This is a genomic window from Kribbella sindirgiensis, assembly GCF_004331435.1.
Lineage (GTDB): Bacteria > Actinomycetota > Actinomycetes > Propionibacteriales > Kribbellaceae > Kribbella > Kribbella sindirgiensis.
The window spans coordinates 1-57671 of sequence record NZ_SJKA01000018.1 but is presented as its reverse complement, the minus strand read 5'-3'; the positions used below and the strand labels follow the sequence as shown (position 1 = coordinate 57671).

The following is a 57671-nucleotide window of genomic DNA, read 5'->3' as shown; positions in this document are numbered from 1 at the left end:
GACGGCGGACTGCGCGTTCACCTCCGCCTCGCGGGTCGACGTACCGAGACCGATGCCGACCTCGAGCCGGATCCCCAGCTCTTCGGAGATCCGGTCCAGGAACGGCGCCATCGACAGGTTGTCGGTGGCCAGCCGCAACGAGCCCATCGTCGTGACGATCAGGAAACTGTGTTCGTCCCGCGGCACCACCGCAGCGTCCATCGGCCGGGCGTCGCGCAGCAGCTCGCGGTGCAGTGACAGCCGCAGCTCCTGGTACCAGTACGCGCTGGCGCTCGCATGCGCCGGCAACGACGCGGCGGGCACCCGGACGATCATCGTGACGATCCGGGACTCCTCGAGCTTCGCGCCGCTGCCCATCAGGATCGCCGTGGTCAGCGCCTGCCGGATCGTCATCGACGACGGTGTCATCCGCAGCACCGGTACGCCGGCCTTCTGCAACGCGACGTCGACGGTCGGCACCGTGGTCACCGCCCCGGTGGTCCGCCCGCGCTCGTGCAGCGAGCGATGGAAGTCGAGGAACGTCTCGGCCGACTCCGGACCGGTGTACTCCTTCAGCCGTACGCCGGACGCGCTCAGGCCGATCTCTTCGTAGACGTGGGTGAGATCGCGCCGCGACATCGTGTCGACGCTGATCCGGGCGGGATCGAAGACCTTCTCGAGCACGCCGCGGAGCAGGGTCGAGAACAACGCCGGCCCGCCGCTCGGCACGTACGTCGCCGGCACCGGAAGCCCGCCCGCGACGGCCACGTCGTACGGCAGCGGTCCCGCGAACAGGAAGGAGTCGACGCGGGACGCGATTCGCGCCGCCTGCTCGTGTGCGTCGTGCTCGTCGGCGTACTGGGCGGTGACCAGTCGCAGGCCGGGGTTGTCCAGCTCGCGGGCCAGATTGATGATCCGGTGCACGATCTGCTCGGCGCCGACAACGCCGACCGTCACCTGTTCGTGGGTCGCCACTCGGTCAGGTTAACCGGCTCACCCGCGCGGCATCGTCTTTGTGCACGGCTCGACCACGAAGCCGGCCGGAAGATGGTTGGTGGGTGCACAAAGATGCCATGGGCCTTGGTGGTGCCGGCGCGTAGGGTTCGGCTATGGCGAGGATTGTGTTGCGGATCCGGTTGATCAGCGGTGACCACCTGGATCTCACCTACGAGGAGCCCGGGGCGGCGGAGGACGTGACTGTCCAGCATGCCGTCACAGCACTCGCTGGTGACAACGGCATGCTGCGGTGCAGACACGGTGACCGGGACATCGTGCTGTACGCCCGCGGCGTCGCCGCCGTCGAGATCGCGCCACGAGGTGCCGTGCTGTAGCCGGATGCCCCGGCCGGTGTGCCGGGGCATCCAAGCAACTAACGCTTCGGGTAGGCCGCGTCGACTTCTACTTCGACGAGCCAGCCGCCGACCGGGAGGTTCTCGATCTCCAGGGCGAAACGCGACGGGCGGGCCTTGTTGACCACGAACGGTTTCGCCGGTGCCGCCGTACCGAGGGGGACGGGGACGTAGGCGCCGGTGGTGAGGTCGGTGTTGGCGAAGTACTGGCGGTACGCCCGGTTCCATCCGGCGAAGTCGGCGACCGTCGCGCCGGCCGGGTTCTGCAGGAAGACGCGCATCGTGTAGACGTCGGCGTACGACAGGCCGGCGGCCGCGAGGTTCTCGCCGATCCGCCGCAGTGCGTTGATCCCTTGGGCTTCGGTGATGGTCACGCCCGCGGGCAACGCGCCGCCCGGGAAGACGGCCGTGTCGATGTACGCCGCCTCGGACCCGGCCGGTGCGCCCGTGTTGAGCGCCGACGGCCCGATGCCGCTGGTCTTGTAGACCGGAGTGTTGGCGCCGATTCCCACACCGCTCGCGATCATCGGGTTGGCCTGTCCGGCGGGCAGGGCGGGTACGACGGTGCCGGGTGCCGGCGGTTTCGGCTTGTTCCACCAACCTGCGGCTGTGGTGGCGCCACCACCGAAGGACAGCGCCACGACGGCGACACCGGCGATCAGAGAGCGTCGCTTCATCGGTTCACCACCCGGGTGTGCAGGGCGGTCACGGCCGCGCGAGCGGACACCATCGCACCGTGCTGCCAGGCGATGGCGTGTGACAGGTGGTCGCCGGCGAAGTAGATGTTGCCGGTGGCATCGAGCAGCCGGGCATAGACCCCGTCGGTCTGGGACGGCCAGCTGACCCAGGCGGCCTCGGAGTACTTGGTGCCCAGCCAGTTGACCGAGAACGACGCCTTCACGTCCTTCGTGTAGACGTCGCCGTGCATCTTGGCGCCCTGCATCAGCGCGCGCTCCAGCCGGGCGGCCGGCGTCAGAGCGCCGTACGTGTTGGCGTTGGCGCCGGTGTTGTAGTAGCCGATCATCGTGCCGCGGTCGCCGTGGAAGCCGTACGACGGATACCAGGTGTTCACCGTGTCGAGGCTGCTGTTGGTGATGCCGCCGTAGATCCGGTGGTCCTCCTCCCACCAGCGCCGGCCGTACTCGATGCCGATCTTGCCCGCGTTCGTCGGCCGGGCGTACTTGAGGGCCTCGACGATCGGTGTGGGCAGGTTCGACGGGACCTTCGCGGCCAGGTGCGGCGGCAGCGTGCAGATGGCGTAGTCCGCGGTGACCATCCTGGTCCGCGAGCCGGTCTTGTACGTGACCTGCACACCGTTGCCGGTGTTGCTCAGCCCGGTGACCTCGGCGCCGTACCGGATCTTGTCCTTGCCGATCGCGCGCTCGAACGCGTACGGGATCCGGTCCATCCCGCCGACCGGCTGGAACATCATCACCGCCTGGTCCCAGCCGAACTCGAACGAGAAGTAGTTGCCGACACCGCTGGCGAAGACGTCGCTCAGTGCGTACGGCGCCGCCGTCGTACCGCCCTCCATCCCGGCGCCCGGTTCAACCGTGTAGCCGCGCCGCCCGTCGGTCCCGGTGTAGGCGAACCCGGACGCCTTGTTCCCGATCGAGCCGAAGCTGGTGAGGAATGCGGTCAGCGCCTGCTTGTCGGCCGCGGTCAGCATGCTGTCGAGCGCGCCTTGGTCGGCGGCCGTGGCGAGCAGTTCGGCGACGTACCCGTACACGTCGGCCTTGGCGGTGCGGTGCCGGATCGGCTTGTTCGACAGGCTGGTGGTGCCTTCGCGATAGAGGTACGCGTCGGCGTTCTGGTTGACGAACGGCTCGATCGCGACGCCGAGCTCGCGGCAGTAGTCGAGCGTCACGTGATGCTGCGGCAGCCGCGCCGGCCCGGCGTTCATGTACTGACCGGGCGAGAACGTGGCGCGCTGGGTGTTACCGGCCAGGTCCGTCTCGACGGTGCCGCCGCGCACGGTCCAGTTGCGGCCGCCGGGGCGCTGCCGGGCCTCGAGCAACGTGACCTTGTAACCGGCCTTCAGGAGTTCGTACGCCGACGTGAGTCCGGCGATCCCGGCGCCCAGGATGACGACGTGCTTGGCGCCACGGCCGTTGAGATCGGCCCGCGACGGGGCGGCGTACGCGGGAGTTTCGGCGACGCCCGTGAGGCCGAGCGCCGACATGGTGGAGTAGAGAACCCCTGCTCCACCGGTGATTCCGACCTGTTGCAGGAACTGACGTCTGGTCTGCGCCATGTTTCTCCTCACTGGGCAACTGGGTAGCTGACCAGAAAGGTAAGGACATGGTGTTTTGGTGGCGTGTCAGGACCGTGACGTATTAACGCTCGTACTGCCAGGTATGTTTCGCCTTAACGAACCTGTTGTGCAGTACGAACCTGTTGAAGCAGCGCCTTCGCCGCGCCTGCGATCTCCGTGTAAACGCCGGGTTTGCCGGGTTGGGCGCAGCCCTGGCCCCAGGAGACGACACCGAGCAGCCGGCCGTTCAGGACGAGCGGGCCGCCGGAGTCGCCCTGGCACGCGTCGGTGCCGCCCGCGAGATAGCCGGCGCAGACGTTGGTCGCGGCGGCGTACCCGTTGGAGACGTAGCTCTTGACCGCCAGGCAGGCCTTGTCTCCGAGGTCGGGTACGGCGGCCTTCTGCAGGGTCTCGTCCGGACCGGTGCCCTGCGTGTCACCCCATCCGTAGACGGTCGGTACTGCGCCTCGCCGGTCCGATCGCGCACGGGTCTCCAGCGGCAGGACCGGTACGCCGACGAACGGCGTCGCCAGTGTCAGCACCGCGACGTCGTACCGGTGGTCCTTCGTGTTGTAGCCCGGGTGAACCCACGCTTTGCTGATCGCCGACACCTGGCCGACCGAGTCGTCCTCGAGGTTCGCCCGCCCCTGCACGGCGTAGTACGTCGACACCGCCTCGTCCATGCAGTGCGCGGCCGTGACGATCTTGTCCGGGGCGACCAGGGCGGCTCCGCAGTACCGGCCGCTCGATGACACGGACTGCGTGTTGTTCAACGCGATCGCCCACGGCGCCTCGGTTGTGCTCGCCACCGTCCCTCCGACGACCACCGGCTTCGCACCGGCCGTGACCACCAGCAGAATCCCGACAAGAAGTACAGCCCGCTTCAGCATTCCATCACCCTACGTGCGACAACGATCGCAGTAGGTTAGCGAATCTCCGGATGTACGGGTGCTTGGAGGCTGCCGTAGCGCTCCATGCGTTGCCAGCGGAGCCTGGTGCCGGCCAGGGCGGTGAAGACCGACTGGATGACCACCAGGTACATCAGCTGTCGGTAGACGAACTGCTGCAACGGCAGCGTCCACAGCGGTCCGGCCCGCTCCCCGTCCAGCCGGAACGCGTAGAAGCCCATGGCCACCTGCAGTACGACGAAACCGGCCCAGACCGACAGCACGCGGACCGGGTCGAGGAACACCAGGCCGTAGATCGCGAACACGTCGACAACGGGTGCCAGCAGTGGCAGCAGCACCTGGAAGAGCATGAGGTACGTCAGACCGCGACGGCCGAACTTCCCTGCCCGGCCGCCCTGCACCATCGCCCCGCGGTGCTTCCACATCGCCTGGAGCGTCCCGTAGCACCAGCGGTACCGCTGCCGCCACAGTGCGCCCAGTGACGCCGGCGCCTCGGTCCACGCCACCGCACTCTCCTCGTAGACCACCCGCCAGCCGTCCCGGCACAGTGCCATGGTCAGGTCGGTGTCCTCGGCCAGCGTCACGTCACTCAGTCCGCCGATCCGCTCCAGCGCCGTACGGCGAAACGCGCCGACTGCGCCGGGCACGGTCGGCATGCACTCGGCGAGATCGAACAACCGGCGATCCAGGTTGAACCCGATCACGTACTCGATGTGCTGCCAGCGTCCGAGCAGACCGCGCCGGTTGCCCACCTTGGCGTTGCCCGACACGGCCCCGACGGACGGGTGCCCGAACGGCTGGATGAGCTTGCGGACAGCGTCCGGCTCGAACACGGTGTCGCCGTCGACCATCACGATCAGTTCGAACCGTGCCGCGCGCAGCCCGGTGTTCAGCGCGATCGGCTTGCCGGAGTTGGCCTGCCGGATCACGCGGACCCCAGGGATGTGCAGTGCTTCGACGAGGTCCGCCGTACCGTCCGTCGACCCGTCGTCGACGACGATCACCTCGAGCGGGTGGTCCGAGGCCACCAGTGAACGGATCGCGGCCTCGATCCCCGCGCTCTCGTTGTACGCCGGAACGATGACACTGACCGGTTCCGTCACCGGGGGCCCGTACGACCAGCCGCGCATCTTCACGTGCCGCCGGGCCGCGATGACCGTGGTGATCGCGCGCAGCACGCTCAGCGCGCCGGCGGCGTACAGCAGCCAGCCGATCAGGGCCATCACGGCGTCACTGATCCGCATCACCCAGATCACCGCGAGACCGCGGCCGCGGTCCAGCACACTCGCCTTCCGGGTGGGGTCCGGTAGGCCGACCGAGTCGCTGACCGTGGCGAACCGGAAGCCACGGGCCTTCAGCCGGGGGAGCAGTTTGCTCAGCGCCTCGACCGTCTGGCTGCGGTCGCCGCCCGCGTCGTGCATCAGCAGCACCTGTCCGGCTGTGCTCCGTGGCATCGAGTTGGCAATGACCTTTTCGGTCCCGGGCTTCCGCCAGTCCTCACTGTCCTGGCTGGTCAGCACTGCCAGGTACCCGGCTTTACGGATCTCCTGGAGTGCTTTCCAGTCGCGGTCGGTCAAGGCGTTCGGCTCGGAGGAGTACGGCGGCCGCAGCAGCGTCGTACTGACGCCCGTGGCACCGGCGAGGATCAGTTGGCTCTGCTTGAGCTCCAGCGAGCGTCGCCAGGAGGAGGCGGTCGCCAGGTTCGCGTGAGTGAAGCTGTGCACCGCGATCTGGTGACCTTCGGCCACGATCCGGCGGGCCAGGTCAGGATGGGCGGCGACCGCGGTGCCGACGACGAAGAACGTCGCGTGGACGTGTTGTTCCCGCAGCAGGTCCAGGATCTTCGGGGTCCAGACCGGATCGGGGCCGTCGTCGAAGGTGAGCGCGATGGTGCGGGCCTTCGGCGACACGGACCGCGGAGTGCCGTCGCCGGCGTCGATGACCGCTCCGCCGGTGACGATCTGCCGCGGTACCGATCCGGATCCTCCGGTCGGCTGGACCGCGCCGTCGGGCTCCGTACCGAACATGTGGTGCGTGTAGCCGTTCAGCAACAGCATGCTGGCCAGGCAGACCAGCAGCATGGTCAGCACGATCCAATGTGTGCGGAGCGGGACCTGCTTGGCGCGTCGTGCGACCGGTCTGCTCACGGTGCGGTCGGCGTCCTGGTCTTACCGGGCGGAGCGGTCGGCTTGTTGCCGTGCGTGGTGGTCGTCGCTGTCGGTGTGGGCGTGGGCGTGGTCGTCGGCGAGTTCGTCCGGCCCGGCGGTGTGGTCGTGGCCGTCGTCGGAGCAGTCGTCGGTACGACGGTCGGCGGCGGCACCGGGGTGATCGGCGGGACGCTGGTCGGGACGATCGTCGGGCTCGAGGTCGGTCCGCCGCTGGTGGAGGACTGTGGGGTGGAGCTCGGCTCGTCGTCCGGCGTACCGGAAGTGTCCGTCGGGCGAGGTGTCTCGAGCGCGATCTCGGCCGGCGGCGCGGTCGGCCGGTGCTTGGGTTTGGCCGCATCCGGGAGCGGAATGAGCGGGGTGTCCATCCGCGGTCCGCCGAGCAGACTACTGGCCATGAGCACGAGGTAACCGACGGTAGGTACAGCGAGGAAGGCGCCAGTGCGGCGGATGGTGCGACGGCGACGACCGGTCGAGTCGAGGAAGACCGGCCGCCGGTGAGAATGCGACTTCACAAGCGCGAGAGCTTAGTCGAACCGAGTCGGAATTGGGACGTTCCAAGTCTTGCAACTTGCTGCAAGCCCTTCCCCGGTGAATTCTGGCCACCGAAACACCCGGGGGTGCGGTGGCCGGGGGTCGGGGTGGCTACTGTCATCAGGTGCAGAAATGGCCTGGTCGTCCTTACCCTCTCGGAGCCACGTTCGACGGCGCCGGGACGAACTTCGCGGTGTTCTCGGAGGTTGCCGATCGAGTGGACCTGTCGCTGGTCGGCGACGACGGAACCGAGCAGCTGGTGCAGCTGACCGAGGTGGACGGCTTCGTCTGGCACGCGTACCTCCCCGGAGTGCAGCCGGGACAGCGCTACGGGTTCCGGGTGCACGGCCCGTTCAACCCGGCCGAGGGTGACCGGTGCAACCCGTCCAAGCTGCTGCTGGACCCGTACGCGAAGGCCGTAGACGGCCAGATCGACGGTGACGAGTCACTGTTCAGCTACCGGTTCGCGAAGCCCGACGAGCTGAACACCATGGACAACCGCGAGCACACCATGCTCTCGGTGGTGACCAACCCGTTCTTCGACTGGGGCAACGACCGCCCGCCGGGGCACGCGTACCACGAGACCGTGATCTACGAGGCGCACGTCAAGGGCCTCACCAAGACGCATCCGGGGCTGCCGGAGAACATCCGCGGTACGTACGCCGGGATCGGCCACCCGGCCGTCATCGAGCACCTCAAGGAGCTCGGGGTGTCCGCGATCGAGCTGATGCCGGTGCACCAGTTCGCCCAGGACGGCCACCTGCAGGAGCTCGGCCTGTCGAACTACTGGGGTTACAACACGATCGGCTTCTTCGCGCCGCACAACGCCTACTCGTCGACCGGCACCCGCGGTCAGCAGGTGACCGAGTTCAAGGCGATGGTGAAGGCGCTGCACGAGGCGGATATCGAGGTGATCCTCGACGTCGTCTACAACCACACCGCCGAGGGGAACGAGTTCGGTCCGACGCTGTCGTTCAAGGGCATCGACAACGCGGCGTACTACCGGCTGGTCGACCAGGACAAGACGCACTACTACGACACCACCGGCACCGGCAACAGCCTGCTGATGCGGCACCCGCACGTGCTGCAGCTGATCATGGACTCGCTGCGCTACTGGGTCACCGAGATGCACGTCGACGGCTTCCGCTTCGACCTCGCGGCCACGCTGGCCCGCCAGTTCCACGAGGTCGACCGGCTGTCGGCGTTCTTCGACCTGGTCCAGCAGGACCCGGTGGTGAGTCAGGTGAAGCTGATCGCCGAGCCGTGGGACGTGGGCGACGGCGGGTACCAGGTGGGTAACTTCCCGCCGCTGTGGACGGAGTGGAACGGGAAGTACCGCGACACCGTGCGGGACTTCTGGCGCGGCGAGCAGTACACACTGGCCGAGTTCGCCTCCCGGCTGACCGGCTCCTCGGACCTGTACCAGGACGACAGCCGCCGGCCGCTGGCCAGCATCAACTTCGTCACAGCGCACGACGGCTTCACGCTGCGCGACCTCGTGTCGTACAACGAGAAGCACAACGAGGCGAACGGCGAGGGCGGCAAGGACGGCGAGAGCCACAACCGCTCCTGGAACTGCGGTGTGGAGGGCTCGACGGACGACCCCGAGGTACTGCGACTGCGCGCCAAGCAGCAGCGCAACATCCTCACCACGCTGCTGATCTCGCAAGGCGTGCCGATGATCGCGCACGGCGACGAACTGGGCCGGACGCAGAGCGGCAACAACAACGTCTACTGCCAGGACAACGAGATCGCCTGGGTGGACTGGGCGCTCGGTGAGCCGCAGAAGCACCTGCTCGAGTTCACCCGGTCCGTGGTCCGCCTGCGCAACAATCACCCGGTGCTGCGCCGTCGCCGCTTCTTCCACGGCGACACGGGGATCGACGGACTCGGCGACCTGGTCTGGTTCGCGCCGAAGGGCGCCGAGATGCAGAACGGCGACTGGCAGCAGAACGACGCCCGGGCGATCGCGGTGTTCCTGAACGGCGATGCGATCTCCGAGCCGGACACCCGCGGCGAGCCCGTGGTCGACGACTCGTTCCTGATCCTGCTGAACAGCAACTACGAACCGGTCGACTTCCTCCTCCCACCCGAGGAGTACGGCGAGAACTGGACGGTCGTCGTCGACACGACGAGTGCCACCGGCGCGGGCACCGACGAGCCCCACGCCGCTGGGACGACAGTTCAGCTGGAGGCCCGCAGCACGCTGGTCCTGACCCGTCCGAGGCAGGCAGCCGGATGACGGTGCCGGTCTCTTCCCCGCCCCACCGCCCCGGTCATTCCCCGCAGGCTACTTACAGGTTCCAGCTTCGCGGTGAGTTCGGCTTCGACGACGCCGCCGCGGTGGTCCCGTACCTGGCCGGCCTCGGGATCTCCCACGCCTACCTCTCCCCGATCCTCCAAGCCGCACCTGGTTCCACCCACGGGTACGACGTGGTGGACCACAGCCGGCTGTCCGAGCCGATGGGCGGCCGTCCCGCGTTCGACCGGTTGTCCGCGCAACTCACCGAGCACCGCATGGGCGCCGTCGCGGACGTCGTACCGAACCATGTCGCCGTACCGACGCCGGAGAGTCTGAACAAGGCGCTGTGGTCGGTGCTGCGGCTCGGGCCGGGTTCGCAGTACGCGGACTGGTTCGACGTCGACTGGGGTGCGGGTAACCAGCCGTTGCTGATGGCGGTGCTGGGACAGCGGATCGGCAAGGTGCTGGCGGACGGCGAGCTGTCCGTCGACGGCGACGTACTGCGGTACTACGAGCACGAGTACCCGCTACGGCCGGGGACCGAGGAGCTGCCGCTCCAGGAGCTCGTCACCGAGCAGTGGTACCGCCTGGCGCACTGGCGGGTTGCTGACGAGGAGCTGAACTACAGGCGGTTCTTCGACGTCGACACGCTGGCCGCAGTACGCCAGGAGACGCAGGAGGTCTTCGACGCGACGCACCAGCTCCTGCTCGCGCTGCTGCACGAGGGCAAGCTCAACGGGTACCGGATCGACCACCCCGACGGTCTGGCTGACCCACGCGGCTACCTGCGCCGGCTGGCCGAGCGCACCGGTGGCGCGTGGGTCGTGGTGGAGAAGATCCTGGAAGGCGACGAGCAGCTCCCACGCGACTGGCCCTGCGCCGGCACCACCGGGTACGACGCCCTGCTGCGCGTCGGCGGCCTGTTCGTGGACCCTGCTGGTGCTGCGCCGCTTGCAGCACTCCATTCCGAGCTCACCGGCGCACCGGCCGACTTCGGACCCGTTGTGGAGCAGGCGAAGCGCGAGATCGTCCAGCACGGGCAGTACGCCGAGGTGCATCGGCTGGTCGAGTTGCTGGCCCGCATCTGCCAGGACGACGTACGGCTGCGTGACCACACCAGGCGGGCGTTCCACGAGGTCGTGGCCGAGTTGCTGGTCCAGTTCGACGTCTACCGTGCGTACGTCGTACCAGGAGAAGAGGCGCCGGCTAGTGCGGTTGCTGCGATGGAACGCGCGGCCGAGAAGGCGCGGGCCAACCTCGACGACGACCGGCAGGCGACGCTGGACGTCGTACTGCACCTCCTTCTGGGACGGGAGACGAACGCGATCGATGAGCAGGCGCGCGCCGAGCTGATCGTGCGCTTCCAGCAGACCTGTGGACCGGTGATGGCCAAGGGCGTCGAGGACACCGCGTTCTACCGGTGGCTGCGGCTCACGTCGCTCAACGAGGTCGGTGGAGACCCGGAGCACTTCGGTGTCACGCCGGAGGAGTTCCACGCGTACGCCTCCCAGCTGAACCAGCACTGGCCCAAGACGATGACCACACTGTCCACCCACGACACCAAGCGGTCCGAGGACGTGCGCGCGCGTCTCGGCGTACTGTCCGAGCAGCCCGCCGCCTGGTCGGAGGCGGTCCGTGAGTGGCGCAGGCTCTCGGAAGACCACCGGAGCCCGTTGCTGGACGGCAGCACGGAGTACCTGTTCTGGCAGACGCTCTTCGGTACCTGGCACGACGGGCCGCTCGCCGAGGACCGCCTGCAGGCGTACCTGTTGAAGGCGATCCGGGAGGCGAAGCGGCACACGTCGTGGACCTCACCCGATGACGAGTACGAACAGACCATCGCCGCCTTCGTTACAGCAGTCCTGCAAGACGAGACGCTGCTCGACGCGGTACGCCGCTTTGCTGACGAGCAGACCGACTACGTGCGCGCAGCGACGCTCGGACAGAAGCTGGTGCAGCTGACGATGCCCGGCGTACCGGACGTGTATCAGGGCACCGAACTGGTCGATCTGTCCCTCGTGGACCCCGACAACCGACGTCCCGTGGACTACGAGCAGCGCATCGAGCGGCTGCAGCGTCTGGACGACGGCGGCAAGCCGGAGGACCTGTCCGACGAGAAGCTGCTCGTCACGTCGCGGGCGCTCCGCCTCCGCCGGCAGTACCCGGAAGCCTTTGCCGGCAGCTATACGCCGCTCCCGACGTCCAACGGGCATGCGGTCGCATTCGCCCGTGGAGACGCGGTCATCACCGTGGCGACCAGGCTGCCCGCCGCCCTGCAACGTCTGGGCGGCTGGGGCGAGAGCACTGTGGTGCTGCCGAGTGGTCAGTGGAAGAACGTACTGACCGGCCGCGACGTCGGTAGCGGCGCGGCGCGGATCGTCGACCTGCTGACCGACCTGCCGGTTGCCCTGCTGGTCAGGAGCTGACAGCCATGCACACGTTCCGCGTCTGGGTACCTGAGGCGACGAACGTCGACCTGGTACTGCGGGACGGCGTGCTGCCGATGCGCTCGGTCGACGACGGCTGGTGGGAACGCCGGGTGGTCGAGGCGCACCACGGCACCGACTACGCGTACTCCGTCGACGGCAGCGATCCCCTCCCCGATCCACGCAGTCCCTGGCAGCCCGACGGCGTCCACGGGTTCAGCCGGGTCTTCGACGCGGACCGCTTCGAGTGGAACGACGACAGCTGGACAGGTCGCAACGTACGCGGTGCTGTCTTCTACGAACTCCACCTGGGCACCTTCACGTTGGAAGGCACGTTGGACGCCGCCGCCGAGCACCTGGACTACCTGGCTGTGCTTGGCGTAGAGGTGGTCTCTCTGCTGCCGGTAGCCGCGTTCCCGGGCGTCCACGGCTGGGGGTACGACGGTGTCGACCTGTACGCCGTCCACGCGCCGTACGGCGGTCCCGAAGCACTGCAGCGGTTCGTCGACCGGTGTCACGTCGCTGGACTCGCCGTGTGTCTCGACGTCGTCTACAACCACCTCGGCCCGAGCGGGAACTACCTGGCCAGCTTCGGTCCGTACTTCACCACGCGCCACTCCACCCCGTGGGGCCCCGCGGTCAACCTCGACGACACCGGCAGTCCCGAGGTACGACGGTGGATCTGTGACAACGCACTGCGCTGGTTCCGGGACTTCCACATCGACGTACTGCGGCTGGACGCCGTACACGCGCTGGTCGACGACAGTCCGACGCACCTCCTCCAGCAGCTGTCGACCGAGACCGCAGCGTTGTCCAAGGAAGTAGGGCGGCCGCTGGGGCTGGTGGCCGAGTCCGACCTCAACGACCCGCGGACGGTCGAGCCGGTGTCACAAGGCGGGATGGGCATGACCGCGCAGTGGAGCGACGACTTCCACCACGCGCTGCACGCGCTGCTGACCGGCGAGCGGTTCGGGTACTACGTGGACTTCGGGGACCCGGCCGTGTTCGCGAAAACGCTGACGCGGGTGTTCCTGCACGACGGGGAGTACTCGACGTTCCGCGGCAAGGACTGGGGACGGCCGGTGGATCGACGGACCCACCGCGGCGGCGAGTTCCTCGTCTACACGTCGAACCACGATCAGGTCGGCAACCGGGCGCTCGGCGATCGGCCCGCGTTGACGCCGGGGCAGCTCGCGATCGGTGCCGCGCTGGTGCTGACGTCGCCGTACACGCCGATGCTGTTCATGGGGGAGGAGTGGGGTGCGTCGACGCCCTGGCGGTTCTTCACCGATTTCACCGAGCCCGCGCTGGCTGATGCGGTGCGGACCGGGCGGCGGCGGGAGTTCGCGGAGTTCGATTGGGACGCGGACGAGATCCCGGACCCGCAGGATCCGCAGACGTGGCGGAGTTCGGTGCTCGACTGGTCCGAGCCGGACGAGGCGCCGCATCGCGACATACTCGCCTGGTACCGGCACCTGCTGACGTTCCGGGCCCGGATGCCCGAACTGCGCGACGACCGGCTCGAGTCCGTCGGGATCGCCTTCGACCCGGCCGGCGCCTGGCTCGTGGTGACCCGCGGCAGCCTGCGCGTGGCCGCGAACCTGACCGCGTCGGACGCGGTGGTTCCGGTCGACGCGATCCCGGAGTACCTGGTGATGTCGTTCGCCGGGGCTGAGCTCACCGACGACGGCGTGCGGTTGCCCGCTCACGGCGTCGCGATCCTCGCCGTCTGAGATTTTCCGAACAAAGTGCACGTTTGTGGGTCATTCCAACACAAGACGGCGTTCGAGCGTGTTGATCCGTGGTGATTTCCGGAATCGCTTGCTGCCGGGGCTCTCGTGACGGACTGTAGATGAGCCAGCAGGGGTCGGGGGGTTTGACGGGAGGACCGGATGACAGTCGGAGGCGTCGACACTTACTACGACTACGAAGAAAAACAGTGGAAGAGCCGGAAACTGGGCGGCGGCCCGATCCGCCGCGGCCCGGTCTGCCCGGCCCCACGCACCTCGGAGCACGCGACCCACGAAACCCGCCGCGAGCCTCGCCGCGACCACGACGTACCCAAACACACCCTCAACTGAACCCACCCCGGTGACAGGGCCCGCCAGACCAGGTCACCCCAACCCAGCGACCGTCGCTTGAACCATGACGGTCGCTGGACCACGCCCGCAAGTGGAAGTGTGTGGAAAAAAGGTGCACGGAGTGCCCATTTCTTCCCCACCACGACAGTTCACCGCACACTTGCACCCCGCCGGCGCCTGCAGCGAGCTGGGTTCAGGGACGGGCTTGGAGGTTGGGGAATCCCGCTGGTCGTTGCAGGTGGGTAGCAGTCCCCAGCCCGAAACCCAGACCCGACAGGCCGCCGGGGGGCCCAAACCAGTTCGGGGAGCCCTGCACCCCCAGAACAGCAGGTAATCCTCCTCAAACCGGTTTGGGGAGCCCTGCACCCCCACAACGGCACGTCATCGTCCCCAAACCGGTTTGGGGAGCTCGCGGGGGGCCGCCGAAACCCACGACTCGATGCACCCGGCCGATAGCGGCAACCGAGGACACGCACCGAGAACACGCACTGGGGACTAGGAACAGGCAATGGTGACGGGGACAGGCAATACCAGGTGCTTACCCACCATTGACTGTTCCTGATCCCAGACCGGTTGAGCACCCGGATCGCCGCACGTGCCAATCAGACTCCGGTTAAGCCGAAGCCCTCCGCTTGGTCAGCCGGCGGCGGTGATGACGTCGGTGGCCAGGAGGGAGCGGAGTTCGTCGGTGGAGGGGCGGCGGCCTAGGGTGCGGAGGCGTTGGGATTGGGCCTTGCGCATGGCTTCTACCAGGCGGCGGGCTTCGCGGGCGTTGCCGAAGTTGGGGCCGTCGGCGATGCGGTCGAAGTACGACGTGAGGGGTGCGCCGGCCGCCGGGTCGAGCAGGTAGTCGCCGCCGGCAACCATCCGGTCGGTGATCAGCAGGAGTTCCGCGGCGCTGTAGTTCTCGAACTCGATGGTCTTCGAGAACCGGGATGCGAGGCCAGGGTTGGCGGCCAGGAAGTCGTTCATCTCGGCGGTGTACCCGGCGACGATGATCGCGATCTCGTCGCGGTGGTCCTCCATCAGCTTGACCAGCGCGTCGATCGCCTCCTGCCCGAAGTCGCCGTTCCCGGCCGCGCGGGACAGCGTGTACGCCTCGTCGATGAACAGCACACCGCCGAGCGCTTTCTCGAAGACCTGCGCGGTCTTCTCCGCGGTGTGCCCGATGTACTGACCGACGAGATCCCGCCGCGACACCTCGATGAACCCGCCGTCGGGCAGTACGCCGAGCGCCTTCAGCAGCTTCCCGTACAGCCGGGCCACCGTGGTTTTCCCGGTCCCCGGCGCACCGGCGAAGATCAGGTGGTGGCTGACCGCGCCGATCGACAACCCGGCTGAGCTGCGCCACTCGTTGACCTGGATCTCGTCGACCAGCGCCCGGACCTCAGCCTTCACACCGGGCAGCCCGACCATCGTGTCCAGCTCGCCGAGCAGATCGTCCACCGGCCCGTTCTCGGCAGCCGCCGTACTCTGCTCGATCACCTCGACCGTGCTGCCGGTCGCGATCGACAGCGCGGGCTCCGCGGTGTTGGTCGCCCGCAACCCCTCGACCGCCCCGCCGCAGCCGGGAGCGAACGTGATCGCCGACCCGCGGGTGTCATGCACGGTCGGCCGCCGAATCGTCGGCGTACTGCCATGCGCGACGCCGATCCCCTCCGTACCGGTCTGCCCGATCTCGACGTCGGCGAGCTCCGGACGGCTGTACTGGTAGATGTACACGCCGCGCCCGCCGCACCCGGTGATCGTGCAGCCGCGGATGAGCGGATCGGCGCCCAGCGCGACGACGATGCCGTCGCCGGAGATCTCCCGGACGGTCGTGTCCAGGATCTGTCCGCCGGCGCCCTCGACCACGATCCCGGTCTCGGCGCCGCTCACCGTGCAGTCCTCGACGGTGAACGACGGACTCGCGTGCACGCTGACCGCTGGTCGCGTCTTCCCGGTCACGGTGCACTGCGAGAGCGTCAGCGCCGTACGGTCGACCGAGACCGCGATCCCGTCCGTGGCGCGGATCTCCAGCCCACGCAGGGTCAGCGTGCCGTCGACGGCCCGGATCGTCGGCCAGTCGGCGCCTGATCCGTCCAGTACGACGTCGGCGCCGCTCTCGGCCTGCAGTGTCACCGAGCGCCCGGTGAGCTCGAGCGTCTCGGCGTACGTCCCGGCCGCGATCGCGACCGTGGCTCCGTCCGGCGCCTCGAGGAGCGCCGAGCCGACGGTTTGATAGGCGCCGGGACGATCGGCGGCGACGGACAGGATCCTCATGACGCGCGCTCGAGGAGCCAGCCGCGATCGGCGGCCTTGACGCCGGCCTGGAACCGGCTGCGGGCGCCGAGGCGGTTCATGATCTGGGCGACCATCCGGCGTACCGTCCGGACCGAGATGTCGAGGTGCGCCGCGGCGACCTCGTCGGTCGCGCCGAGGGCGAGCAGCCGCAGCATCTCCTGCTCACGCAACGACAGGTCGGCCTCGTGCGGCAGGTCGCGGTCGGCCAGCGGTACGGCGTCCGGCCAGATCCGCTCGAACAACTCCAGGGCGGTCACCACCACGCTGGTCAGCCGCAGTACGGCGATGCTGCCGTTGCTGGTGTCGGCGGGGAGTACGGCGACCGTACCGTCGATCACGATCGCGTTCATCGGCACGTGCGGGATCGTCCGGACGGCGACACCGGCGAGCGACAGCGCACCGAGGTGCCGGCCGACGCTCGGCGTGGTGCGCGCGTGGTCGGGGAAGATCGCCCGGTAGCGCACACCGTGCTTGACCTCGCGCGGCCCGAACGTCGGACCGGCGAGCGTGCTCATGGTGATCACCTCGTCCTCGGCGGACGCGAGCAGTTCGGCCAGCCCGCTGTGGGCAGGGATCTGCTGAAAACCGGAGGGGCGGGGAAGCATCGTGACAGTCATGAGAGAGGGACCCCCAGAGGTAGCGTGGCGGCGACGCCGGCGGCGTGCCGCCCGTCGAGGCGTTCGGGCTCGACCCCGAAGGAGCGAGCCAGGGTGGTGAGGACGGAGAACGCCGTGTCGAGCGTGGCCGGATGGGATGCGGCCAGGCGGAGTACGACGTCGTGGCGGGCGGAAGTCGAGTGGGCGGAGCTGGAGGTGGCGGTGACGGCGATCGTCTGCGCGGCACCGGTGCCGGTACCGAGCAGGGCGCCGATCAACGCCTGAGTAGTTGCTGCAGGCAAGGAAGCGGATCCGGCCAGTCGCACGGACAGCTGCCGGACCGGACCGCAGGACCAGGAGGTCCAGCGCTCGTGGAGTTGTCCGCGGCCGGCGTTCGCGTGGGCCAGTGCGCCGAGGGACGCGAGTACGTCGGACTCGTCGAGCGGCATGTTCTCGACCTGCTCGCGGTCCAGCCGCCGAACGAGTCGCCTGACCGTGTTGGCGAGCACCTGCCGCAACTGCTCGTCGGTGGCGATGTCCGGCGTCCGCTCGGCCGCGACCGCGATCCATGCCCGCGGCGGCTGGTTCTGCTTGACCCCGGTGTGCAGGATCAGCTGTACGCCGATACCGACCGGCTGCTCCTCCGACGCCTCCGCGAGCTGCCCCAACTGCGGCAGCAACCGGTGCTGTGTCTCCGGACCGAGCCGCAGCGCGACACTCGCCCCAGCAGGTCGACTGAGAACGCCGTACGGCTGCTCGCGGACGACCACCTGGTCGGTCGAGGTCCGGCCGTGGAACGTACTGACCAGCCGGACCGCGATGTCCGTGCCGAGGTCGTGCTTGCGCCGCCGTACCAGGAACACGAGCAGGACGCCCACCCAGCGGTACAGCCACAGGCCGCGGATGCGGACGGCTGTGAGCAGCACCAGCGACACCGCGGCGACCGACGTCAGGATCAGTACGGTCCGGGACGCGGTGGTTGCCGCGCCGACCGCCACCACGGCCAGCTGCCAGCAGATGATCTGCCCGACTTGGACGGCCCGGTCCGGTAGCTCGACCTTGTCGGCGACCGGTGCCGGTGCGGGCGGCTCGGCGGCCAGGTGCAGCTTCTGTTCTGACGGCTTGACCGAACCCACCGACGCGATCAGGGTGCGTGTCGGCGGCTGCTGCACTCGTGGCTGGGCCAGCGGCATCCCGACCGCGGTCGCCTGGGGGAGAGTCGTGGTGGTCGCGGCGTACTTCGCCTCACCCTCGTGCTGAGGCGCCGCTCCATAAGCTGCGGACTTCACGCGACCAGCTCCGCTTTAGGCCCGGCGATCACCAGCAACTGGCCGGCGTGGTCGCGGACGATCGGGTGGAGCTCGAACCGTCCCGGCGCCGGCTCGGTGACCAGGTTGAGGTCCATCAGCTGGTCGACCATCAGTTCGGCGTCGGAAGTGCTGGTGCCGGTGAGCCGGGCCGCCTGGCGCAGGTCGAAGCGCGGCGTCATCCCGATCTGCCGGTACAGCCGCTGCACCGGACCGGGGAGCGCCTCGTACGCGGCGTCGAAGCGGGCCAGAACCTCGCCCAGCGCCTGGCAGCGCGCTGACTGGTCCTCGAGGCGGGCGGCCATCCGCGCGACGGTCCACGGCTGCCGGTTGCGCAGGCGCTCGACCAGTTGCCGGATCGCGCCCGGGTGACCGCCGCAGCAGCTCAGGATCTGTTCGAGGTCGGTGAGTTTCGCGGCCTCGTCCGGTGCGAGTACGGCGAGCGTCATGGCCGCCGTACGGTCGAGATCGGAGAGCCGCCGGCGGCTGATCACCAGCACCAGCGCGGCTGGGTCGTTCGGTAGCAGGTGCCGGATCTGGTCGGCGTGCTCGACGTTGTCCAGGATCACCAAGCCGGTTGCCGAGGGCAAGGAAACTCCGCGCTGAACGTCGACGTACTGCTGGGTCTCGAAACCGGAGGCGGCGGCGACCTCGAGCGCGAATGCGGTCTTCCCGATGCCGGGCATGCCGTCGATCGTGACCACGCCGGTCGCGCCGCGCAGTGCACGGAGCTCAGGACCGCGCCCGACGAAGGTGCGGACCCGCGGCGGCAGGTTCGAGCTCACCGGCGGCACCGGCGTCGGCAGGACAGCGGGGGATTCCTCGCTGAGGATCTGCTGGTGCAGCGCGGTCAGCTCGGCGCCCGGCTCGATCCCCAGGTCGCGGACCAGCGCGGTCCGGGCCCGCTGGTACGCCGCCAGCGCGTCGTGCCGCCGCCCGACCTGACGGTACGCCGCCATCAGCCGAGCCCACGCCAGCTCCCGAAGCGGTTCCTCCTCGGTCAGCGCCCGCAGTACGGCGATCGCCTCTGCGGGCCGGTCCAGCAGCAGCTGAGCGTCGGCCAGGTCCTCGCGGAGCGCCCGATGCAGCTCGGTCAGCCGGTCCACCGCCGAGGTCGCGTCGGCGGTCAGCCCGTCGTACGGCGCCCCGCGCCAGAGAACCAATGCGCGCTGGACCACGTTGACCGCCTCGGCGGCGTCGCGGCGGCTGAGCAACTCGCGGGCCTCGTCGCACAGGGCGGCCGCGACGTCGGCGTCGAGCTCGCCGGGCAGGACGTGCACCCGGTACGCGCCGGGGCGACTCTCGATCCGCTCCTCGGGAAGTGAGCGGCGGAGCTGCCAGACGTACGTCTTCAGGTTGTTCTGCGCCGAGGCCGGTACGTCCCGGCCGGCCCAGACCGCGTCCACGAGCTGCTCGGTGCTGACCCAGGCGTTGCGGTGCAGCAGGAGCAGCGTCAGCACGGTCGCCGGCTTGCCGCCGCAGAGGTCCAGCGGGCGTTCGTCCGGGCCGTCGACCTCGAGCGGGCCCAGGACCCGGAAGCTCAACCGGTCTGGTGTGTGCGCTGCGTGACCGTTCATGACACATACGATCCGGGGAGACGATGACATTTCGATGACACACGAGGTTGACCGTGCGCGTACTGGTGGTAGAGGACGACAAGGAGCTGCAGGTGGCCGTCCCGGCGGCCCTCCGCTCCGCCAAGCTCGCGGTCGATCTGGCCGTCGACCTCGATGACGCTGATCAGCAGCTGTACGTGAACTCGTACGACTGCGTGGTCTTCGACCGGATGTTCGAGATCGACGGCCGGAAGGTCGACTCGCTCGACTACGTCAGCCGCCGCCGGCGGGAAGGCTGGACCCTGCCGGTACTGTTCCTGACCGGACGGGACACGCTGGCCGACCGGGTGGACGGGTTCGAGCACGGCGGCGACGACTACCTGGTCAAGCCGTTCGCGGTCGAGGAGCTCATCGTCCGGGTGCTCAGCCTGATCCGCAGAGGCCCGGCCACTCGCCCCCCGATCATCAGGCACGCCGACGTGGAGCTCGACACCGCGCGGCGGACCGTGCAGCGGGCCGGTGTGCTGCTGACCTTGCGAGGGAAGGAATTCTGCGTGCTGGAGTACCTGATGTCGCGGCCCGAGCAACTCGTGACCAGCAAGGAGCTGGTCGACCACTGCTGGGACGGCGACGGCCGGGACTCGAACGTTCTCGCCGTCACGATCACCCGGCTCCGTGCCCGGCTGCGTGGTGGTCCGGATCTGATCCAGGCGGTCCGGGGGCAGGGGTACCGGCTGATCAACCCCGGTGGTGCCGGATGAGCCGGCGCGGGATGCGCGGTCCGTCGGCCGACCGGCTGCGCCGGTTGCGCTGGTGGCTGACCGTACTGTTCACCGCCACGAACACGGTCGCCCTGATCGTTCTCGCTCCGGTCATCATCATCCTGGACGCAGACCGTGCGGACGACGAGATCGACCACAACCTGAACGTGGTGACGCAGTCGGTTCTGCGGCTGGTCGACGAGAGCCGCGGGGCACTGGTCACGGCCCGGCTGACCGGGGACCCGCTGACGTCCGGCTGCCCGGACTTCGCCGTCATGCCGGGAAACTCGAGCGACTTCACTCCGCAGTTCAGCACGCGGGGCTGCACCAGGATCGACCAGCAGCTGCTCGTGGGCATCACCGCCGAGGCAGTGCGGAACGGTAGTCCGGTCTCCCAGGACCGGAGGGCTGTGAACGGGCACGCGATTCGCCTCGCGGCGGAGCCGTTCAAGGATTCCAGTGAGCGCTACATCGGCGCCGTCGTCGCCTGGGAGGACACCGAGGCGGAGGCTCATCGTCATCGGCAGCTCACGATCGCGGTACTGGCTGTCTGCGCGGTCCTGATCGGCGCGGCCGCGCTTGTCGGCTACTGGCTCTCCGGTCGCGCGATCCGGCCCGCGATGGCCGCTCTCGAACAACAGGAGACGCTGCTCGCCGAGACCGCCCACGATCTGCGTACGCCGGTTGCCGCACTGCGCGCTCTCGCCGAGACCGCGGCACGGGACCCGGAACAGCGCGCGGAGCTACTGCCCCGGACCGTCCGGCTGGCCGGCCGGATGGGCGACATCATCGACGGACTGCTCGTCCGCGCACGGCTCGCGGCGGGTGTGGAGCACCTCGCGATGCAGCCGGTCTGGCTCGACCAGCTGGTTGCCGGTGTGGTCGAGGACATGCCGACCGAGGGTGCGCGGTTCTCGCTGGTGACCGCGCCGACGATGGTGCGTGCCGACCCGACGCTGCTGCAGCGGGCGATCGGCAACGTGCTGGGCAACGCGATGCGACACGGCCGGGCGCCGGATGCGGACCAGGCGATCATCACGGTGACGGTCGCCGACGGCCGGGTCACGGTCGCCGACCAAGGCCCGGGGATCGATCCCGAGGTCGGCGCGGATCTGTTCGAGCCGTACACGACCGGCGGCGCGTCGACCGGCCTCGGGCTGTCGATCGTGCGCTGGGTGGTGCTCGCCCACGGCGGCGACCTGAAGGTCTACAACGCCGACGAAGGCGGCGCGATCTTCGAGATCCAGCTGCCTACCGTCCAGTAGTAGACCGGTTCTGTACGGCGGATGGACCACGGCTGAGTATGGTCACTCAGTGCAGTCCGGCGTACACCTGGGGAGAGACTGACATGAGTGCGACGATTCCGCCCGGTGAGGCCTATCGGTTGGTGGCCGACAACCTGGCGAAGGTGATCCACGGGAAGCCCGAGGTGATCCGGCTGGCGTTGACCGCGCTGTTCGCCGAGGGGCACCTACTGATCGAGGACGTGCCGGGGCTCGGCAAGACGACGCTGGCCCGGTGCATCGCCCGCAGTATCGACGCGAGCTGGAACCGGATCCAGTTCACCCCGGACCTGCTGCCCGGCGACATCACCGGCGTGATGGTCTACCACCAGGGCACCGAGTCGTTCGAGTTCCACCCGGGCGGCATCTTCGCGAACGTGGTGGTCGCCGACGAGATCAACCGCGGGACGCCGAAGACGCAGTCCGCGCTGCTCGAGGTGATGGCCGAGCGCCGCGTCACGGTCGACTCGAACACCCGCGCCGTACCGGACCCGTTCCTGGTCATCGGCACCCAGAACCCGATCGAGATGGAGGGCACCTACCGGTTGCCCGAGGCCCAGCTCGACCGGTTCCTGATGCGGATCGAGATCGGGTACCCCGACCACGACGCCGAGGTCCGGATCGTGCTCGGCGACACCGGCCGGGTCGGACCCGACTCGCTCACCCCGGTCATCGACGTACCGGCGCTGCGGAACGCGATCGCCGCCGTCCGCTCGGTCCACGTGGACCCCGCGATCAGTTCGTACGCCGTGAAACTGGCCGGAGCGACCCGCGAGCACACCGCGGTCCGGTACGGCGCCAGCCCGCGCGGCAGCATCGCCCTGGTCCGTGCGGCCCGCGCGTTCGCCGCCACCGACGGCCGGGCGTTCACGACGCCCGACGACGTGAAGCAGGTCGCGCATCCGGTGCTCGCGCACCGGTTGGTACTGACGCCGGACGCGGAGCTGAGCCAGCGGCCGCCGTCGTCGGTGGTCGACGAGGTGCTGTCCGCCGTACCGGCGCCGACGGCCGGCGCGACCGCGAGCTGACATGCGGCACCAGATCAGGGGCAACGTCAAGGAGTTCCTGCGGCAGGAGGCGTGGCGCTCCCGGGCGGCGCTGGCCGCCGTCGTCACGGTCTGCGTGGTGGCCACGACGCTCGCCGTGACCGGCGCGGGCGCGGACACCAATGGGATGAAGTTCCTGCAGACCGGCCACCTGATCTACAACAGCACGCTGAACCGCGTCTTCCACATCGACGGCGGGACGAAGGCCGTCGACGGGGAGCTGCCGGTTCCGGATCTCGGCCCGGGCGTCCAGACCGTGCAGACCGACAAGCAGGGCTTCGTGCTGGCGCGCGGCAGCATCACCGAGTTCGGCAAGTCCGATCTGAAGGTCGAGGACCCGGTCAAGGCGCCGTCCGAGGAACAGCCGACCGCGCTCGAAGCGGCGGGCACGGCGTACGCCGTCTACCGCGACAGCGGTGCGATCACCCGGCTCGGCGAGGACCTGATGACGTTGCCCGGCAGCGGTTCGCTGGGTCCGCCGGTGGCCACCGCCGACGGGACGCTGTGGGTGCACCGGCTGACCAGCCGCGAACTCTGCCGGCTGCCGGTCAAGGCGGATCGGCTGACCTGCCCGGCCGAGGTGCCGAGCGGTCATACCGGCGCGCTCACCGTGGTGGCGGACCAGGTCGTGTTCGTCGACACCACAGCCCGCGAACTGCGCGCGGTGGACTCCGGCGGCTTCGGCCGGAAGGTGCCGGTCCCCGAGGTCGCGATGACACCGGCGTCGATCGTCGCGCCGTACGACGTGAACGGCCGGATCGCGATCGTCGAGCCGACCGGCAACGAGGTGCACCTGGTCGACGCCGCCCCGGTGGCCGGGGACCAGCAGGCGGCGGCGCCGGTGGCGTGGAAGGTGCGATCGGGCAAGTACTCGCAGATCGCCTCCACCGGGAACGGTCTGGCGCTGATCGACTCGACCAGCGGCTCGCTGGTGACCTTGGGGCCGGACGGCAAGGAGAAGTCCTTCCAGCAGATCCCGCGGCCGTCGCCCAAGGCGAAGGCCGACAAGAAGGACGAGCCGAGGCTGTTCCGCGGTGCGGACAAGCGGGTGTACGTCGACAGCGTGGCCGGCGAGCACTCGATGGTCGTCGACGACGACGGCGAGGTCACCGAGGTCGAGGTGGTCGGACCGGCGAAGAAGCCGGAGAAGTCCCAGCCGCCGCGGCCGAAAGAGACCGTCCCGCCACCCTCGACGCCGCCTTCGACGCCGCCGCGGACCGAGGAGACGCAGAAGCCGCCGCAGCCGGAGAACACCGACGGCGGGGACAAGCGCACGACCAGGCCGCCGCAGCGGACTCAACCGCCGCGCACCGAGCAGCCGGAGCGCAAGACCACACCGCCGCCGTCGAAGCCGACGACGACCAAGCCGACGACCACGAAACCGACGACGACCAAGCCCACTCAGAAGCCGACCCAGAAGCCGAAACCGCCGCCGGTGAAGGCGACCCGGGCGGCGGCTCCGCCCGGTTTGAAGGCGACCCCAGGCGACAACGAGGTCACCCTCACCTGGCGGCGCCCGAACCTGAACGGCGGAACGTTCGTCAGCTACAGCGTCAGTCAGGACAGCGATCCGGAGACGACGACGTCGCTCAGCTACACGTGGAGCGGGCTGGACAACGGTACGGCGTACACGTTCGAGGTGCGCGCGGTGACGACCGGGTCGGACGGCGAGATGCTGATCGGGGTGGCCGCGACGGTCACCGCGACGCCGGGTTCGGGGACGTTCTCGATCAGCTACGGGCCGCAGGCCGACGACGGCCCGGACTCGAACTGCCCGGCGGGTACCGAGCAGGACTGTCATTACCTGGTCTTGCATGCCAGAAACTTCGAACCGGACACCGACTACACGTTCCGCGCGTACTCGAACGGCAAGCAGATCCACGACGCGTACACGTTGAGCACGGACAGCAACGGCTACCTGGAGCAGAAGAAGTTCCACAACTCCCGGGTCGGGGAGACGGTCTACGTCACGGCGACCGGACCCGGTGGACCGTACCGATCCAACTCGTTCAAGTGGCCGGCCGGATGAGGCTCACGGGACGCGGGGTGGCGGTGCTGCTCGGGTCGATCGCCGCCTACGTGCTGGGTGAATTGGCCGGGTACTCCGTCTTTCGCGCACTGGCCGGGATCGGGCTCGGGGCGTTGATCGCCGCGACCGTACTGACGGTGCGGCAGCCGCAGGTGACCGTGCAGCGCGTGCTGTCACCGGACCGGGTCGAGCGCGGCCGTCCGGCGCTGGCGACGTTACGCGTGCGGAACGAGGGCCCTCGTTGGCAGGCGGCCTTCGCCGCCCACGACTCGGCGGGTGACGAGCGGCAGGAGGTCAAGATCCGGCGGCTCGGTCCCGGCAGCGAGGCGACGTACCGGTACGAGCTGCCGACCTTGCGGCGCGGGAAGATCGCGGTCGGGCCGCTGACGCTCGAACGCCGCGACCCGCTCGGCCTGGCCAGCAACCGCAAGGCGACCGGCGAGGTCGCGACGTTGTGGGTGCATCCGAGACGGCACCCGACCAAGACCGTGGTCGCCGGCCGGCCGCGGCACCACCATGTCGGACGGACCGCGGACGACTCGCTGCGCGGCTCGGCCGACCTGCGCGACGTCCGCCCGTACGTCGTCGGCGACGAGGTCCGCCACCTGCACTGGAAGGCGACCGCGCGGACCGGGCAGTTGATGGTCCGCGACTACGCCGATCCGGATCAGCCGCGACTCACCGTGCTGCTCGACACCCGGCGCGAACCATTGCCCGAGGCAACGTTCGAGGAGGCGACCGAGGTGGCGGCCTCGATCCTGTTCGCCGCGTCCACGGCGGGTCACCGCTGCCGGTTGGTGACGACGGCCGGTGCCGACCTCGCCGCTCCCGGCGGTGCCGTCGCGTCCCGGATGTTCCTCGACGAGCTGTGCGTGGTGGAGCAGCGGGACGACAAGTCGGGTCTGGTGCCTCCCGTGCTGACCACCGGAACGTCCGCGGGCGGTGCGATCGTCGTGGTCACCGGTGCGCGCGGATCCGCCGCGGACTTCGCGCCGCTGCTCAGCCGGTACTCGTCGGTGACGGTGATCGGCCTCGGCGAGGCGCAAGGTGTCGCGCCGATCCTCAGCGCGCAGGTCGTCCTCGGCGGCTCCGCCCAGGAAGCGTTGCAGCAGTGGACAGGAGTCCTGCGATGAGCCGCCGGCAGACGATCGCGGTGCTCGCCGCTGTCCTCGTCGGAGGACTGTGCTTCGGGCCGGTGTTCGGGCTGCGCAACCTGTGGCTGCCGGTGGGAGCGGTGTGTCTGATCACCTTCGTCGTCACGGAGATCTGCCGGCACTGGCTCGCGGCGTGGCGGCCGATCCTGATCGTGCTCGGTGGTCTGCTGGCCGTGACCGAAACGGTGCTACGGGCAACTACTGTCGCCGGATTGCCGACGGCGGCGTCGATCCGCGCGCTCGGCGACGGGCTGACCGGCTGGCGGTTGACGTTGGAGTCGACCTGGCCGGCGCGGCCGGATCCCGAACTCGTGGTCTTCGTGCCGCTGCTGACGCTGATCGCCTGCCTGCTCGCGATCGAGCTGCTCGACCGTACGCCGCCGCTGGTCGCCTTGGTTCCCGGGCTCGGGGTCATCGGTGCGAGCCAGTTGTACATCGCGGCCGACGGGTGGAGCGCCGTACTGATCGCGGCCGCGCTCGGGCTGATCGTGGTGGCGCTGCTGATTCCGGACAACCTCGAGTACCGGCGGATCGCGCCCTGGGTCGCGACCGGGGTCGTGACCGTCGCCGCGATCGTGTGCGGGCTCGTCGTGAGCACGATCGATCCCGCCGGGCGTACGCCGTACTCGCTGCAGAAGGTGCAGTCTGCGACGGCGCCCGGCGTACGGCAGACGAGTCCGCTGGACGAGCTCGCCAGCCGGTTGAGTGCGCGGGAACGCGACGAGGTGGTCTTCAAGTACACGGCGTCGACGCCGGTCGATCGCTGGCGGCAGGTCGCGCTCGACGACTTCGACGGGGCGAACTGGACGACCGATCACCCGTTCCTGCGGATGGGGTCCGAGGTGGGTTCGGACGTCACCGTGCCGACGTCGCTGGAGTCGGCGAGCGTGCAACTCGAGGACCTCGACGGGCCGTGGCTGCCCAGCCAGTTGCTGCCGGCAACGGTCAGCGGCGTGACGGATCCGCAGGTGGAGCCGATCGGCGGGACGCTGATGGCGTCGGGCCGGCCGGACGACTACCAGCTGACGTGGCGGAAACCGGACATCGATGCGCAGTACCTGCTGGACGCGGGGATCGACGGCGACGTGATGAACCGCTTGAGCGACCTGCCTCCGGTGCCGCCGGAGATCGCGTCGATCGATCCGCTGCGGGGGAAGCGGGCGACGTTCGCGACGGCGATCGCGCTGGAGAAGTACCTGCGGCAGCACTACACGCTGGCGGTCGGCGAGAACCTGCCGACCGGGTACGGGTGGCCGCAGCTGAAGAGTTTCCTCCTCGACGAGAAGCCGGGCGGGGCGCAGGCCGAGACCAAGCAGCCGGGAACGAGCGCGCAGTTCGCCGCGGCGTACGTCGTACTCGCTCGGCTGAACGGGATTCCGGCGCGGTTGGTGGTCGGGTTCCGCGCGCCCGCGAAACCTGAGGCGGACGGGTACTACACCGTGCGGAACTCCGACGCGTTTGCCTGGCCTGAGGTAGCAGTCGACGGCCTTGGTTGGTGGCCGTTGGATCCGGCCGAGGACGCCGCCACCGGGAAGACCACAGTCGCTGGTTCGATCGACGACATCACCAGCCAAGCGCGGGCCGCCGTACCGCCGGTGGAGAAGATCAAGGACCCGGAGGTCCCGCCGCAGACCGACCGGGACGGCGACACGGGCCGGCCGATCCTGCCGCCGATCTCGCTGACCGCCGTGTTCGCGGTGTCGGCGGGATTGTTGCTGCTGTGGCTGGTCGGCGTACCGCTGCTGAAGCTTGTCCGGTCGGCGCAACGCCGGCGGCGGGGCGGGAGCGCGGCCGTGGTCGGGGCCTGGGCCGAAGCGCGAGATCGGCTGCGGGCGCACGGCGTACCTGTGACTGCCGGGATGACGGTGCGGGATCTCGCTGAAGCGGCGAAGGAGCTGCCGGAGACCGCGGGCGGGCTGACGCGGGTCGCGCAGGCCGTCGATCACGCGCTGTGGTCAGGGGGAGCGACGACGCCGGAGGTGCAGAACGACGCGTGGACCGGGGTTCGCGAGCTGCGGAAGGCGTTGCGCGGACGTCCGTGGGTCGACCGGTTCCAGGCGTCGCTCGAGCTGCGAACACTGTTCACCCGTTAGCGTCGGCCGGGACTTGCCGGGGCCAGGAGCGCGGTAGTTTCCGGGTCGCATAGAGTGACATCTGTCGCGACAGGAAGGATTCCGCTCGATGGCCGATGCAGACAAGCACGTGACGGACTCGCCGTTCCCGGGCTTCGACACGACCAGGCCGAGTATCGCGCGCACCTACGACTACCTGCTCGGCGGCAAGGACAACTTCGCCGTCGACCGCGCGTTCGGGGACCGGTTCATCAACGAACTGCCCGGATCCCGGGTGATCGCCTACGACAACCGCGGCGCCTTGATCCGCGCGGTCCGCGAGCTGGTCCGGACGACGCCGGTCCGGCAGTTCATCGACCTCGGCAGCGGCCTGCCGACCGCGGACAACGTGCACCAGGTCGCCCAGCGGTACGCGCCGGACTCGAAGGTCGTGTACGTCGACAACGACCCGATCGTGCTCGCACACGGCCGCGCCCTGCTCGCCGAGAACGACAACACCACGGTCATCCAGGCCGACCTGCGGGAACCGAAGGCGATCATCGAGCACCCCGAGACCGTGCGGCTGATCGACTTCGACCGCCCCGTCGGCGTGATCTTCAGCGCCACCCTGCACCATGTGAACGACGACGAGGACCCGGCCGGCATCGTCCGCTTCTGGAAGGACCGGATCGCCTCCGGCAGCCACGTCTTCATCAGCCACTTCCGCAGCGAGAACGACCCCCGCAGCCAGGAACTGGAGCAGGTCCTGCAAGGCTCCCTGGGCCGCGGCCGCTGGCGCACCGACGAACAGATCCTCGCCCTCTTCGGCGAAGGCTTCACCGTCCTCGACCCCGGCATCGTCCCCGCCGCCACCTGGCGCAACCCAGAAGCCCCCGACGACCTCACCGACTACCAACACCTGATCGCCGCAGCCCTCGCCATCAAGAACTAACGGAGAGACGCCGAACCGTAAACACCGCACGCCGCGGTTCGGTCAGTTGTCGGATTTCCAGAAGAACTTGTTCGAGGTGTAGGTGCCTTCGGGGCCTGTGACGGTGACCCAGGTGAGTTGGCCTACGGCGCTGCAGGGGAACTGGTCGGGGACGAGGAGTTGGCCCTTGGAGTCGGTCTTGGTGCTGTAGCCGGGGTTGAAGTTGCCCCACTCGGACGTGTACGGCTTGATGCTGTACGTCGTGTCCGGTGTCAGGTTCTCGATCCGGACCTGGACGTACGCGCACTCGGGGTGCTGACAGTCGTCGCCGTACGTCGTACCGTCGCCCCGCGAGGCCACGACCCGTTTGGTGGGCTGTTCCTTGCCGACCGAGGTCGCCTTCAGGCTGGTGTACTTGCCGACCACCTCCTGCCCGTCCGACGCCTTCGTGATCGCGCGGACGTAGAAGTCGGAGTACTTCCCGTCGGTCAATCCGCTGATCGTCGCGGTGGTGGTGGTCGACCGCACCCGGACCGGCGCGGTCCTCGACCCGATCGACACCTCGTACCGCAGGAACGTGCCGTCGCCCATCGTCGGCTGCATCCACTCCAGCGTCAGCGACCCGCTCGTACCGTCGTTCCGCACCAGGAGTTCGCGCGGTGACTCGGCCGGGTTCCACTTCAGTTCGACCCGGTTCGACTTCACCGCGGGACCGTTGCCGGCGCTGTTCACCGCGTAGATCGTGAAGTAGTACGGCGTTTTCGTCTTCAGGCTCGGGATCAGCGCGGACCGCGCCGCCCCGCTGACCGTCGTCGATCCGCCGGTCCAGCTCAGCCTGTACGACGTGATCGTCGCGCCATGTGCCGCGGCCGCACCCCACGAGACAACCGCGCCGCCGTCCATGATCCGGGCTGCCACGTTCAGCGCCGCACCGGGACGTCCCGGCTTCACCGGCGGCGGGACCGGCGGGATGATCTTGCGGGTGGGTGGTGGCGTCTTCGTCTTGCCGGGATCCGGCTTGTCCGGCGTGTGCTCGTTGCCGGGCCGATTCGTCGGCGTGGTCCGCCGCGGCTTCTCCGGCTTGTGCGTACTCGGGGGAGTACTGGGCGGAGTGCTCGGCGGCGTCGTCTTCGGCGGAATGGTCTTCGGCGGAACCTTGGTCTCGGGTTTGACCGGTGGCGTGATGGTCGGCTTACCCGTGTTCTTGGGGCTGGGTTTGTCGCCGCGGTCGTCCCCGGTGCCGATGTCCACGGACTCGGTCTCGCCGTCGCGGTCGACCACGACGACGCGGTCGCCGATCCCGTTCTCGACGTACACCCGGGAGTCGTCGCCGCGGTACAGGTTCGGCTCGGGCTTCTCGCGCCCGTCGGCCGGGCGGGTCGGGATCTTCGCCTCGGCGACCTGCTTGCCGTCGCGGCCGAGGGTGATCAGGTGGGAGTTCTTCCGGTCCAGCAGCGCGATCCCGTCGCCGGATGACGCGACCTTGTCGAAGGTCCCCTTCGGGAGCGGTGTGCTGATCGGCGCCTCGGGCTTGTCCGGGTGCGTGATGTCGACCAGGTGCAGCCGGTTGTGGGCCCGATCGACGATCGCCAGCCGGCCGTCGACGTCGTTGCCCGCGACGAGCGCGTCGTCGGGTACGTCGATGTCGCCCAGATCGGGGCCCGTGTCCATCCCGCCGGCGTTCAGCGTGTACACCTGCCGCGCGGTCAGGTCGACGAACACCGCGTTCGCACCGACCGCGGTGAGCGCGCCCTTGTGTCCCTTGGGAGTCGTCGCGGGACAGGACATCCGGTCGGCGCTCATCGGCAGCCGGCAGAGGTCGCCCTCGCCGACGCGGTGCACCCACAGCGTTCCGTCCGACGTCACGATCGGGTCGCCGAGCGGCCCGGCCGGAAAGGCGATCGTCTCCTTGTCGCCGAACCGCACGACTCGCCCGGCCTGCTTGTACACGGCGAACGCCGCACCGGCCGCCTCGAGGCCGACCGGCTGCTCGTTCGTCGCCGGCGGCTGCACCGGGTCCAGGACCGTCAGGTCGGACTTGCCGAACTGGTCGATCCGCGACCGGGACAGCACGTACCCCTGCTTGTCGGTCTGGACGACCTGCGCACCCGGTGTCGCGGTCTTCACCTCGGTGTCCGCATCCACCTTGCCGGTCGCGCCGTCCAGGTGGAAGATCCGTCCGACCACGCTGTTGTAGACCCAGTGACCGGACTGTGTGAACTTCACACCGCTGTCCGGGGCGCCGGCGCCGGTCAGCACGACCACGCTCATCAGCGCCACGCAACCGGCCACCACCGCGGCCAGTGTGGCCTCGGAGCGGCCACGCCTGCGGAGCAGTTCGGTGATCCGCCGGGGGCGGAACGGGATCGGCCTCACGGACTCAGACTAGGCGATCGGGGTCCAGAACCGGTCCACAGTCCGTCCAGCGTCAGCCACTGCAGGTCGCACCGCGGATGGCCCGCGGGGCGCTTTCGAACTTGTCGACACCATCGGTGCCCTGGACAAGGAAGCAGTACTTCAGGCCGCTGCTGACCTGCACAGTCAGCGAAGTCATCTCGCCGCGCAGCGTCGTCTGCGGCTGTTTGGCGCCCTGCTCCGCGACGATCACGGCGTACGTCAGCCGCGGCGGGCCCGACCAGGTCAGGACGACCGAAGTGCCCTTGTCCACAGGCGGGTTGAGCTTGATCGTGGCCTGTTTCGGGGCGGTCGGCGTCGGGGCCGGCGTACTGACGGCGGGCGGTGGTGCGGCCACCCGATCGGCCGGGTCGTCGCCGCCCGGGCGAAACACGACCGGTACGACGGCCACCAGCGCGACCGCGGCGCCGGCGCCGATCAGCAACGGTTTCCGCGACTTTCCGGGCGCAGGCTTGACCTTGTCCGGCTTCTGCTTGGCCGGCTTCTTCTTCGGTGCCTCGACGACGGCCAGCGGAACGCTCCGACCAGCGGCCAGTTCGTCGCGGAAGTCGTCGAAGTCCAGATCGTCCTCCGGCACGGCCCCCGCCCCGGCCAGCAACGCCTCGAACTCGCCGAGCACGGTCGCCGCCTCCGGACGGGCGTCCGGTTCCTTGGCCAGCATTCGCTGCAGCAGCGCCGACAACGCCGGCGGTACGTCCCGGCCGGTCACCTCCGTGGGCGGTTCCCGCAGGACCCGCAGTACGACGCCGTCCGGCGGTTCACCGGTCCGCGCCGGGAACGGCGGCCGCCCGGTCAGGGCCAGATACAGTACGGCGCCCAGCCCGTACACGTCGGCCGCCTCGGACAGTTCACCTTCCCGCAGTACCTCCGGAGCCGTGTACGCCGCATCGCCCATCAGGTCGCGCGGAAACCGCAACCGGAGCGCGAGCCCGAAGTCCGACAGCGCGGGCTGCCCGCTGGACCGTTCGAGTACGTTCGCGGGCGTCACCCCGCCGTGCACCAGTCCGGCGTCGTGCGCCTCGGTCAGCACCGAGCTCAGGATCTGCCCGAGGACGATGACGTCCCCGATCGGCAGCGGACCTCCTGCGACCAGATCCGGCAACGCCTGCGGGCAGAACTCCATCCGCAGCGCGGTCCGCCCGTCCGGCAGGTCGTCCAGCGACTCCACCCGGACGATCGACGGCGCCGACCGCAACTGGGCCAGCTTCGCCTGCTCGACCTCGATCCCGTTGTAGGTCCGCCGATCCAGTGGCTGCGGGTAGACCTTCACCGCGACCGTCCGCCCGCCGGGAGGCGCCAGCAGGTACACCGTGGCCACCGGCCCGGTGGCCCGCGGCACCAGCGCATCGGGGGAGATCTCAGCCATCAAGGTCATCTTGTCATCCCGCAACGTCCAGGTACGCGCATCCATGCGCCAGCAAGAACCGCAGATCCCCGAGAATCTCGACCAGCGCGGCCTCCGGATCAGGCCGCCAGGATGGCTCGGCCGTCACCGTCGCCCGCACCTGACAGCTGTCCCACAACGTCCGCGCCACCGACCCCCACTGCCACAGCTCGTAACAATCCGGATCCAGGATCGCGGCTACCCCGATCCCGGGAATCCCGACGCCGTACCCGTCGAGCCGATCCGGTGCGTTGCCCAGACCGACGAACATCACGTCCATCCGATAGGTCTGCGCGAACCACGTGGCCGGTGCGGGATCGTCCGGGATGCGGATCACCAGTCCGTCGGTGACCAGCTTCTCGAGGTGCTCCGGTGCATCCGACAGGCCGGCCAGCTCAGCCTGCTCGACGACGTCCGCCTCCGTCCACTGTCCCTTCCCGGTTCCTGGCAGCCCATGCGACAACACCCAGGCCGCGAACGCGTCGTCGTCGAGCCGGTGCTGCTTCCATCCGATCCGAATCACGTGCGACGGCTCGGATTCCTCGTCCGGACCGGGCCGGATCCCGTTGTAGTGGCCGACCGGAAACAGTACTGCCGTCATCGGATCCTCCGGCGGTCGAAGTAGGCTGCCCGAACGCTCAGCAGCCCGTGGATCTGGGCGAGGACACCGGTGAGGACCTGGCGAGGCTCGATCTCCTCGGGATTCGTGACGCCGACCTGTTGAGCGACCGCCGCCGCGTCCTGGCATCCGGTCCACAGTTCCGGCGCCAGTTGCGCCCAGGCCCACACGTCGTACAAGGCAGTCGACGCCTGCACCAGTGGCTGATTCATCAGGCCGATCGACTGCAGCCACGGCTCTTCCGGATCGGGCCCGAGCCCGTGCAACAGCGGGAACAGCTGATGCTCGCGTGCGAACTCGACGGCCTCGTCGGCGGCCGGGTCCACGGCGACCAGGAGCCCGTCGGCGCGGAACCTCTCGATCGCGGACCGTACGCCGTGCAGGCCCAGGTTCTCGCCCTGCGCCGCCAAGGATTCCGCGGTCGGCCGGTCGTCGCCGTCGGTCCCGTGCGCGAGCAGCCAGACCGCGAAGTCCTCGTCCTCGAGTTCCATCACCTCGACCCCCAGCCGGACCTGCTGCCGGTGCTGGTTCGACTCGCTGTCCGGATAGAGCACACCGAGGTCGTGCCCGACCGGGATCAGCAGCTCACCGTTGCTTGTCACGAATGCGCTCCTCAATCTCGCCGTGCCGCCAAGCTAGGCGACCGCGGATCGCAGTACGGGCAACGGCAGGAAGCTGTCGCGGAACACCGTCGGCCGGTCGCCGGCCGGAGGGTTGGACCAGGTCGTCAATGTCCGCAGGAGGAATGGATCCGATGAACATCACTGGTCTGGTGCGGGTCACCGTCGCCACTCCGCAACGGCGCCTCGATCTCGCGCTGCCGGAGCAGTCCTCGGTCGCCGAGATCCTGCCCGGTCTGCTCGCCAAAGCGGGGGAGCACCTGGCCGACGACGGTGTACCGGACGGCGGCTGGGTGCTGCGCCGGTTCGACGGCGCCGGCCTGACACTCGGACGCAGCCTCGGTTCGCATCGGATCAAGGACGGCGAGATCCTGTACCTGGTCCGGCGCGAGATCGACTGGCCGGAGCTGGAGTACGACGATCTGGTCGACGCGGTCGCCCGCGGGTCCGGGCGGCTCGGCTCGGCCTGGAGTGCCTGGCACACGCGAGCGGCGGGTCTGCTGGTTGCCTCGATCGGCGTTTCGATCGCAGGAGTGACGATGCTCCGGCCGGGCGCGCCGTGGTCGGAGCCGGCTGGTCAGCTGCTGTTGCTGACACTGCTGCTCGTCGCGGCAGCCATCGTGCTGGCCAGAGTGGTCGGGGACGCCGGCGCGGGCGCGATCATCGGAGGCCAGGCGATCGTTTCCGCGGCCTGCGGCGGCGGGCTGCTCTTCGCAGGCGACCACGCCTCGCCCGCGATCGGAGCGCCACAGGTACTTGCAGGCTCGGCTGCCGTTCTGCTCGCCGCCGTCGCCTGCTACGTCGGAGTGGTCGACGGTGCGTCCTTCTTCGCCGCCGCGATCTGTGCCGGCGTACTCGGGGCGATCGGCGGCTGGATCGGTACGGCAGGTTCTCCCGATGCCGCGGACGTCTCCGCCATCGTCGGTTCGGCCGCATTCGGCCTGTCGCCGTTGCTGGCGCCGCTCGCGATCAGGATCGGCCGGTTGCCGATGCCGGTCCTGCCGCGGACGACCGCGGACCTCGTCCGCGACGATCCGCTGCCGCCGCGTCACCAGGTGTACGGCGCGGTCGTCCGGGCCGACGGACTGGTCACCGGGATGCTGGGCGGATTGATGATGACCGAGTCGGTCTGCCTGATCTACCTGTTGCGATCGGACAGCCGCGCGGCCACGATCCTCGCCGCGCTCCTCACCGTGGGCTGCTTGATCCGCTCCCGGCTCTATCCAGTGGTCAAGCAACGGCTCATGCTCCTCACACCTGGACTCGTTGGCGCCGCGGGCCTGGTCCTCTACCCGCTGAGCCGCGAGTACTCGGACCCGATGACGGTAGTCGTTCCGCTGGTCATCGTTACCGCTGCAGCAGCTGTGTTTCTCGGACTGCGCTACAGCACCAGAACACCCAGCCCCTACATCAGCCGGTACGCTGAGATTGTCGAAGTACTGCTGATGCTCGCGCTCATTCCGGTCGCCTGCGCCGTGCTCGGTCTGTACGGCGTCGTACGCGGGCTCGGGGGCTGACGTGGCGACGCGGAAGGACCAACTGCAGTCCCACCAGTTCTCGGTTCAGCGGATGGTGTCCGCGCTCGTCACCCGCGAGTCGGACCCCGAGCAACCACCGTTCCGGCGACCGACCACCGCGGCCTTCGGCAGCGTGGCGCTCGCGATCGTCGCGCTCGCCGGTGTCTGGGTGTACGGCCTGGTCGTCCCGGGTGGCAGCAAAGCCTGGGCGAACGGCGACGCCGTCATCGTCGAGAAGGAGACCGGGACCCGCTATGTGTACGTCGACGGCCATCTGCGTCCGGTCACCAACTACGCCTCAGCACTCCTTGCCTTAGGCAAGCATTCCGACACCAGGCGGGTGTCGCGGAAGTCGTTGCGGGCGGTGCCGCGTGGTCCGCAGATCGGTATCGTCGACGCGCCCGACGCGCTGCCGTCGAAGGACCGGCTGCTGACCGGCGCCTGGACGTTCTGCTCGCAGCCGGCCGTCGACCAGGCCGGCGCCCCGACGAGTGAATCCGTGCTGATGGTCGGCCGGCAGCCGGCCTCCGGGCAGACAATGGTCGACGACGCCATGCTCGTGGAGGTGATCGAGACCGGCGACTGGTACCTGATCACCAAGGGGTACCGGCACAAGATCGAGAAGTCCGATGCCGCGATCATCGGGCTGGCGCTGAGGTCCGTGCCGTGGGCCCGGGTCGGTGAGGCCTTCGTCGCCGCGCTCCCGGACGGACAACGGATCGCGCCGATCAAACCCGCCGGGATCGGGCAGCCGTCCCGGGCGATCCCGGACCGGCCGCGCACCCTGATCGGACAGCTGTTGGTGGTGAAGACGCCCGGCGGCGGTGTGCAGTACTACCTCGCCGGCAAGGACAAACCGATCCCGATCACGGAGTTGCAGCTCGACATCCAGCTCGCCTACCGGCCGATGAAGGCGGCGTACGGCGGTAAGGCGCCGCGCCCGATCGAGATCGGCCTGCTGTCCATCGGCCAGGCCGAGCCGCCGCCCGCGGACACCGACCCGGGGCAGGCGCCGCGCTCCCGGCCCACTTTCGTCGCGCCCCGCGACGGCCAAGGTACCGTCTGCGCGACCTTCCCGGCGGGCGGCGGCGTACCGTCGATCTCGATCGATCCGGAGCTGCCTGCGCGGGACCCGGCCACGGTCACCGCGCACCGCGGCCCGATGGGTACGGCGCTCGCCGACCGAGTGCTCGTTCCGCCCGGGACCGCGGCGGTGATCGAGGTGATGCCAACCGACCGCGCCCCGGCCGGGACCATCGCGATCGTCACCGACCTGGGCCGCGCGTACTCCCTCGCCAACCCCGACGTCCTCAAGGTCCTGGGCTACGAGAACGTCACGCCCGTCAAGATCCGCGCCGAACTGGCCAGCCGCCTCCCCCAGGGCCCCGGCCTCGACCCATCAGCCGCCGTCCGCTCCGTGCAGTAGCTCCGCCACCCCAGATCTCCGGAAAGAATCCGGCATGTGGCGCAACATCTCTTCCGCAAAGCCAACGCCCCGGTCATCTCGACCGGGGCGTTGCTGTTGGTGCGGGGTCAGTGCGCGAGCCGTTGTTCCCGGGCCGGTGCGGGTGGTGCAGTGACCTCGTCGACGGTCCAGAGGTCTTCGTCGAGGACTTCCAGGGTGCCGGTGCGGTCCCTCTCCCGGCGAACGGCGGGTTTGGTGGCGAGTTCGCCCTTGCCCGACTTTCCTCGGAGCCCTTCCGGTACGCCGGGGGTCGGTCCACCGGCCGCCCGCCTGCGTTCGCGCCCGGTCGGACGGACCGCACTCGATCCCGATCGGGTACCGGCGCCGGCGCCGGCCCCGGCCATCGGCGGCATCATCGGCGGGATGCCGCCGCTGCCGGTTCCGGATCCGGTCGCGACCGCGGCGCCTGTACCGGAAGTCATTGCCGGGGCTTGTCCGTTCCCGGGCGGAGACGCCGGTTGTGGCCTGGCGGCCTGCGCGATCTGCTGGTTCGCGGAACCTCCCTTGCCCAGGCCGCTGCCGGTCTTCCCGCCCCCGACCCCGCCAACGCCGACGCCGCCAAGTCCGGAGTACCCGACACCTCCGAGGCCGCCACCACCGACGCCGGTGCCTGCACCGCGTGGGACCGGTTGTCCACTGTTCGCCGCGGTGTCGAAACCGACCTGCGGCGGCGCCGACGTCATCGGCGGGAACGCCTTGTCCCCGGCCAGCCCGGTGCCACCCAGGCCTCCAGGCCCAGTCCCCGGACCAACGCCGGCACCGGGAACGGTCCCCGGATCAGCGCCGGCTCCCGGATCCGCTCCGGCTCCGGGACCGGCACCCGCCCCCGGATCCGCGCCGGCACCTGGGTCGGCTCCTGGATCAGCGCCCGCCTCAGGATCTTGTCCACCGTTCTGCCCGGGATCCGCGCCCGTCGGTCCGGTGCCGGTGGGCTGCGGACTCGGGCCTGGCGGTCCGACCTGTCCCTTCGGCCCGACCCAGGTGAGTCCTTGGGCGGCCGTCATCGCCTGTTGCCCGATCCTTTGGTACATGGCGTTCTGGGCCGTCAGTACCGTTCCGACGTCGGTCACGAGGTGCAGTGCCTCCTTCACTGCCTCCGCCTCAGCAGCCGTAGCGGCGGCTGCGCCCATGTCAGCGGCCTCGCCGTTGGCAATCGCGGTTGCCTCGGGATTCGGATCCATGCCTTTCGACAGGCTGTAGGTGAGCATGAATGCTTTCTGCGCCGCGATGACCGCGTCGACCCCCTCCTTCGCCACCTGGACGTTGGCCGCCATCACGTGCGTCGCGCTGAGGAAGCTCGACTCGACGGCGCCTTCGGCTCCGCCGCCAGGGCCGGCGTCGGTGAGGGACAAGGCCGACTTGCCCAGCGCCTGCTGTGTCGACGCGACGGCGGTCTCGAAGATTGCCGACTCGCGGCGACTGTGCCAGTTGTCCGTGAGGGTCGAGGTAGCCGTGCGGAACGACTGGCCGAGAGTTGCGGTCGCGGCACCGGTCTGACTGTAGCGCGGCCCTTCCTCGGTCAGAACCTTCGCCGTGGTGTCCACCTCGGACTGCGCGGCCACCTGCAGGGCGGTCGCGGCCGCGATCAGTTCGGCGAACGTCGTCGCCTGGGTGGCGTTCCCGACGGCTTCCTCCGGTTGGGTTCCGGGCATCACTTGCCTCCTTCGGGTTCGAGCTTCATCAGCTTCTGCATGACCACGGTGGTGACGGACGCGTGCTGCGTGTGAAGGCTGTACATCGAGTCACCGGCGGACGCGTAACCCTTCAGGCCGTTGGAGGTTTCCTCGATGAAGGTCTTGCGGAGTACGGAGGCCTCGGCCAGTTGCCGCAGCAGTGCTTCGCTTCCGCTCAGCTGGCCGGACGCGCCGGTTGCCTGGTTCCGTGCGTCGGCGGTGCTGTTGTCGAAGGCCGTGTTGTTGGCTCGGGTATCGCCGGCGAAGTTCTTGAAGACATCCGGCGACGTGTACGACATGTCGGCCGGGCCGGGGGCGTTGTCAGGAGGTGGCATGGGTCTGGTCCTTTCTCGTCAGGTGGTGCATGCCGGTGGGCTCAGTTGTCCACCGGGGCGTGGGTGAGCTGGATCAGCTGGCTGCTGCCCTGGCGGGCGACGAGCCAGCCGCGGCCGGGTGGCAGCGGCTGCGGGCGCAGGCCGCCGAGCAGCGGGCCTTCCTCGCGGCCGCCGGACATCATCAGGCCGGGTGAGCCGACCTCACGGATCCGCGCCAGCAGCGGCTCGTAGAAGCCCCGGCCGGCGCCGCCGATCCGGCGGGTGACGATGACCCGCAGACCGATGTCGGCGGCTTGCGGGACAAGCGGGAACAGCGGCATCAACGGATGGCCTTCGGCCGCGGCGACAAGGTCGTAGTCGTCGATCAGGACATAGAGGTCGGGGCCGCGCCACCACGAGCGGTCACGCAACTGGTCGGGTGTCACGTCCGGGCCGGGCAGACGTGCGTTGAGCGCGTGGCAGGCGTCGGAGATCACCTGTGCGGTGCTCTGATGGCTCGTGCCGTACCCGACCAGATGCTCGCCCTCCACACCACCGAGCAGGCTGCGCCGGTGGTCCACCACCAGCAATCTGGCCTGGTCGGGCGTGTAGGTCTCCTGCACCCGCCGGGCCACTGCCCGCAGGAAGCTGCTCTTTCCGGTGCCTGTGTCGCCGAGCACGATGAAGCACGGGTGCTCTTCCGGATTCAGCCGGACCGGCGACAGATCGCTTTCGGCCAGTCCGATCGCGAGCCCGCGTTCGGCATCGCTCTCGCCGGCAAGCTGCTCGAACGGAAGGCTGGACGGCAGCAGCCGGACGGCCGGTGCGGCCTCGGCCGACCACGCCGTCTCGATCCGCTCGACCAGCTCGGCCAGCCCGGCGGCGCGATCGGACGCGTCCGCGCCGAGCCGCGGCCGCGCCATCAGGAAGTGGTGTTTGGCCGCCGTGAGCCCGCGACCAGGCGAATCCGCCGGCACCAAGGCGGCAGCCCGGCGATCCACCGTCGAGTCGGTCGGGTCGCCGAGCCGCAGCTCGAGCCTGGTCCCGCAGAGGTCCCGGATGTTGGTCCGCAGATCGAACCAGCGGGCAGCACCGATCACCAGGTGTACGCCGTACGCGAGTCCGCGGGTGGCGATGTCGGCGAGCACCGGCTCGAGGTCGTCGAAGTCGTTGCGGATGGTCAGCCAGCCGTCCACCACGAGGAACACGTCACCGTAGGGCGCGTCGGCGTACGCGCCGTCGCGCCGGAGCTTCCGGTACGCCGCCATTGCGTCGATCCCGTCCTGAGCGAACTGTCGTTCCCGGTCCGCGATGATGCCCATCACCTCCGCGACGGTCCGGCGTACGGCGTTGACGTCCTGACGACCGGCGACGCCGCCGATGTGCGGGAGGCGGCGCAGCGCCCCGAGTACGCCACCGCCGAAGTCCAGGCAGTAGAACTGCACCTCGCGAGGGGTGTGCGTCAGCGCGAGGCCCGCGATGATCGAGGCGATCGTGGTGCTCTTGCCGCTCTGCGGGCCGCCCACGACCGCGATATGGCCACCGCCCGCGGACAGGTCGAGCAGCAACGGATCCCGGCGCTGCTCGAGCGGGCGGTCAACAATGCCGACGATCGTGGTCAGGCTGCCCAGCTGCTCCGGCGTACCCGCCTGCAGCCCGCGCTCGGCGTCGGCTGCGGGCGTTCCGAGTACGTCGTCCAGCGACGGGGAGTCGTCCAGCGGGGGCAGCCAGATCTGGTGTGCGGTCGTGCCATGACCGGCGAGCCGGTCGACCAGGATGTCCATCAGCGACTCGCCGACGGCGTCGTCGAACGGATCGTCGGATGCGACGGCGGGATCCGCGTCGTCGTCCTCCTCCTCGACCTGCGAGGCGACGTACGTGCTGGTGTAGTCGTGCAGGACGAGCGAGTCGTCCGGGGCGGCCGGCAGCGCGTCCGCCGTCGGGCGGCGGTGCACCCCCGAGACGTACGCCGAACGGAACCGGTCGAGCTCCTCGGTGCCGATCCGGAGGAAGCCGTGACCGGGGGCCCTCGGCAATCGAAACGCGTCGCCGACGCCGAGCACGGTCCGGCTGTCCATGTCGGAGAACGTGCGCAGTCCGATCCGGTAGGACAGGTGTGCTTCCAGGCCACGCAGCCGGCCCTCGTCGAGACGCTGGCTGGCCAGCAGCAGATGTACGCCGAGCGACCGGCCGACGCGGCCGATCTGGACGAAGATCTCGATGAAGTCCGGTCGCAGGGTCAGCAGCTCGCTGAACTCGTCGCAGATCACGAACAGCGTCGGGACCTCCGGCAACGGTGCACCTGCGGCACGGGCCTTCTCGTAGTCGCGCAACGACGAGAAGTTGCCTGCGGCCCGCAATAGTTCCTGACGGCGGAGCAGCTCGCCGTTGATCGCGTCGGTCATCCGGTCGACGAGGTGAACTTCCTCGGCCAGGTTGGTGATCACCGCGCTGGTGTGCGGCAGCTTGTCGAGCCGCGTGAACGTCGCGCCGCCCTTGAAGTCGATCAGCGCGAAGTTCAGCGACCGCGGCGGATGCGTGATCGCGAGCGCGAGCACGAGGGTGCGCAGCAGCTCGCTCTTACCTGAACCGGTGGCGCCGATCAACAGACCGTGCGGCCCCATGCCTTCCTGCGCCGACTCCTTCAGGTCGAGCTCGATCGGCCGGCCGTCGGCGCGGATCCCGAACTTCACCCGGAGCCGTTCGCGGTTCGGCCGCTGCAGCCAGGTGTCAGCCGGGTCGAAGTCGTACGGGTCGCCAAGGTCGAGCAGCTCGGCCAGTCCGAGGTCCGCGGTCAGCGGCTGCTCGCCGAGCGTGGCTGCGGTCAACCGCAGCGGCGCGAGCTGGCGGGCCAGGCCTTCGGCGCTGACCAGGTCCAGCCCGTCGGCCACACCGAGCCGGGTCTCGCCTTCCATGGTCTCGCTGATCAGCGTGCCGTCGGCGTCGACAGACAGGACGATCGTGCCGCTGTCGGTCGCTCGGGGCGGTACCGTCCCGAGATCGATGACGGTCACACCCTCCAAGCCGGGGCCGGCGAGCAGATGGTCCGAGCCGTGCGTCTGGCCGCCGTCGATGACGACGACCAGATGCGGTCCCGGTACCCGTGTCTCGTTCTGGGCGTCGAAGCGGGGCCGGTTCGCGAGGACATCGTCCAGCATCGCTTCGATCGCGGTGATCGAGCCGGACATCAGCCGCAGCGGCCCGAGGGCGTCCGATCGTTCCGGGTGCAGCCCGTGCGGCAGCCACTTCACCCAGTCCCACTCGGCCCGGCTCTCCTCGCCTGTGCAGACCGCCACCCGCAGGTTGTCCGGTGCCTGCAGGGTCACCAGTTGGGCGAGCATTGCCCGGACCACTGCCGTCGAGCGGTCCCGATCGCCAGGCAGGTAGATCCGCCCGAAGCCGGTGACGGCCATCGCGAGCGGCAGGCCGGGGATCGTCGCGTACGTCGACACGAAGCGCCGCAACGCCAGCGCGGAGAGAGGTTCCAGGCGTTCGAGCGGCTGCGTCTCCGGCGGTACGACGGTGACCGCGGGACCTTGCGGCCCGACGCCGATCCGGGCGACGCCGAAGTCGCCGTCGTCACGCCGGCGCTCCCAGAGTCGATAGCTTCCGGCCAGTGTGCACAGACTGTCAGGCTCCGGATGCAGGTAGCACAAGGCGGTCCGCTGCCGGTCGACAGAGCGATTCAGCCGCGTCCGCTGCTGCGCGAGCTGGCGCAGGTAGGTACGGCGGGCGTGGCCCATCTCGGTCTTCCCGCCACCGGAGCGGCCGAGCAGCCCGACCAGGACCATCCCGATCATAGCGAGCCCGAACAGGCCGAAGACGACGTACTTCAGGCTGCCCGCGATGCTGCCGGAGAACATCAGCATCATCGCGCCCATCATCGCGACCATTGGTACGACCATCATTGCCTGCATCCACTGCCGGCCGCCGGGCTCCGGTACCTCGGGCGGTGCCGCGAGCAACAGCTCCCCACCCGGCAGTTCCGGTGCCGGCCGCCGTTCCGGCCGACGTACCACCATCGTTGCCATGCCGTACCTCATCTCCTCGCCGGGATCGCGCACCGATCATCACGCGCGGCGGCCGAGCCGCTGCCGGGCTGGCAGGAACGTGCCGTCGACTCCGGTGGCGGACCGCGGGTTCCTACCGTGAAAGGCGGTCACACCCAGCTGAGAAAGGACACGACCAATGGCCAATCCATTCATCCATGTCTTCGCCGGTGACGTCGCCAGACTCGGAGTCGACGCGCACGCGACCGCCGACCAGCATCAGGCCCACGTGGCACGCCTGATGTCGGAGACCGAGAACCTCGGTACGTCGTTCCAGTGCACGGCGGCGAACGTCAACGAGCAGGGCGTCGTCAACGCCTCCGATCGGATCCGCGCCGCGATCATCGAGCGCGGACGCAACGAGGGCGACGGGCTGCATACCTCGTCCAACCTCATCAACGGCAGCATCACCGACAGCACGCACGTGATGATGGGGCACCTGAACGTCTGATCCGCAACCACCGGCCGGCGTTGTCGGCGGCCGGATCGAGAAGGGAAACCACATGCAAGGCGACTTTCTGTTCCAGAACTTCGGTCCGATGTTCGAGTCCGCGAGCGCGTACAAGAACATCGGCCAGGTCCAGCAGGTGACCGCATCCGATCACCTGTCCTCCATCAACACGGCCGGCGCGAACTGGACGAGCCCGGAGTTCTATGCGCTCCACGGTCAGATGCTTGGCATGACCAACGATGCCGTCACCGAGGGTGAAGGCCACTGCAACCGCGGTACCGGTCTGGACACCGTGACCGAGCTCGGCGTCTCCTGCTCCAACCAGGTTCAGGGGATCGTCAGCATTCTGTAGTCCCTGTACAGCGGGCCCCGGCCACCTTGAGGTGGCCGGGGCCTGTTTCTGCTATTGGCGGGCTTTGGTGAACAAGTACTCCGGAGGTAGTTCATCTGTGGAAGACGCGGTCTTGCGTGGTGTGATCCGGGTGCGGGCGGCCGCCCAGCGACGACGCCGGCCGGCCAGCAGGATCGAGCCTGTCATGGCGACCAACGCCGCTGCCCCGGCTGAGATCAACGTCAGCCTGCGGGCATGTGCGCCGACGGACCGCCACCAGGCGAGGACCGCGAGTTGCTGCTGGTCAGGTGGCGGCTTCTGCATCGTGGGGATCGCCTTCGCCGGCGTGGCGATCATGCCCTCGGTCACCGCCCGGTACGGATCGACCAGGCCGGCGCCGTACTCCTGGCTGGCTCGTCCGCCGCGCGCGGGAGTCGCGGTTGCCTGCAACCGCTGGATCACCTGTGGTGCGGTGAGTTTCGGCCACGCGGACCGCACGAGTGCGGCCGTCGCTGTGACAAACGGTGCGGCGAAGCTGGTCCCGGACCCGTAGACATGTCCGCTCCGCCGCGTCGCGGCAAGAACGCCGTCACCCGGCGCCACAAGGTCGACGTACGGGCCGATCTGGGAACCGCTCGTACGGGCGCCGGACGGATCGACGGCGCCGACGCCCAGGACGCCGGAATACGAGGCGGGGTACGACGGCAGTACGCCGGAACCGGTCTGCTGGTTGTTGCCGACCGCCGCGACGACGACCACGTCCTTGCGGACCGCGTACGCAATGGCCTTCCGGACGGGTGCGTCGTCGTCCGGACCGGCCAGCGACAGGTTGATCACCTTCGCGCCCTGGTCGACGGCGTACACGATGCCCTTGGCAAGGATGTTCGGATCGATGTATTTCGTCGCACCGGAGTCGCCGGATTCGCGGTCGGTGATCCGCACCGGGAGGATCCGGGCGCCCGGCGCGACCCCGCGGAACCCGATGCCGTCCGCGGCGTCCGCGGCGATGATGCTGGCCACGCCGGTGCCGTGCGAGATGCAGTCGTAGTTTCCGGGCAGCTTGCCGACCAGGAAGAAGTCGCGCCCGCGCAGCACCTTGCCAGGGCGACGCAATTGCGGGTGGTCCGCGTCCACACCGGAGTCCACTACCGCAACGGTCACTCCGGACCCGGTGCTGTGGGGCCAGGCGCGCTGCGGCATCAGGGTGTCCTGAGCCCACGGCAACAACCGGATGACGCCGCGGCCCGGCTCCGGATTCGAGCACGCGCCACGGGGTGGCGCGGCCGCCGCCGCGTTCGGCATCAGCGCGGGCAGAAGGAAACCGCCGGCGAGCATTCCGGCGGTCAGCACGCTGGGCCGGCCGCTCGATCGACTGGGGAACACGGTGGTGGTCACTCAAGCATGCTCCGGCCGGCCATCGGCGTACCGCCCCTGATGGCCTGAAGCGGCCATGTCGTCCGGCGCAGCTGGTTTGTCGGTCACCGTGAAGGCGGCCGTCCAGTGACAGGAGGCGTGATGGACAGCAAGCAGACCATCGGTGGCGGCTGGCTGGACGATCTGGAGAGGATCGAACGCCAGACCCGCAAGGCCCAGCAACTGTTCGATGCAGGCACCGGGACCGCGGAAGCCGCCGACGGCTTGATCGAGGTGACCGTCACCGCCCGTGGCGAGCTGACCAAGCTGTTCCTGGATCCGCGGGTGTACCGCGATCTCGGCGCCGGCGAACTGGCCGAGGAGATCGTTGCCGCGGTCAACAACGCCCATCGAGACGCCGAGCAGCGGGCGGTGCGTGCTTTCGCCGAACAACTGCCCGTCGACTGGCCGGATCGAGACGACCCGGCGTTCGGGCCGTTCCTGGCCGAACTCGACCGCCTGCAAGGGAGGAACCGGCGATGAGCGAACCCGCACCGGCTCCGGTGAACTCACCCGGAACGGCCGACATCGCGATGTATCCGGACCAGACCTTCCGGGCCGCACAGCAGATCTATCAGGCCGGCGCCTCCTTCGGGCAGACCTGGCCGGGCCGGCGGACCGCGATCCAGGGTGACGAGCAGGCCGTCAACGTCGGATTCGACGAGGTCAGCCGGGAGTTCCGCGGTGCCTACAACAAGTATGCCGAAGCCGTGCTGCCCTGGGCCGAGCAGGTGATGCCCGGGCTGCAGGACGCCGGCAATGCGGGCAACGAAAGCGTCGCCCGCTACCTGGAACTCAGCAACCAGCAGCAGCCGGCCTACATGCGTACCCTGCTGTGATACCCGAACCGACCTCGTCGGAGCTGTGGAGATACATCCGCGAGAACTTTGACGACTTCTTCCCGGTCTGGGTCAACGAGGACGCCGCCCGGCGGATCGGCGACAACTGGGGCCTGGCCGCCAACGACCTGACCGCGGCCCGGGACCGGGCGAACACCGCGCTCGGCGAACTGCCGAGTGCCTGGCCGGACGCGAGGGGCGTGCTCTACCACGCGAATGTCGGCAAGCTCGTGAACGGCGTCGGCGCCACCGACGGGTACGACGTACTGATCCAGATGATGCGCGACATGGCGGGGATGTCGCACGAGTACGCGAAGAACATCGCGCAGATCAAGGACCAGATCTACGCCGAACTAGCCCTGAACGGGCTTGCGTTCGTCGCCGGCATCGCTCTTCCGGGGATCGGGGCCCTGGCCGGGGCCGCCATCGCGGGCGGTGTCGTGGCGCGGATCGCATCCTTGATCCGGACGCTTGCCACGGCGTACCGCGCCATGTCGGCGGCGGTCCGGGTACCGACGTCGTTCGTGTTCGGAGCCGCGGTCAAGGAGCCGTTGGACGAAGTCTTGGCCGAAGGCATTGCCGAGACGCTGGACATTGCTCGCGGGTACCGGCAGGGGTACGACCTGAAGCAGTTCCAGGTGGCTGCCGGCGCGGGTGCGGGCGGTGCGGTGCTGGCCTTGCCGTTCGCGCCGGTCGGATGGCTGGCTTCCAAACCTCTCGGGGCGGCCGCGCGGCGACTACCGCGGCATGGTGACGGCATCGGGGAATTCGTCGAGAACAACACTCAGGCGTTCGTCGTCAACGGACTGACATCCCCCATCTCGTCGACAGCCGCGCAGGGCATCGCCGACGGCAGGTTCGATCAGCTGACCGCGGCCGACTACGGCAAGGCGATCAAGGAGCAGTTCGCCGGTTCCGGGCTGCTCGCCAGCGGCCGCGTCTCGGCGGAACACATCGGAGGCACGCTGGGCAACCACCTCTTTCCGTCCCACAACGGTTCGAATCCCGCGGTGGTGCAGGACACGGGGACGCCACCGATCGATCCACCGGACAATCCACCAGGCGGTCTGGCCGAGGCCGGCGCGTCGCAGTCTGCAGACGGTACGGCGGGGCACCCGGCCGGGGCGCATCAGACCGCAGACGGCACGGCGGGCCGCCCAGCTGCGGCGGCGGGCACGAGTCACGCCGCGTCGACCTCGGCCGCGCACCAAGCGGCTCATCAGATCGCCAACGCCGGCACCGAACACCAGGCAACCACGCACCGAACCGCCGACACCAACCACACAGACCAGTCCAGCGAGACCCAGACAATCCCCGCACGCGTCCCCTTGGCAACAGTCGCAGCCAGCCACAGTGCCACCACCACAGCCACAACCCCAGCCGCCGCCCCGTTGCTGGACACCCCACCCACCCACGCAGCCCACATCACAACACCGCAGCCAACTACCGCCCCCACAACCTCACCCCAGGCCCCCGCCACCCAACAAGTCACCACCCCACCACAAACCCAGGCACCCACCCAAACAGCCCCAACCCAAGCCACGACGCAGGGCCCGGCCCAAGCCACAACCCAAGCCCCGGCCCAAGGCACGGGCCAGAGTCCGGCTCAAGGTGCGACGCAGGGTGCGGCCCAGGGGCAGGGACAGGGGGCGGCGGCTGCGCAGGCGAGTTCGGGCCCCGCCGGAGCCAACGCGCACGGGCCGGTGTCGAACCAGTCCATCGACGCCACCCGCTCCACGAGGAACGAAGAGACCGAAGACGCAACCACGGAATCCGAAGCCACCGCCCCGAACGGACTCGCTCCGAACAGCCTGGCTCCGAACGGCCGCGACCCGGGCGGAGGTGGTGCCGTGCAAGCGGCACCCGCAGCGGCAGCGGTTGTCGCGTCAGACGCTGCCCCGGTTCAGCCTGAGGGTGCTGCGCCGGTGGTACCGACGCACACCAGCACCTCCACAGCGCCGCGTACGCCGAATCACCGCCAGGCGGCGCACGGGGCTGCGGGACATGACGGGCATTCGCAGGGGGAGCACGTGCACCTGTTCTCGCGGGGGGCTGAGCGGAGCAATCAGGACGTCTTCGAGAACGGTGGGGAGGTGCCGATGACGCAGGAGGCGGTTGCTGAGGCGGCTGCTGCCGGTGGTGTGGACCTCAGCGGCGTCGAGGTCGTCATCGTCTCGGACGCGGACGAGATCCGGTACCTGGACTACCAAGGCGCGGTGGCCTACGCGCCGATGGACCTGCCCAACCAGATTCGGCTCGGCCCGGCAAGCTTCGCCACCCGGGAGACACTGGTGGCGACACTGGCACACGAGAAGACCCATGTCGACCAGTACCGCGCGGGGATCGATGTGGGGACGGACAACCGCGCGGACCTCGAGACGGAGGCTTATGCGAGTGAGGCTCCCGCACTGGAAAGGATGCGAGCACATGACCGCGATCAGGTTCAAGGTCGAGACGACGTTCGATCTCCCGAGCCGGACCGGGATTCTCGCGGTGGGCGAGCTGCTGACCGGAGTGATCCGGGGCGGGACGATGCTGCGGGTCGAGAGCACGGGGGAGCCGATCCGGGTACTGGGCGTGGAGACGCACTCTTCCGCCGGCCGGGAGACGCTGCTGATCGATCGGGCGCACGCGGCGGCGATCCACAACGGGACGGTGCTGATCGAGGCGGCCTGACCCCTGCGACTCCACCCGCGACCGCAGCGCCGGATGGACAGACCGGGCCCAAGGGCCCGACGGACAACCCGCCACCGCCACCGGCGCAAGGCCCCGTCGGCGAATCCGACGACGAGGGCCGTGGACCGCAGCCACGCCGCCGCGCGGAGGGGTTCGTGCCCGGGTTCCTGGTGGTCAGTGCCGAGTCCGGGAAGGCGATGCTTGATCCGGTCGTGCTGGCGGCGGCAGGCATTCTCGAGGTTGTTGATCTGGGCAACGGTCGGTGCGAGGTCACGACCGTCGCCGGTGACACGTTCATCCTGATCAAGCGCGTCGGAGTACTCCCGGCAGGCACAGTCGCGCAGTACGTCGCCGTACCGGGTGCGTCGCGGACCGCCGAGGTGACGCTGTCCGACCGGCTTGCTCTGGACGAGGTACGCGGCGTGCTCGCGCGAATCCTCGCCGAGACCGCGTCCGCGACGTTGAACCCGTCGCCCGCCCAACTCGCGGGCACCGAAGAGAGCGAAATCCTCAACCCGGCCGGCGATGCACGCAACGATCCGCGGCTGAAGGCCGAGGATCACGGAGCCCTCGCCGAAGCTCACATGCTCCGTTTCGAACACGAACAAGCAGGTCGCACGCGATGGGGTCGTCGGCTCCGGATCCGCCGTGCGCTGGCTCAGCTGATCGCGTCCATGGGCCTCGGCAAGGACCAGCCGAACACCGAGCTGCTGTCGACGCTGGTCCGGCCGGATGACCAAGCGCTGGCGGAACGGTTCCAGGACCGCCGTTCGCCGAAGGACAACCGGCCGTCGACCAAGGCGTACGTCGCCAAGGCCGTCCGGACCTCGGTCTGGTCCGGATTGTTGACCGGAGCAACGGCGTACGGCATGACGGGCAGCCCGGCGGCCGGAATCGCACTGGCCGCTCCGGGCATCGTCTACGGACTGGTCGGCGCCCTGGCCGAACGGTGGCTCGACGCGCACAAGAGCGCGAGCGCGAAACCGGCGTACGCCGCCGACCGGGCGGAGCTGGAACGCGAGAACCCGGGGCTCGAGGGGAGACTCGACGGTACGCCGCCGGCACCGCTGGATCCGGCCGCGAACGTCCCGCGGTCAACCGAGCGATGGCGGTACCTCGTACGGCAGACGGTCCCGTTCATCGCCGCAGGCGGTGTCGGCGGGGTGCTGGCCCTCCTCGGATTCTCGGCGCTTCCAGCCGTCGCCGTGGTCGCGGGCACGGCGGCCGCGAGGGCGGTCACGGAACAAATCAGCGACGCGCGGAAACGCGACTACCGGCGGGAGCGGGTCAAGGACAGCATGCGGAAGGAGGCCGCCGATCCGAACTCGGTGCGCAACCAGCTCATCCGCGCGCTCGACGAGCAACAGCAGCGACTCGCCGCGTTGCGAGCCGCGATCATCGGCGAGCCGACCGACGGCACGGTCCCGGCTACTTCCACCACGGACAGCAAATCGCCGACTCCGCCGTCAGTCGTGGTCCATGGCGCCGTACAGCTCGTCGACAACGACGCTGCAGCCACCGCGCGCGCCGCGAACGTGAAGCCGGCCGGGACAGACCTCGATCCCACAGACCTGTCCAGGCACTTCGACTCGGTCGCGGAAGGCATCGTTGCCGCGTTCGGTCCGGCGATTCTCGGCGGTCTCCTGGGTGCGGTCGGCGACAAGGTCTTCACCGACCTGGAAGAGGCCGCCACCGCCGCGCAGAAGGTCTGGGACCACGCGCGGCGCGAAGCGGTTCGCGGCAAGGCGCTCATCCACGTACTCGCCGAACCGCTGCAGCAGCTGGACCAGGCGCTCCAGCAGCTCGCCCGGCAGGCGGGTGCCCACCGTGCCGCACCCGACCTGACGGATCGGGCGGCCGGTCGCGGTACGGTGCCGACGCCGCCGGAACTCGACCACAGCGAACGGCCGAGCCGCTTGATGAAGTACGGCGTTTTCGTCTTCCAGGCGGGGATGGCGGCGCTCGGGGTGGCGGGTGGCATCTATGGCCTGCATGTGGTTCTCGGTCTGAGTCCGCTGACTGTGGCGACAGCGATCGCCGGCGCGGTCGGTGCGTTCACCGGCGGACCGATCGCGCGGCTGCTGTTTCGCAAGGCCGAGCTGATGCGGAAGGACGCCAACGCGAAGGCCATCGGCAAGTACGGTGTCGATCAGGCGGAGCTGGCCGAGCAGGCCGGGATCGCGAAGTACCTCATCGCGCAATTGATGGATCAGATCCATCAGCTGCGCGAGCTGCTCGGCCAGATGCCGGTGAGTGTGTCGCCGACCGACGCCGGCTACACCGATCGGGTACGCGCCGCGGTCGAACGCGCCTACCTCGACAACCAGACGGCCCGGCCGGGCGAGTCGGCGTACGACCTCGACGTGCGGCGGCAACGGGTTGCGGAGCTGGAGCGAATCGATCGTCTGGCTGCGGCCGTGGACTGGGCGGACGCCGCCGATCCCGGTAGTGCGGAGGCTGCGGACGCGCGGGGACGACTCGCGCTCGCGATCCGCCTCTACGAGTCGATCGTGGCCGAGGACGGGTCGACCAAGGCATTCCCCGATCTGCGTCAGGTGTCTCCCGCGCGGGGGCAGCGGGTGACGGGCGGGCCGATGGACCAGGTGCGTGCCGGTGTACGGCGGGCGCTCGGCCGGATGCTCGGTGAACCGGCGGGCAAGCCGCTGCCGGCGGAGCGGTTGGCGGCCTTGGAAGCGATCAACGAGGCCGCCAACGCGGTCGATGCGCATGCCGACCACGCGACGACGGGCGTGGGAACCGAGGAATCGCATCGGTACCTGCTGGAAGAGCTCGCCGAGCGGATCCGCGCGTTCGAGAAGTTACAGGACAAGGCGAAGGTCCTCGGCAGGTTCCCGAGGCCCGCGATCAGTCCGGAGACACCGCCCGACGCCGGCCCGGCAACCGCGGATCCGAATCCACCGGACCCGCTACCCACCCCACCTGGCGGCCGGCCGTCCACGACCGTCCCGGCGCCCACGACCGCTCCGGGACCGCCGAGCCAGGATGCCGACGCGGCCGGGACCGCGGCCGTGCCGGAGATTGTGCGGGCGTTGAATCCGCCGCCGTATGTGGCGCCGGCGGTGGTGAATGCGGCGGACGGCCCGATGTCGGGGGTGGTGTCGGCGAACGACTCGCGGAATCGGGCGACCTGGAGCTTCGGCCGTCCGGGGCAGCCGGACGAGGTGGTGCTCGAGCTCCGGGAAGTGCATGCGCCGCAGCCCTTGCCCATGCCAGACGGGGCGCCGGTCCGGTTGCCGCCGTTGGCGCTGGAGTGGGCGTTCGCGCGCCATCAGGTGCGGGCGCTGATTCCGCCGGGCGTCCAGGTTCCGGAGTCTGCGTTCATCGCGCTGGAGCAGCAGCTCCGCCAGTTGCTCGCCGCAGGCGAGGAGCTCGATGTCGTACTGCGGGCCCTCCCGGGGACCGACGGTCGACTCGCGCTGGTGCTGACGGTGTCGGTGACGGATGCCGGTACCGCGGCGACGAAGATCTACCGGAATCTCAGCCTGCCGGACATGATCGATGCCCTAGGCAATCATCATGTCCGCCCGCCGTCCGGAAACGCCGCCCAGCGGGGAGAATTCGTTGCTGACGGCCCTGTTCAGGATCACGGCGTCCTGATCCGGGAGGTGGTCCGTGCGCTGCGCGACGCCGGTCTTGCGAGATACGCCGCGGTGGCTGCCGTCGAACCGATCGGCGACGGAACGACGGTCGAGGTCACGACCCGCACCGGCGAGCGGATGCTGATCGAGTTCACCGTCGGTACGGTGGCCGACGGACATCCCGCGGAGTACCACCGGACCGGAGGCTCCGAACCTGCCGTGGTCCGGATCTCCGACCGGATCAAGGCCGACGACGTACTCCGGGCGATCGTGCACGAGATCCGGGAGCTGTCGAGTCCGGCGGGCGAGGCGACGTTCACACCGCACGAGCAAGGGCGGATGGGTGAGCTGATCTATCTGGATCAGGAGCTCCAGACGACTGAGCACTACGAGGGGCCGGACCCGGTCCGGCGGCAGCGGTACCAGGCGAAGATGCGGGAACTGATCGAGGAACTCAGGCTGTCCGATCCGGCCCGCCGGGCGGACCTCGACCCGATCGTCGGAGACGTTGTCAACCGCAACCGTTCCGCGCCGGACGAGGGGTTGTCGCCGTACCCGGGACCGGTGCGGCTGAGCGAGGAGACGGTGGCGATCCACATTCTCCCCAGGCACGGCCACGGGACTCCGTCCGCCGGCACGAAATTCCACGAGGACTTCGACATCAGCACCCTCGAAGCGCTCGCCCGCGAGGTGGTGTCCCGGGCGCCGGTCCCGGTCGAGAGCGACTCCGGTGCCAACAACGCCCATGAGTACGACTTCGGTCCCGGGGTGGTGATCGGCGCGAGCGGCACCGGCAAGGTCCGGGTCTGGGTCGATCCCGCTGGTAACGTCCGCACCATGTTTCCGGTGGATCGGTGATGATGATCGAGTTCAGCTACACCTTGACCGACCCGGCCGTACTTCCCGGCTGGGAGCAGCACCACGAGGTTGCCGGCGCGCCCGGTTCCGACCTGCTCTGGTCCGGGTTCCCCGGTGACGTCGGTATCACGACGTCCGAGGCCGAGATCAGGACGCGGTTCGACTGGGTCCCGCTGCTGCACATCGCCGGTGAGTTGATCGCGATCGTCGATCGGCTGACCGATCCGGGCGCCGTCGCCACCTACAGTTTCACCGAGTCCGCCGACGAGTTGCGCTTCGAGCGCAGCCGCGAGCTGGTTCGGATCAGCGCGACCTTCACCGACAGCGTCCTGACCACCACCATGCCCGAACTGTCCGACGCCGTACGCCGTTTTGTCCCGGCCGTCCTGGACGACCTGACCGCCCGCTACCCGGGCCTCGCCCAGAATCCCCTCACCACCGAACTCCGCGACGCCGTGGCCCGCAGATCTCAATCGCCCAGCTGAGGCGTGAGGAACGCGAATTGGGCTGTTTTTGTGCTGCCGTCGGCCTGCACGATCTTGGCCTCGGGCCCGAGGACGAAGCCGCTGCGCCGGAAGCGCTCGATCGCCCGGGTGTTGCGTACGTCGGGTTCGACGACGATCCGTGGATGCCCGAGGTGGCCGAACGCGAACTGCCCGAGCGCGCCGATCAGGTGCCCCGTGAATCCGGCACGGGCCGGCCCCGGCGCGATCAGTAGATGCACCCCGAGGTCCCCGGCCGCCACGTCGTACGCCGCACCCGCCGGATCCGCCTGTGGGTCGTACGTCTGCAGCAGCGCAACAGGTACGTCGTCCAGCCGTACGACGTACACGTGATGCGTCGGCACCGAATCCAGGAACTCGTACGTCGCCGCGATCTCCTCCCGCGACAACGCGCCCATGCCCCAGAACGCGGCCCGCTCCGCCGTCACCCACGCGTGGATCAGGTCGAGGTCGCGCGCCGGATCCGCCTCCTCGATCCGCACGGTCCCGAACCCGTCGACAGCGACCGAGTACGTGCGATCCTCCCGCACCACCGCACCGTCCGCGGGTACGAGCGAACCGCGCAACCACGACGGCAACTGGTCGTGGTGATGCGGATCTCCGAGTACGCCGGACGCGCCGAGCGGCACCACCCACCGGCTGGCCGAGCGGTCCGCGACGTCCCACGCGTAGCGGGCGGCGGACGCGCGGATGCAGACGTCGGTGAGCCCGGGCAGGCTCGACGTCGACATCACGCAGTGGTGGTCTCCGGACAAGCTGAGGTCGTACGGCTCCTCGCCCGGCGCGAACACCGGTCCGCGCAACGCGTGCAGCGGTGTGAGCTGGTGCGTCTCGCCCCACGGCGGGCGCGGGCTGTTGGCGGCGACCTCCTCCAAGGCCTCGCGGGCCAGCCATTCGACGTTGACGTGCGGGATCAGGTCGGTGGCGAGGAGGTTCTCGAGCGCGTAGGAGACGTGGGTGAGCGGATCCATCCACGGGGTGAAGATCTCGGCGACGTCGGCGTTCTCGAGCATCGTGAAGTGGTCGGTGAGGCGGGAGACGAGCGCTTTGCGGATCGCGGCGTACGACGAAGCCGTCGTACTCGTGGCGTCCATGTGGCGGTCCCACGCGAGCAGTTCGGTGCGGAGGGCAACTGCTGGTGAGGAGAGGTCTTCGAGGCCGGTCAGCAGGTCCAGGACGGAGCCGGCCGAGCCGACGTACGTGTCCCGGTGGATGGTCGGCATGTCGTCGAGCGTCCAGTCTCGGCGTGCTTCCACCAGTTCGCGGATGCGGTCGACGCGGTGCGGCGCGGCGAACTCGACCCCCAGCGGCGTCGCCAGTCCCCGCGCGTTGGCCATCACAGCCGGGCCGTCCACCTCCGCGCGTGGCATGTCATGCCAGCCGTCCCATTCGTAGCCGGCCTCCCACGCCGGTACGACCCGCAACCGGTTCTCGTGTCGACGCTGTGGCACCACCCCAGCCGTCCGATGCAACAGCCCACCGGAGGTATCGGCCGCCAGTACGACGTTGACCGGCTCGACCCACTCGTCGAACGCCGCATCGACGTCGCCGACGCTGGTTGCCCGAAGCAACCGAGCCATCACCTGAAACCCGAGCCGACCGGTGACTCGTGGCGGATAACGAAGGCTGATGCCGTCCTGAATGATCGGGCCCCGGTCGGTCTCGATCACCTCGATCTCGAGGGCGGGTGCGTCGGCGACCTCGACCACCTCGGTGTGCGCCGACGCGGGCTGCCAGCCGTCCGGACCCAGCGCCTCGACACCCGACTCGGTCCGCCGGAGTTGTTCGGCGTACAGGTCCTGGTAGTCGGCCATGGCGTTGGTGATGGCCCAGGCAACGCTGCCCGTGTGCCCGAAGTGCGCGAGCCCGGGGATACCGGGAACAGCAAGCCCGAGTACGTCGTACTCAGGGCACGTCAGCCGGATCTGCTGGTACACACCGGGGCTCTCGATGTACCGATGCGGATCGCCCGCGACGATCGCCTGACCACTGGCGGTGTGCGATCCGGGGATCAACCACCCGTTGCTCCCCGCCCCATGCGGGCCCTCCGACGAGAACAGCTCCAGCGACGCATCCCCGAGGTGCTCGGCAACATGCGTCCGCCACAACTTCGAAGGGAAGCCGGCGAACAGGATGTGCACCGCGAGCCAGATCCCCAGCGGCGTCCACGGCTCCCACTCCTGCAGCGTCAGCCCGGTCTCGGCGAACTCCGGCGCGCGCATCGCTCCACCCGGCAGCGCGTGGTTCACCCCCTCGACGTACGCCGTGACCCACTCGCGCGTCTCGTCGTCGAGCGACTCGAAACACCGCTGCGCGGTGTCCGCCAACCGCGCCTGCCGCGCGAACACGTCCCACCCGACGGCCTCCGCGCCGAGGAACGCCGCGCTCGTCCCGAGGTACCGCCGGCGCTCCAGCTCGATCTGCCACGCCCGGTCCCGGGCGGCGTTCACGCCTTGCAGGTACACCAACGCGAGCGGATCCCCGGCCTGCAGGTGCGGTACGCCGTACGTGTCCCGGAACACCCTCGCGTTCACAAACATCCCCACTTCGGTTAGGTTAGGCTGCGCTAACTTACAAAGCAGCAATCCGAGTCGCAAGAGCAATTGTCGCTGGAGGTGTGCAGTGGGGCACGGCTGGGAAGGCGTGGTGCTCAAGCTGTTCCGCGGGAAGGACTTCACCTTCACCGTGACCGGTGCCGAACAGGTCACCGAGCGCTACCGCCGGGTGCGCTTCACCGACGGCGGTCTGCTGGCGACGCTCGGCGTGCATCCGACGATGTGGGTGCGGCTCTGGTTCGATAACGCCGGCAAGCCACACCAGCGCGCGTACACGCTGGTCGATCCGGACGTCGCGGCCGGCACGTTCAGCCTGGAGTTCGCGCTCCACGACGGCTGTGCGAGCGACTGGTCCCGCAATGCCGAGCCCGGCGACACGATCGAGGCGACGGTGCAGGGGACCGGGTTCGAGATGCCGGATCCGCTGCCGCCGCGGATGCTGGTGGTCGGTGACCCGGCGTCGCTGCCCGCGATCAACTCGCTGCTCGCCGTCGCCCCGAAGCTGCCGGCCACGATCTGGTTCGAGACCACGCACGACGCCGACGGCGAACTGCCGTTCCGCATCGAGGACCACCACGACCTCCGGACGGTACCGCGGCCGAAAATGCTCGAGCAGGTGAAGGCGGATCTGCACGACTTGGTTGCCCCGGACACCTACGTGTGGATCGCGTGCGACACCACGACCACCCGCGAACTCACGTCGTACGTCCTCAAAGACCTCGCCGTCCCCAAGCACCGCGTGAAATCCCTCGGCTACTGGCGTGCGGCCTAGACGTGGTGACGCCATGACAGCGCGCGCCGACCCGGGCGGTTCTTCTGTCAACCGAACCGCTACGCCACTGAGCGGACTGTCCCCGCACGTCCTACCGCGCCGACGCATCAGTCAGGAGTGCTGGACAGCCCACTGCCGTGGGGGGAACCGGTCACCGGTGTCGGTCGACCCGAAGTAGAGGTTGCTGATGGCAACTTCTACTCGGCTGGTGCGGCATCCAGCGGGTCCACGGCGTGGGTCCACAGCGTGCGGCTTTGCGATTTGTCGTGTTCGAACATTTGTTCTAATATAGACGCATGACAGTGGCGTGGGTCAACCAGCACACCGACGGGCACCAACCCGCCGGTGCCGCATCCGCTCCGTGGCCAACCATCGGCGCTGTGCAGGAGCAGTGGCCTTCGTGGCTCACGCCCGAGCTGGCCGCCCGGATGACCGCCGAACTCGCCGCGGAGACCGCCGCGATCGAAGCCGCCGGCGCACCGGTCGGAGCCGACGACCTCTACCCCGGCGATCCTGATGGTGCGAGCGGTCCGCGGTTCCTGGGCGAGGAGGATCTGTACGACGACCTGCCGCCGATGTCGCGCGTGGACGGGCTGGAGTGGGAGTTGTGGGCCGGGGCCGAACAGGACGAGGCCGAACGCGAGATGCTGCGGCTGAAGGCGCCGGCGTGGGCGTTCCTTCCG

General features: G+C 69.3%; 41 protein-coding genes (1 of these 41 running past the window's edge). 22 read left to right on the top strand and 19 right to left on the bottom strand.

All coding sequences use genetic code 11. The annotated features are described in order from the left end of the window. Positions 1-954, bottom strand: partial view of a transcriptional regulator gene (locus E0H50_RS34865; RefSeq protein ID WP_131295273.1) — the 5' portion only. It extends 351 nt beyond the left edge of the window; the window shows 954 of its 1305 coding nt (coding positions 1-954); its start codon is at positions 952-954; its stop codon lies beyond the left edge, outside the window. Positions 955-1088: 134 nt separating this feature from the next. Between E0H50_RS34865 and E0H50_RS34860 the strand changes: the two genes are divergently transcribed. Continuing rightward, positions 1089-1310, top strand: a complete 222-nt coding sequence (locus E0H50_RS34860; protein WP_131295272.1) for a hypothetical protein — start codon at positions 1089-1091, stop codon at positions 1308-1310. 38 nt (positions 1311-1348) lie between these two features. Here E0H50_RS34860 and E0H50_RS34855 read toward each other — a convergent pair whose 3' ends face one another. The 5 genes from E0H50_RS34855 to E0H50_RS34835 form a co-directional block, all read right to left on the bottom strand. Next, positions 1349-2005: a Rid family hydrolase gene (locus E0H50_RS34855; RefSeq protein WP_131295271.1), complete on the bottom strand. Its 657-nt coding sequence runs from the start codon at positions 2003-2005 to the stop codon at positions 1349-1351. Next, entirely contained in the window at positions 2002-3582 is a 1581-nt protein-coding gene (locus E0H50_RS34850) for a flavin monoamine oxidase family protein (protein ID WP_131295270.1), read from the bottom strand. Before E0H50_RS34850 ends, E0H50_RS34855 begins: the two co-directional genes overlap by 4 nt. A 113-nt stretch (positions 3583-3695) precedes the next feature. Next, positions 3696-4472 (bottom strand): S1 family peptidase, encoded by a 777-nt coding sequence (locus E0H50_RS34845; RefSeq protein ID WP_131295269.1) that lies wholly within the window; start codon positions 4470-4472, stop codon positions 3696-3698. A 35-nt stretch (positions 4473-4507) separates the two neighbouring features. Continuing rightward, on the bottom strand, positions 4508-6637 hold the full coding sequence (locus E0H50_RS34840; RefSeq protein WP_238151571.1) for a bifunctional polysaccharide deacetylase/glycosyltransferase family 2 protein: 2130 nt from the start codon (positions 6635-6637) through the stop codon (positions 4508-4510). Continuing rightward, positions 6634-7053 (bottom strand): hypothetical protein, encoded by a 420-nt coding sequence (locus E0H50_RS34835; RefSeq protein WP_131295268.1) that lies wholly within the window; start codon positions 7051-7053, stop codon positions 6634-6636. Before E0H50_RS34835 ends, E0H50_RS34840 begins: the two co-directional genes overlap by 4 nt. A 260-nt stretch (positions 7054-7313) precedes the next feature. Here E0H50_RS34835 and glgX point away from each other — a divergent pair, with 260 nt between their 5' ends. The 4 genes from glgX to E0H50_RS34815 all read left to right on the top strand — a co-directional run bounded on the left by glgX (position 7314) and on the right by E0H50_RS34815 (position 13938). Then, positions 7314-9431, top strand: a complete 2118-nt coding sequence (glgX, locus tag E0H50_RS34830) for a glycogen debranching protein GlgX (RefSeq protein WP_131295267.1) — start codon at positions 7314-7316, stop codon at positions 9429-9431. Then, positions 9428-11857 carry a malto-oligosyltrehalose synthase gene (treY, locus tag E0H50_RS34825; RefSeq protein ID WP_131295266.1) on the top strand — a complete coding sequence of 810 codons (2430 nt, stop codon included), beginning with the start codon at positions 9428-9430 and terminating at the stop codon, positions 11855-11857. Before glgX ends, treY begins: the two co-directional genes overlap by 4 nt. 5 nt (positions 11858-11862) lie before the next feature. Beyond that, positions 11863-13590: a malto-oligosyltrehalose trehalohydrolase gene (gene treZ, locus E0H50_RS34820; RefSeq protein ID WP_131295265.1), complete on the top strand. Its 1728-nt coding sequence runs from the start codon at positions 11863-11865 to the stop codon at positions 13588-13590. Positions 13591-13749: 159 nt separating this feature from the next. Then, the gene (locus E0H50_RS34815; protein ID WP_131295264.1) at positions 13750-13938 is read left to right on the top strand and encodes a hypothetical protein; all 189 of its coding nucleotides are present in this window, start codon (positions 13750-13752) and stop codon (positions 13936-13938) included. A gap of 636 nt (positions 13939-14574) precedes the next feature. On the opposite strand, the gene E0H50_RS34810 is transcribed toward E0H50_RS34815, so the two are convergent. From E0H50_RS34810 to E0H50_RS34795, 4 genes are read right to left on the bottom strand one after another with little or no spacing between them, the layout of a single operon-like run. After that, complete coding sequence (locus tag E0H50_RS34810; protein ID WP_131295263.1) at positions 14575-16200, bottom strand: right-handed parallel beta-helix repeat-containing protein; 1626 nt, start codon at positions 16198-16200, stop codon at positions 14575-14577. Further along, entirely contained in the window at positions 16197-16838 is a 642-nt protein-coding gene (locus tag E0H50_RS34805) for a helix-turn-helix transcriptional regulator (RefSeq protein WP_131295262.1), read from the bottom strand. Before E0H50_RS34805 ends, E0H50_RS34810 begins: the two co-directional genes overlap by 4 nt. Continuing rightward, positions 16835-18106 carry a type VII secretion protein EccE gene (locus tag E0H50_RS34800; RefSeq protein ID WP_131295261.1) on the bottom strand — a complete coding sequence of 424 codons (1272 nt, stop codon included), beginning with the start codon at positions 18104-18106 and terminating at the stop codon, positions 16835-16837. Before E0H50_RS34800 ends, E0H50_RS34805 begins: the two co-directional genes overlap by 4 nt. Then, positions 18103-19701, bottom strand: a complete 1599-nt coding sequence (locus E0H50_RS34795; protein WP_165547404.1) for an AfsR/SARP family transcriptional regulator — start codon at positions 19699-19701, stop codon at positions 18103-18105. The genes E0H50_RS34800 and E0H50_RS34795 overlap by 4 nt, the downstream gene beginning before the upstream one ends. A 53-nt stretch (positions 19702-19754) precedes the next feature. On the opposite strand from E0H50_RS34795, the gene E0H50_RS34790 reads away from it, so the two are divergent. The 7 genes from E0H50_RS34790 to E0H50_RS34760 all read left to right on the top strand — a co-directional run bounded on the left by E0H50_RS34790 (position 19755) and on the right by E0H50_RS34760 (position 28956). Further along, entirely contained in the window at positions 19755-20441 is a 687-nt protein-coding gene (locus E0H50_RS34790; protein ID WP_131295259.1) for a response regulator transcription factor, read from the top strand. Continuing rightward, complete coding sequence (locus tag E0H50_RS34785; RefSeq protein WP_238151569.1) at positions 20438-21706, top strand: sensor histidine kinase; 1269 nt, start codon at positions 20438-20440, stop codon at positions 21704-21706. Before E0H50_RS34790 ends, E0H50_RS34785 begins: the two co-directional genes overlap by 4 nt. Before the next feature lie 83 nt (positions 21707-21789). Then, on the top strand, positions 21790-22752 hold the full coding sequence (locus tag E0H50_RS34780) for an AAA family ATPase (protein WP_131295258.1): 963 nt from the start codon (positions 21790-21792) through the stop codon (positions 22750-22752). A 1-nt stretch (position 22753) separates the two neighbouring features. Then, positions 22754-24799 carry a fibronectin type III domain-containing protein gene (locus E0H50_RS34775; protein ID WP_131295257.1) on the top strand — a complete coding sequence of 682 codons (2046 nt, stop codon included), beginning with the start codon at positions 22754-22756 and terminating at the stop codon, positions 24797-24799. After that, a complete protein-coding gene (locus E0H50_RS34770) occupies positions 24796-25932 on the top strand; it encodes a DUF58 domain-containing protein (RefSeq protein ID WP_131295256.1) in 1137 nt (378 codons plus the stop codon). The genes E0H50_RS34775 and E0H50_RS34770 overlap by 4 nt, the downstream gene beginning before the upstream one ends. Beyond that, positions 25929-28046, top strand: coding sequence for a transglutaminase TgpA family protein (locus E0H50_RS34765; RefSeq protein WP_131295255.1), 2118 nt, complete (start codon positions 25929-25931; stop codon positions 28044-28046). The genes E0H50_RS34770 and E0H50_RS34765 overlap by 4 nt, the downstream gene beginning before the upstream one ends. An 88-nt stretch (positions 28047-28134) precedes the next feature. Further along, positions 28135-28956 carry an SAM-dependent methyltransferase gene (locus tag E0H50_RS34760; RefSeq protein ID WP_131295254.1) on the top strand — a complete coding sequence of 274 codons (822 nt, stop codon included), beginning with the start codon at positions 28135-28137 and terminating at the stop codon, positions 28954-28956. A 42-nt stretch (positions 28957-28998) separates the two neighbouring features. Here E0H50_RS34760 and E0H50_RS34755 read toward each other — a convergent pair whose 3' ends face one another. The 4 genes from E0H50_RS34755 to E0H50_RS34740 are packed head-to-tail and all read right to left on the bottom strand — an operon-like array spanning position 28999 to position 33955. After that, on the bottom strand, positions 28999-31311 hold the full coding sequence (locus E0H50_RS34755; protein ID WP_131295253.1) for a fibronectin type III domain-containing protein: 2313 nt from the start codon (positions 31309-31311) through the stop codon (positions 28999-29001). 52 nt (positions 31312-31363) lie between these two features. Beyond that, on the bottom strand, positions 31364-32725 hold the full coding sequence (locus tag E0H50_RS34750; protein WP_165547403.1) for a serine/threonine protein kinase: 1362 nt from the start codon (positions 32723-32725) through the stop codon (positions 31364-31366). A 4-nt stretch (positions 32726-32729) separates the two neighbouring features. Beyond that, a complete protein-coding gene (locus E0H50_RS34745) occupies positions 32730-33335 on the bottom strand; it encodes a hypothetical protein (protein WP_131295251.1) in 606 nt (201 codons plus the stop codon). After that, a complete protein-coding gene (locus E0H50_RS34740) occupies positions 33332-33955 on the bottom strand; it encodes a hypothetical protein (RefSeq protein ID WP_131295250.1) in 624 nt (207 codons plus the stop codon). The genes E0H50_RS34745 and E0H50_RS34740 overlap by 4 nt, the downstream gene beginning before the upstream one ends. 152 nt (positions 33956-34107) lie before the next feature. On the opposite strand from E0H50_RS34740, the gene eccD reads away from it, so the two are divergent. Both eccD and eccB read left to right on the top strand, forming a co-directional pair. Beyond that, positions 34108-35490: a type VII secretion integral membrane protein EccD gene (gene eccD / locus E0H50_RS34735; RefSeq protein WP_131295249.1), complete on the top strand. Its 1383-nt coding sequence runs from the start codon at positions 34108-34110 to the stop codon at positions 35488-35490. 1 nt (position 35491) lies between these two features. Beyond that, on the top strand, positions 35492-36916 hold the full coding sequence (gene eccB, locus E0H50_RS34730; RefSeq protein WP_131295248.1) for a type VII secretion protein EccB: 1425 nt from the start codon (positions 35492-35494) through the stop codon (positions 36914-36916). 107 nt (positions 36917-37023) lie between these two features. Here the strand turns inward: eccB and E0H50_RS34725 are convergent, their stop codons facing one another. The 3 genes from E0H50_RS34725 to eccCa are packed head-to-tail and all read right to left on the bottom strand — an operon-like array spanning position 37024 to position 42973. Further along, positions 37024-38607 (bottom strand): hypothetical protein, encoded by a 1584-nt coding sequence (locus tag E0H50_RS34725; RefSeq protein WP_131295247.1) that lies wholly within the window; start codon positions 38605-38607, stop codon positions 37024-37026. Further along, positions 38607-38963 carry a hypothetical protein gene (locus E0H50_RS34720; protein ID WP_131295246.1) on the bottom strand — a complete coding sequence of 119 codons (357 nt, stop codon included), beginning with the start codon at positions 38961-38963 and terminating at the stop codon, positions 38607-38609. Before E0H50_RS34720 ends, E0H50_RS34725 begins: the two co-directional genes overlap by 1 nt. A 41-nt stretch (positions 38964-39004) precedes the next feature. Beyond that, entirely contained in the window at positions 39005-42973 is a 3969-nt protein-coding gene (eccCa, locus tag E0H50_RS34715) for a type VII secretion protein EccCa (protein ID WP_131295245.1), read from the bottom strand. Positions 42974-43130: 157 nt separating this feature from the next. Here eccCa and E0H50_RS34710 point away from each other — a divergent pair, with 157 nt between their 5' ends. Together E0H50_RS34710 and E0H50_RS34705 are read left to right on the top strand one after the other, a co-directional pair. Further along, positions 43131-43442: a hypothetical protein gene (locus tag E0H50_RS34710; RefSeq protein WP_131295244.1), complete on the top strand. Its 312-nt coding sequence runs from the start codon at positions 43131-43133 to the stop codon at positions 43440-43442. 52 nt (positions 43443-43494) lie between these two features. Further along, complete coding sequence (locus E0H50_RS34705) at positions 43495-43794, top strand: hypothetical protein (protein ID WP_131295243.1); 300 nt, start codon at positions 43495-43497, stop codon at positions 43792-43794. Positions 43795-43845: 51 nt separating this feature from the next. On the opposite strand, the gene mycP is transcribed toward E0H50_RS34705, so the two are convergent. Continuing rightward, positions 43846-45168, bottom strand: a complete 1323-nt coding sequence (mycP, locus tag E0H50_RS34700; RefSeq protein ID WP_238151568.1) for a type VII secretion-associated serine protease mycosin — start codon at positions 45166-45168, stop codon at positions 43846-43848. Positions 45169-45288: 120 nt separating this feature from the next. On the opposite strand from mycP, the gene E0H50_RS34695 reads away from it, so the two are divergent. The 4 genes from E0H50_RS34695 to E0H50_RS34680 are packed head-to-tail and all read left to right on the top strand — an operon-like array spanning position 45289 to position 53643. Then, positions 45289-45669: a YbaB/EbfC family nucleoid-associated protein gene (locus tag E0H50_RS34695; protein WP_131295242.1), complete on the top strand. Its 381-nt coding sequence runs from the start codon at positions 45289-45291 to the stop codon at positions 45667-45669. After that, on the top strand, positions 45666-46025 hold the full coding sequence (locus tag E0H50_RS34690; RefSeq protein ID WP_131295241.1) for a hypothetical protein: 360 nt from the start codon (positions 45666-45668) through the stop codon (positions 46023-46025). The genes E0H50_RS34695 and E0H50_RS34690 overlap by 4 nt, the downstream gene beginning before the upstream one ends. Then, positions 46022-53158 carry a WXG100-like domain-containing protein gene (locus tag E0H50_RS34685; RefSeq protein ID WP_131295240.1) on the top strand — a complete coding sequence of 2379 codons (7137 nt, stop codon included), beginning with the start codon at positions 46022-46024 and terminating at the stop codon, positions 53156-53158. Before E0H50_RS34690 ends, E0H50_RS34685 begins: the two co-directional genes overlap by 4 nt. Beyond that, a complete protein-coding gene (locus E0H50_RS34680) occupies positions 53158-53643 on the top strand; it encodes a hypothetical protein (protein ID WP_131295239.1) in 486 nt (161 codons plus the stop codon). Before E0H50_RS34685 ends, E0H50_RS34680 begins: the two co-directional genes overlap by 1 nt. On the opposite strand, the gene E0H50_RS34675 is transcribed toward E0H50_RS34680, so the two are convergent. Further along, complete coding sequence (locus tag E0H50_RS34675; RefSeq protein WP_238151585.1) at positions 53628-56201, bottom strand: GNAT family N-acetyltransferase; 2574 nt, start codon at positions 56199-56201, stop codon at positions 53628-53630. The genes E0H50_RS34680 and E0H50_RS34675 overlap by 16 nt on opposite strands. Before the next feature lie 82 nt (positions 56202-56283). Here E0H50_RS34675 and E0H50_RS34670 point away from each other — a divergent pair, with 82 nt between their 5' ends. Further along, positions 56284-56988, top strand: a complete 705-nt coding sequence (locus E0H50_RS34670) for a siderophore-interacting protein (RefSeq protein WP_131295238.1) — start codon at positions 56284-56286, stop codon at positions 56986-56988. A 296-nt stretch (positions 56989-57284) separates the two neighbouring features. Continuing rightward, a partial coding sequence (locus E0H50_RS34665; RefSeq protein WP_131295237.1) for a hypothetical protein occupies positions 57285-57671 on the top strand: 387 nt, incomplete at its 3' end.

Bases quoted from the DNA above. Each gene is read 5' to 3' on its own strand.
- E0H50_RS34860 (WP_131295272.1), top strand. From the start codon at position 1,089: ATGGCGAGGATTGTGTTGCGGATCCGGTTGATCAGCGGTGACCACCTG.
- E0H50_RS34855 (WP_131295271.1), bottom strand. From the start codon at position 2,005: ATGAAGCGACGCTCTCTGATCGCCGGTGTCGCCGTCGTGGCGCTGTCC.
- E0H50_RS34850 (WP_131295270.1), bottom strand. From the start codon at position 3,582: ATGGCGCAGACCAGACGTCAGTTCCTGCAACAGGTCGGAATCACCGGT.
- E0H50_RS34845 (WP_131295269.1), bottom strand. From the start codon at position 4,472: ATGCTGAAGCGGGCTGTACTTCTTGTCGGGATTCTGCTGGTGGTCACG.
- E0H50_RS34835 (WP_131295268.1), bottom strand. From the start codon at position 7,053: ATGGCCAGTAGTCTGCTCGGCGGACCGCGGATGGACACCCCGCTCATT.
- treY (WP_131295266.1), top strand. From the start codon at position 9,428: ATGACGGTGCCGGTCTCTTCCCCGCCCCACCGCCCCGGTCATTCCCCG.
- treZ (WP_131295265.1), top strand. From the start codon at position 11,863: ATGCACACGTTCCGCGTCTGGGTACCTGAGGCGACGAACGTCGACCTG.
- E0H50_RS34815 (WP_131295264.1), top strand. From the start codon at position 13,750: ATGACAGTCGGAGGCGTCGACACTTACTACGACTACGAAGAAAAACAG.
- E0H50_RS34810 (WP_131295263.1), bottom strand. From the start codon at position 16,200: ATGAGGATCCTGTCCGTCGCCGCCGATCGTCCCGGCGCCTATCAAACC.
- E0H50_RS34805 (WP_131295262.1), bottom strand. From the start codon at position 16,838: ATGACTGTCACGATGCTTCCCCGCCCCTCCGGTTTTCAGCAGATCCCT.
- E0H50_RS34795 (WP_165547404.1), bottom strand. From the start codon at position 19,701: ATGAACGGTCACGCAGCGCACACACCAGACCGGTTGAGCTTCCGGGTC.
- E0H50_RS34785 (WP_238151569.1), top strand. From the start codon at position 20,438: ATGAGCCGGCGCGGGATGCGCGGTCCGTCGGCCGACCGGCTGCGCCGG.
- E0H50_RS34780 (WP_131295258.1), top strand. From the start codon at position 21,790: ATGAGTGCGACGATTCCGCCCGGTGAGGCCTATCGGTTGGTGGCCGAC.
- E0H50_RS34775 (WP_131295257.1), top strand. From the start codon at position 22,754: ATGCGGCACCAGATCAGGGGCAACGTCAAGGAGTTCCTGCGGCAGGAG.
- E0H50_RS34770 (WP_131295256.1), top strand. From the start codon at position 24,796: ATGAGGCTCACGGGACGCGGGGTGGCGGTGCTGCTCGGGTCGATCGCC.
- E0H50_RS34765 (WP_131295255.1), top strand. From the start codon at position 25,929: ATGAGCCGCCGGCAGACGATCGCGGTGCTCGCCGCTGTCCTCGTCGGA.
- E0H50_RS34760 (WP_131295254.1), top strand. From the start codon at position 28,135: ATGGCCGATGCAGACAAGCACGTGACGGACTCGCCGTTCCCGGGCTTC.
- E0H50_RS34750 (WP_165547403.1), bottom strand. From the start codon at position 32,725: ATGACCTTGATGGCTGAGATCTCCCCCGATGCGCTGGTGCCGCGGGCC.
- E0H50_RS34745 (WP_131295251.1), bottom strand. From the start codon at position 33,335: ATGACGGCAGTACTGTTTCCGGTCGGCCACTACAACGGGATCCGGCCC.
- eccD (WP_131295249.1), top strand. From the start codon at position 34,108: ATGAACATCACTGGTCTGGTGCGGGTCACCGTCGCCACTCCGCAACGG.
- E0H50_RS34725 (WP_131295247.1), bottom strand. From the start codon at position 38,607: ATGCCCGGAACCCAACCGGAGGAAGCCGTCGGGAACGCCACCCAGGCG.
- E0H50_RS34720 (WP_131295246.1), bottom strand. From the start codon at position 38,963: ATGCCACCTCCTGACAACGCCCCCGGCCCGGCCGACATGTCGTACACG.
- eccCa (WP_131295245.1), bottom strand. From the start codon at position 42,973: ATGGCAACGATGGTGGTACGTCGGCCGGAACGGCGGCCGGCACCGGAA.
- E0H50_RS34710 (WP_131295244.1), top strand. From the start codon at position 43,131: ATGGCCAATCCATTCATCCATGTCTTCGCCGGTGACGTCGCCAGACTC.
- E0H50_RS34705 (WP_131295243.1), top strand. From the start codon at position 43,495: ATGCAAGGCGACTTTCTGTTCCAGAACTTCGGTCCGATGTTCGAGTCC.
- E0H50_RS34695 (WP_131295242.1), top strand. From the start codon at position 45,289: ATGGACAGCAAGCAGACCATCGGTGGCGGCTGGCTGGACGATCTGGAG.
- E0H50_RS34690 (WP_131295241.1), top strand. From the start codon at position 45,666: ATGAGCGAACCCGCACCGGCTCCGGTGAACTCACCCGGAACGGCCGAC.
- E0H50_RS34680 (WP_131295239.1), top strand. From the start codon at position 53,158: ATGATGATCGAGTTCAGCTACACCTTGACCGACCCGGCCGTACTTCCC.
- E0H50_RS34675 (WP_238151585.1), bottom strand. From the start codon at position 56,201: ATGTTTGTGAACGCGAGGGTGTTCCGGGACACGTACGGCGTACCGCAC.